The organism is Aliterella atlantica CENA595, assembly GCF_000952155.1.
In the GTDB taxonomy this organism is placed as follows: Bacteria; Cyanobacteriota; Cyanobacteriia; order Cyanobacteriales; family Chroococcidiopsidaceae; genus Aliterella; species Aliterella atlantica.
In genome coordinates this window covers 115,343-173,013 of record NZ_JYON01000010.1, presented here as the reverse complement: position 1 = coordinate 173,013, position 57,671 = coordinate 115,343, and the positions used below count along the sequence as shown (strand labels likewise).

The window sequence follows — 57,671 nt, the reverse complement described above, 5'->3', positions numbered from 1 at the left end:
AATGTAAGTTCGTAAAATGTAAGGTCGCGCTTGTGCTTCCTTAATAAATACATTAATGCCTTTATTTCGTTTTGTAAAGTATTTAAGCTTTTTTTAATCTTGTTACAACCTAGCTTTGAGGCTGAAAATTGCTAAAAGTGGGAAAAGGGGGTTGTTTGCTATTTATATAGCTAAATATGCTCAAAAGCTTGCCAGCACTGCAAACTAGCTACTGTAAGAACCTCGCTCTTATTGCCAAAAACCACTCTACCTATGTCCAAAGTAGTAACTTATAGTCCAGCTTATACAATCGTGCCTACGTATGAATGCTTCAATCGCTGCACGTATTGCAATTTCCGCACTAATCCAGGAAAAAGCCCTTGGTTGGACTTAGCAACAGCACGTAACAAGTTGTTGGAATTGCAAACTCAAGGCGTGTGTGAAATTCTCATTCTGAGCGGAGAAGTGCATCCGCGATCGCCTCGCCGCCAAGCATGGTTTAATCTAGTTTACGACTTGTGCAACCTAGCTATATCATTAGGGTTCCTTCCACACACTAATGTCGGTCCTTTAAGTTTCGCTGAAATGTCTCAGCTTAAAACTGTGAATGCCTCTATGGGATTAATGCTAGAGCAACTAACACCCAAGTTGCTACACACAGTCCACCAGCACGCACCTAGCAAAGTTCCAGCACTGCGATTGCAGCAATTAGAATGGGCGGGACAATTGCAAATTCCCTTTACCACAGGACTATTGCTAGGTATTGGGGAAACAGTAGATGATTGGCGAGATACCTTAGAAGCGATCGCTAATTTGCACCAGCGCTACGGTCATATTCAAGAAGTTATTCTACAACCTCACTCTCCAGGCAGCCAGCAAAGCTTTAATGCCTCTGCCTTTAAACCGCAACAATTAATTGAGGCAATTTCCATTGCCAGACAAATTTTACCAATAGAAATTACTATTCAAATTCCACCTAATTTAGTTGCCGAACCTAATTTATTATTTGCTTGTTTAGAGGCTGGTGCTAGAGATTTGGGGGGAATAGGACCAAAGGATGAAGTTAATCCTGATTATCCTCATATTTCCGCTGAAGAACTTGCAAATATTTTAGTTTTGGATGTCTGGCAACTAATGCCTCGCTTACCTATTTATCCTCAATATGAAGGCTGGTTGTCACCAAATTTACAAGCAAATTATTATAAGTGGCAAATTACTATCAAATAAAAAAATTAGCTTTTTGCTAAAAGATCTAAAATCATTTATACTCTATTTCGATAACTTGGACTAATATCTTGTTCGCAAGCAAAATTAGTTTCATAGCCAAATAGTTATTAAGCTTGGTACTGGGTAGCATCTCATTCTTAGGGTAGAGGTGTTTGAACACTATTATGCAGTAAAGCTCAAAAAAACCGTTCTGTCCCTTAACTTAGATATTAAACATGACGACGCTAAATACTTTACAGCCTAGCCAAAATCTTGATTCAAATCTAAAGAGCAAGCATAATAAACTGCCGCTCATTCAAGTTTTTCGAGGTATAGCTGCTCTTTTAGTTGTCGCTTATCACTTAACTATCAGAAGTGCAGAACTTTTGCAGCAAGATCTATTGTTCGGAATTTTTAAATTTGGCTATGCAGGAGTGGATTTTTTCTTCGTTCTTAGTGGATTTATTATTTATTACGTACATAAGCAAGATATTGGCAAGCCAAAAAAATTCAAAGAGTTTATTAGTAAGCGAATGGTAAGAATTTATCCAATTTACTTACTAATTACGCTTTTAATATTACCAGTTTATTTAGTTGGGTATGGAAGTGAGTACAAAACAGATATTTGGGTAATTGTCAAATCTTTACTGCTTTTACCTCAAGATGAAGGTATTTATCCAGTTTTGAATGTCGGTTGGACTCTGAGTTTTGAAGCTTTATTTTATGTGATGTTCGGCGCGGCAATTCTACTTAAGCCTAAAATTACCAGTATAATATTTGGCGTTTGGGTATTGATTGTGTCGGGAATGTTTATTTGCGAACTACAGGGAATAGAGCTAACAAATAATATCCTCATCAACTTTATATTTAACAGCCATAATTTAGAGTTTATATTTGGTTGTATAGTTGCATATTTAGTTACAGCTAAAAATATCTCATACGGCAGATATTTAATGTTGGCTGGCGGTGCATGGATTTTAGTTTCTAGCGTCAATAATTATGTTTACGGAGAATTTTACGTTCATCCAGTAATTGCCTACGGTATTCCATCAACACTGATAGTTTTAGGTGCATCAGCTTACGATCGCATCAAACCCTCGAATCCGCCTGAATTCTTGATGTATCTAGGCGATGCATCTTATTCAATCTACCTGACGCATTTTGTCATCATCACGGCAATGTTAATCGGGTTTTTGAAGTTAGCTATCCTTGACTTCATCGGCTATCAAGTAGCAATGGCAGTAATTATTCTGGCAACAGTAGCGATCGGCTGCTTAGTATATACGTACATAGAAAAGCCAATGCTAAATTACTGTAGAAGAAAATTTGTACTTAAAGCTAGGACTACTACATAAATCGCCAGCGCAGATTTTGTAAAATAGAAATAGATGGATTCAGGAACCATATACTGGTAAGACGCTTATAGAAACTATATACGGCAACCTTCAAGGTCTAAAGTCTAGCCAAATTAAACAATTGCAACGCTTGTATCATCAACGCATACCAGGCGATCGCATAACAACGCCAGAATTTGCCCAAAGGCTAGCAGCAATCAGCACTGAAATCAATCAGCCAGTATGTACCTACCTCAATCGCCGAGGACAAGTAATTCGCGTGGGAGTAGGTACGCCCAGACAAACGCAAATTCCACCTTTGGAACTACCCCGCTATGGCGCAGAAAGATTAAGCGGTATTAGGTGCGTAGCAACACAATTAAAAGCCGAACCACCAAATGAAGCTGCCTTAACAGCAATGGCAATTCAGCGGCTAGATGTGTTAGTCGTACTTAATGTCACAGGTTCCGGCTTTGAGAGGCGCGGCGGCGGTGCTACAGGATATGTCAAAGACGGGTATATTGCCCATCTCACACCAGAAGGATCTCCGAGTTGGGAGGTAACGCCGCCAATTAGCTTGGATATATTGAGCAATCAAGATTTTATCGACTTAATTGAAGACATTGAAGCAGAATTTCAGCAAGAATTTGTCGGGCAACAAGTAGATACAGATCGCGATCGCGTTATCTTAGTCGGGATGATGACAGATAATCTTGCGCCTCACCAATTCCAAGACACGATCGAAGAATTGGAACGCTTGGTAAATACCGCAGGTGGCGAAGTATTGCAAGTATTGCGGCAAAAGCGATCGCGCCCTCACCCGCAAACAGTGGTAGGCGAAGGCAAAGTTCAAGAAATTGCCTTAACAGCCCAAACTTTGGGAGCAAACTTAATCGTATTCGATCGCGATCTTTCGCCAGCACAGATCCGCAATTTGGAAACCCAAATTGGGATTAGAGTTGTCGATCGCACCGAAGTAATATTAGATATTTTTGCTCAACGCGCTCAATCTAGGGCGGGTAAATTGCAAGTAGAACTAGCACAACTTGAATATATGCTGCCGCGCTTGACTGGTAGAGGGCAAGCAATGTCAAGATTAGGTGGTGGTATTGGTACGCGGGGACCTGGTGAGACTAAACTAGAAACCGAACGTCGAGCGATCGCCAGACGCATTAGCAGGCTGCAAGCAGAAGTAAATCAGTTGCAGGCACATCGTTCGCGGTTGCGCCAGCAGCGCCAACATCAAGAAGTGCCATCAATTGCGATCGTGGGTTATACCAATGCTGGTAAGTCAACACTCTTGAATGCTTTAACTAATTCCGAAGTTTACACCGCCGACCAACTATTTGCGACGCTAGATCCGACTACGCGCCGAATGACGATCGCCGATGCAGCTACAGGCGAACCGCAGCCGATTGTCCTGACGGATACTGTTGGATTTATTCACGAACTACCAGCCTCGTTAATGGATGCTTTTCGCGCCACTTTAGAGGAAGTTACAGAAGCAGATGCTTTGTTGCACGTAGTCGATGTATCGCATCCTGCTTGGCAAAGTCAAATTAGAGCGGTGATGAGCATTTTATCAGAAATGCCTGTAACTCCTGGTCCAGCACTTTTGGTTTTAAATAAAATTGATAGTGCTGATGGCGATGCTTTGGCATTGGCGAGAGAAGAGTTTCCCCAAGCTGTATTTATTGCTGCACGCGATCGCTTGGGTTTGGAAACTTTGCGTCAAAGGATTGCCCAATTGGTTCGTTATGCGGTTGCTTCTTAGTTTAGGAACGCAGATGGACGCAGATGAACGCAGATAAAGGCAGAAGGGGATTTATCTTTTTTCTGCCTCAACGTAGTAGTAATACTACAGTTTGCAATGAACCAACTACAAAGCCTAGTAAGCCGCCTAAATTGACTATTGCTTGCAACTCATTTTTGACAATACCCTCAATTGCCTTTTCTAAGTCTGCTGCTGATGTAGATTTGACGCGATCGACGATTACTTGGTCAATTGATAAAATAGGAATTGCTTGAGCGACAATTACCTCTAAGTCTTTTTCTAGGTAACGCTCCAAAATTAAGGCTAATTCCTTACTGACGACTTCTAGGGAACTTCCTACCGCCGCTGAAGTTCGCAATCTATTGAGCAGCAAATTAGCAATATTGTCCCAATCTACTGAATCGCTAAATCCTTTGAGGAACTCGCCGCCGCGTGTTTGGGCGTAATCGCGGATCGTGTCGCGGGTAGTTTTTCTTAGCTGTCGTACTGTAGAAACAGGTAAATTCTGTAGGGAAATGCTTTTTAGCCAATTTTTTAAGCGATCGCGTACTGCCAATGATTTAATTAATTCTGTTATCCGCTCGTTAGAAGCATCCCTTTCATCTAGGCAAAAAGTCCGCAACCGCGTAAGCGTATTTCGCAAACCAAATAAATTGGCTACTACCCAGTAAGTACCGCTAGCTTTTTCGCGAAAGCCCTCGTCGATTAATTGAATCGTGCGATCGGTCAAAAAATCAACAAGCAACTGTCTAATTGCATCTGGCGGTAGCACTACTTGTAACAGCCAGTCAGCTAACTTAGTTGCTTGATCGTCACTGAGTTGGAAATCTAATAATACTTGGTCGAAAATCTGATTAATTTGTGCCTCTAAAAAGTCTTCTCGCCGCGCCAAAACTTTGAGCAAACGCGGGAGAGATTGCCCTAGTAAGTCCTTGAGGATGCCTGAGACAATTTTGGTGCTTTTTTGGTCTTTATCAATGCGTACCTGGTCTAGAGACAGTTTTAGCAACCAGAAAATAGCCGATTGGACTCGTTCTGGTTGCAACAGCCGCCGCGCCAATTTTTGTAATTCTTCTGGCGTAAGCAGCGAACCCATAATCGTATCAGATACGCGCTTGGCTAAACGTTCCTGGTTGCGAGGAATCAAGCCAGGAGTAAAAGGTAGCCGCCTTTGACCGATGTATATTGCTCGGTAAGGACGAAACAGCATTTTGATGGCTATATCGTTGGTGAAATAGCCAATAATTCCGCCAACTACAGGCGGAGCAGCATAAACCCACAGAGTAGACCAGTCCAAGGCAGGAGTTTAATAAAAAATTTGTTAGCTTTTAGCTTTTAGTAACTACCAGCACTCCCATCATACCGCTAGCTATTGGGTAATGTGTGGCAGTAGCAAAACCAGCTTCATTTGCTAAGTTTACCTGCTCTTGTCCGCTAGGAAAGCGATCTAAGCTAGGGCTAATATAGGCATATTCCTGGGTTAACCCCAAATTTTCAGCCATCGGTACAACTAAATTATCCAGATACCATTGTTGAAAGCTACTTAAATAGCTATTACTAGGGCGATGAAAGTCTAAAATTGCTGCTTTAGCACCGCGTTTGAGAACGCGGTGTAATTCCTTGAGGCTGCGGGGAATATCTGTGACATTTCTTAGTCCATAGCCCATTGTTGCAGCATCAAAATAACTATCGGCAAAAGGTAAATCTAGGGCATCTGCTTCAATCCAGGTAATATTAGGTTGAGGGTATTGAGTTAAAGAGCGTTGTTGTGCGATCGCAAGTTGTGCTAAGGAAAAATCTACGCCATACACTTTACCAGTAGTACCGACGCGCCGCGCCAGACTCAAAGCCAAATCGCCGCTACCACAACAAACATCAAGACAAGTATCTCCAGTTTTTGCCTGACTCCACTTGATAGTCATTTGCTTCCAAACGCGATGCTGCCCTAAACTGAGGCGATCGTTCATTTGGTCGTAAACTGGGGCAATGCGATTAAAAATAGCCTGAATATCAGTTGAGTTCATTAGAGTTAGATTAAATAGAGAGATTAGCTATATGCGCTCATGATACTCTCTGGCAACACCTCAATTGCCAACTAAATGCAAAAGGGATTAGCCCGTGACAGGTACAGTAATTGATTTTCAAGATAAAACTACTCAAATCCTGGTTCCAGCTAAAGTTAAGTGGTTTCGCCATAAATTAGCTACTTGGGCTACTGAAAATTTACGAGAATTTCCTTGGCGCTGTACTACCGAACCATACAAGATATTCATTGCTGAGTTTCTGCTGCAAAAAACTGGTGCTGTTACAGTCGAGCCTATTTACAACAGTTTTTTGAGTAAATATCCTACTTTGCACGATTTAGCAGCAGCATCACTACCAGAAATTTCTCTATTATTAAAACCTTTAGGGCTGCACTTTCGCGCCGAGCGGTTGCACCAAGCAGTGCAAATAATTCTTAAAGATTACGCAGGAAAAATACCAACTAGCGAAGCTCAGTTGCTTACTTTACCTGGAGTTGGCAAATATACCGCTAGAGCCATCTGCTCTCAAGCCTACTTTCAGCCTTTAGCTGTTCTTGATACTAACGTTGCGCGGATTTTTGAGCGATTTTTTGGATTGCAGGGCGATCGCGTCAAGTCCCGCTGTAAACTGTTATGGAAAGCAGCAGAGCAAGTCGCGCCCAAGGCAGAAGTTGGTAGATGGAATCTGACGCTGCTAGACTTTGGCGCAGCAATTTGTACGGCTAGAAATCCTAGCTGTGCTAATTGTCCTCTTGCCAAAGAGTGCAATTTCGTCACCTAAAACTAGCTTTTTGTAACTAACACTATCCCAGAAAACAAGAGCGCTTCTATATCACTTATACAAACTATCTCAAAATTTCATTTTTTCGCGTTCTAAACGCTACGCTACACTTTGTGAACGTGCCTAATGGCTAACGCTTTCACTACGCTTATGTGGTTCGTTTTTACTCTAATTTTTAACTTATATGAATGATAATCCTGCTAATTCCAACGACGCGCTACCAAACGAAGAAATAGAAAACCTAATCCGCAATCTCAGACAAAAGCAAGGTAATTGGGTGGAGTGGGGACAAGCTTGTGCCAAATTACAAAAAGCTGGCTTAACTCCCCAAGCTATTTTTGAAGCGACAGGATTTGAGCCAATCCAGCAAAATCAGGTCATAGTAGGCGCTCAAGTTTATGCTTCGATAGAAAATGCCCAAATATCTGAGGCAGCAAAATCGCACTATACAACGCGAGGTAGCGATATTTTATATGAATTGCGCCTACTTGCTCATAGCGATCGCGCGGCGGCTGCCGATTTAATTATCTCTCAGCAACTCAACGTTGACGATGCCCGCGAAGTAGCAAAAGCAATTAAAGAATATTCGCGTTTACCTAATTTACCAGAAGGCTTTTCCCAGCACCCAGGCGATGCCTTGGCTTACCATTATTGGCGGCTAATTCGCCAAAAAAACGACCTACAAGAGCGATCGCGCCTGATTGCCAAAGGACTCAAATTTGCTCATTCTCAAGGCGCTAGGCAGCAAATTGAGCGGCTGCTGCTAGATTTTAGCGTCGTCCCCCACCGCCCCGCACCAAGATTGCCCTTTTACAGACTAGAAGCAGATGACGAACTAGCAAGAATTGTTCCTGTAGTGGGGGAAATGCCTATAAGTACGGCAGATTTTAAAGCTGTACCAATAGTTGAAGATATTAGACCTTTTGGAATGGTAAAGTTTGCCGGAGAGCAAGCTTGGGTTCCCTTACCAGGGTGGCAGGTAGCATTAAAGGCAGAAGATCCAGTAGTAATATTGTGTAATAGCGATCGCTTACCTGAAGCGCCCAATCCCGCAGTTGAACCCGTACTATTAGTAGTAGATCGCAGCGATCGTCAATGGGATGTAAATAACTACTTTATCGTTGATAATTCAGGTCAAATAGAACTGCAATGGTTTGAAACCCAACCAAATGTAATACTATTAGGCAAAATTATCGTCGTAGTCCGTCCAAAAAAGATATTAGACGAAGAATACACCAAAGAAGTTTGGCAAATCGACGAATAAACCGCAATGTAGAGACGTAGCACTGCTACGTCTAACTACGTCTAACGCCTGCACCTGATAGGGTACGCTAAGGCGGTAATATTGTTGCAAATACGTCTAACGCCTGCACCGATAAAGCTGATAGGGTACGCCAAGGCGAAAATGTTGTTGCAAATCTATATTGCAATCTATTTGCCCAACCTGTAAATTAAGCGGATAGTCTCTACGGCGCAAACCAGGAGCAACTACCCATAAATTGAGCTTGGATGCTTCTATTGACGGCAATTGTGCTAACTTTTGCCATACTAAATTGTATCCTGGCGATCGCTTAAAAAAGGCAAATTCTCCCCTACCAAAATTTACCCTATCTAAAGCTAAAGCAAAACTCAACCCTAGCGCCACATCTTGATAATCCTTGTATCCCACTACAACCAATAAGGGTATAGTTGGTTCTTGAATTATATTGGTTGCAACTTGTGCTGGATTATAGGGTTTTTGAAATCCAAAATTAAAAACTACTAAAATGCAGCTTAATAACGAACTAATAAATAATAAATAGTAGAAATTTCCAGATATAGTAAAAAAGTTATTCTGCTTAAATTTAATATCTGCGTTTACTAAACCAGCAGCGAAAAGAGCAATAAAACTAGGATAATAAACAAAGTTGTACCGAGGAACAATAGTAATATCTTTATGTAAACCGTAAACTATTGTCAAAAACTCTAGTAAGACAATGCAAGTAAAACTAGCAAGCGTAAATACAGATAAATTAACTACTGGTAGCTGCGCTAGATTCTTTATTCCTCGATAACTGCGCCACATTACCCAACTACCAAAAAGGAGCATAACCAGGCTAAACAAAATAGCGATCGCTAAAGGCTGATTTTCCACAGGTAGAGCAACAATCATCAACAGCCAACTAGCGAAAATTTGATATATAGGAGCAACATTATGAGGTGTAGGTATCCAGCTAGTTTCAGGGCGAGTAAAATGAGCAACTAAAGTAGGCAACCAAGGCATAAAACTAACCAAAATTGCCAGCATAGTTAGACAAAAAGCTAAGACACTATGACGAGGTAAATTGTGGCGATACCAATACATTAGCGCTAACAAAGTAACAACTTCACTAGCTAAAGCCAGAATGAAAAAGTAATGAATATACAGCCCGATAATATTCACAATCGCCCAAAATACCCAAATCTCCAAACGCGATCGCCTGCGAACAAATAAGTCTCGCTGAATTTGTAGTAAACCTACCAATGACAAGGTAATTGCTAGTACGGGCAAAGTATAATGACGCGCTTCTTGAGAAAGGTAAACCCCAAACGGAGAAACCGCCATCATTACCGCAGCCATCAGCCCAGCAGTAGGAGAAAAAGCTGTAGTATTAAGTAAATAAATTGCAGCGATCGCGATCGTCCCAAAAACAGCACTTAAAGCTCGTAGCGTCCATACCCAATTAGGCGCAACAGGGTTAATCCACTCAAACCAACTATGCATCAAGCAAAAAAACAAGGGTGGATGAGTAGATTGGCTAGCAAGATTATTGGCAATTTGCGAACAGCTAGCAGGTTGAAAGCTAAAAATTTGCTCCAATCTTTCGAGGGGAAAGACGACATCCAATGGCACATCGTAATAATTGCGCCCCAAACTGAAAATAGCTGTAATCACCTCATCTAGCCACAAAAATTTGCTGTCTAAATGCCAAAAACGTAAAATAGCACCTAGAGCGATCGCCCCAGCTAGCGCCAGGTAGTGTAATCGACGTACCATTATCCTTATGCAGTAGGCTTAAGCACAACTACACCATAAGCATCAGCCGAGAGGTATTGTTGAGCAGCGCTGCAAACATCAGCAGCATCCAGCGCTTGAATTCTAGCTGGATACTCAAATGCTGGCTCCAAGCTACCTACCATAGATTGATAATAGCCGTATAAACCAGCGCGATCGCTCGGTGTTTCATTGGCAAAAATAAACCGATTTGCTACTTGGGTGCGGATGCGGTTTATTTCTGCCTCTTGTACTCCTTGAGTTTGGATAGCGCGGATATGTTGAGCGATCGCTGTTTCTACTTGGGCTAAATTTTCTGTTGGGCAAGTCGCGGAAATATAAAATGTTCCCTGCAAGCGTTGCGTCATATTACTGACAGAAATAGTAGAAACTAAGCCTTTTTCTTCCCTTAAATCTCGCACCAGCCTGGAAGTTCTACCTGCTCCCAATACTGCGGCTAATACATCTAGAGCGTATGTTTGCTCCAAATTGCTCAAGCCAGGAACGCGCCAAACCATAACTAGCCTTGCTTGTTGCAGGCTATCATCCTCAAATTCGTGGCGGACAATTTCTGTAAAAGCAGGTTCTTGCGCGTAAGTATTGCTTGCTGGTGGCTGAGGGCGATCGCTTTGGGTAAAACTATCGGCAATAGTATTAATTAACTCTTCTACTGGTAAATTGCCTACAGCCACCGCACTTATAGAACGCGGTTGATACCATGTAGAGTGAAAATCGCGCATTTGTTGCGGTTTTAGCTGGGCGATCGTCTCAAATGGTCCTAATACTGGGCGGCGATACGGTAATTGCGCGAACGCTGTCTCCATTGCTCTTTGGAATGTTCGACGGCGGGGGTTATCGTCGGAGCGGCGGATTTCTTCTAACACTACCAATCGCTCTCTTTCAAAGGCATCATCTGGAATTAGCGAATTTAGCACTACATCAACTTGCAACGGTGCGAGTTTCGCAAAATCTTTAGGGGCTGTTGTGATGTAGTAATGAGTATAGTCTTGGCTAGTTGCGGCGTTAGTTACAGCGCCGCACTCCTCAATTCGCCGCTCAAATTCGCCGCTAGCAATGCGCTGGGTTCCCTTAAATACCATGTGTTCGAGGAAGTGCGCCATCCCATTAATGGCATCAGTTTCAATCGCCGAGCCAACATTTACCCACAAACTTAGGTTCACCGCCTCTACTGGCATTTGCTCGGCTACTATCGTCAAACCATTTGGTAGCTGGTGCAGTGTGGGGGCATTTAGACGAGGTGTATTTACGAGAATTGAAGTCATCAGTGCTACAAACGCCAGTACCTCTTTATCTTAGCGACTACGCGATCGCTTCATGCGGCATCTGATAAAACTGCGATCGCCTGCAACTGCAATCAATTTGGCAAAACTCATCAACAAAATAACTAATTGACTATCTATTTATGTATCTAATTGAATACTCTTGTAGATAGAGAGTAATTACGTCAACTGTAAAAATACTGTCCAAATTCCAACCAACTTATTAATTAATTCTAAATTTATTAAGTACATTCACTGGCGCTCTAAGGTGAATATTACAGTATATTTATTCTTGCGTACAAATATAAAACACTATTAGTTGTGGTGAGTTTGTGAGTCAATCAGTAACAACACTTAAACCAAATTGCCAGTGGACCAAAAGCAATCTTGTCAGCGCAAAAGTTCAACGTTTTTTGATTGACAAAAGCCCTGAAACTCCATTCTTAGTTGTAGATTTAGATGCGATCGCACTCAATTATTTAACCTTGCGTCGCTTGATGCCACAAGCACGAATTTATTATGCAATGAAAGCGAATCCAGCACCAGAAGTTCTGAGCTTATTAGCTGGATTAGGAGCAAATTTTGATACGGCTAGTATCTTTGAAATTCATCAATGTATTGCCGCTGGTATTGCTCCAGAACGTATTTCTTATGGCAGCACTCTTAAAAAAGAAAAGGACATTGCTAGCGCTTACCAGTTAGGAATAAGGCTATTTGCTTTTGATAGTTTAGGTGAGTTAGAAAAAATTGCCGCCCACGCGCCAGGGGCAAAAGTATATTGTCGCATATTAATGAATAATGAGGGTGCAGAATGGCCCTTATCCAGAAAATTTGGTTGCGACGTTGATATGGCTTACGATCTACTCTTACACAGCCGTAAACTGGGATTAGAGCCTTGGGGCGTATCGTTTCACGTTGGTTCTCAGCAAACCGATCCTACTCAATGGGATAAAGCTATTTGCACAACAGCAAAGCTATTCTCTGCCCTCAAACAAGCAGGAATTAAATTGCAAATGGTGAACTTAGGAGGCGGTTTTCCTGGCAAATACAGAGCCGAAACAGCAAAAATTGAAACTTATATAAATACTATTACTAATGCTATGCATCGCTACTTTGGCGATGACATACCAGAAATGATGTTAGAACCTGGGCGATCGCTAGTTGCAGATGCAGGTATAATTCAATGCGAGATAGTATTAATTTCCCAAAAATCTTATACAGACAATAAGCGTTGGGTTTTTCTTGACGCTGGCATATATAATGGTTTATCGGAAACATTGGGCGAATGTATAAAATATCGGATTCGCACACCTCATGATGGTACAGAAATAGCACCAATTATCTTAGCTGGACCTACTTGTGATAGTGCTGATATTTTATACGAACGAGCTAATTACCAATTGCCAGTTAATCTCAAAGTTGGAGATAAAATTGAGATTTTAAGTGCTGGTGCTTATAGTAATGCCACATCTTCTGTAGGTTTTAATGGCTTTCCTCCCTTGAAGGCTTATTACATCTAATCGTTAGTTAAAGCAATTTTTAGTAGCAACAACTAGGAGAAATTTATGTATTCATTATTAGTCTTAATTGCAGCAGTTGCCTTTACTGTAGGTGGTATTTATATGAAACTATCTGCTGGCTTGACTGAATTAGTACCTAGTTTACTTGTATATATATGTTTTGCAGTCGGAGCAAGCTTGCAGGCTTTAGCGATGCGACAGTCCGATCTAGGCGTTACTTATCTGGTAGTTTTAGGACTAGAGTCAGTTTTAGCCTTCTTTTTTAGTACCTTCTTATTTCAAGAAGCTTCCTCAATGTCAAAATATTGTGGTGTAAGTTTGCTGGTTGCAGGCATGATCCTGTTACATCTCAAAAACTAGCAGCAAGTTTGCACAGCAAAAAAACTGATAACTTGCGCCTTCAATAAATAAAATTGTGTATAAATAAATACTTTTGAACTTATAAAATTTTCCTTTTCTCTTTAACCTTTACCCATTAACCTCAATAAGAGACAATACAATGAACACGGACAGTTTTTAATGCCTAATAACGGCAACCTATACAAAGTATGGATTTTGCCACGCTTGCAGCCCAGTTAAATGCTGGGACAATTTTGCCCGAAGGTATAGTTATTACTACCCTTTTGGTTGTTTTAGTTGGTGACTTAATTGGCGGGCGCAGTGCCTCGCGCTGGATTCCCTACTTCGCGATTGGCGGACTTTTGAGCGCTATTATCGCCTTGTACTTTCAATGGGATAATCCAAATCCAATTTCTTTTCTAGGTGGTTTCAACGGAGACGATTTAAGTGTTGTCTTTCGCGGGATTATTGCTCTATCTACTGCTGTAACGATATTGATGTCAATTCGTTATGTAGAGCAATCGGGTACGGCTTTGGCAGAATTTATTGGCATTATGCTTAGTGCCACATTAGGGGGAATGTTCCTATCTGGAGCAAACGAATTAGTGATGATATTTATCTCACTAGAAACCCTAAGTATTTCATCTTACTTGATGACAGGCTATACCAAGCGCGATCCTCGCTCAAATGAAGCAGCATTAAAATACCTGCTAATTGGCGCTTCTAGTACCGCAGTATTTCTCTACGGAGTTTCCTTACTGTACGGGCTTTCTGGAGGCGAAACTCGGCTAGGAGCGATCGCTGCTAATATTCCTAATATCAACGGCGCTCAATCTTTTGGGTTAGTTATTGCGTTAGTATTTGTCATTGCTGGGATTGGTTTTAAAATTTCTGCCGCACCTTTCCACCAATGGACACCAGACGTTTATGAAGGCGCACCAACGCCAGTTATCGCCTTTTTGTCTGTAGGTTCTAAAGCAGCAGGTTTTGCCCTAGCAATTCGGCTATTAACTACAGCATTCCCATTGATTACAGGCGAGTGGCAGTTTGTTTTTACCGCTCTTGCTATTCTCAGTATGATTCTGGGTAATGTAGTTGCTCTTGCCCAAACTAGCATGAAGCGGATGCTTGCTTATTCTTCTATTGCTCAAGCTGGATTTGTCATGATTGGCTTGATTGCAGGTACAGAAGCAGGCTATTCCAGCATGATATTTTACCTAGCAATCTACCTATTTATGAATTTGGGTGGTTTTGCTTGTGTAATTTTGTTCTCTTTACGTACGGGAACAGATCAAATTAGCGAATACTCTGGTTTATACCAAAAAGATCCGCTCTTAACTTTGTGCTTGAGTATTTGCTTGCTATCTCTAGGGGGAATTCCGCCTCTAGCTGGCTTTTTTGGGAAAATTTACCTATTTTGGGCTGGTTGGCAAGCTGGGGAATACGGCTTAGTATTGCTAGGACTTGTAACTACTGTAGTTTCAATTTACTACTACATCCGTGTAGTTAGAATGATGGTAGTCAAAGAACCCCAAGAAATGTCAGATGCAGTCAAAAATTATCCCGCAATTAACTGGAAATTGCCAGGAATGCGCCCAATTCAAGTCTGTTTAATCTTGACTTTGATTGCTACTTCGCTAGCTGGGATTCTATCTAATCCTCTGTTTAGTTTGGCAAATAATTCCGTTGCTCGCACTGCGATCTTGCAACCTGCGATCGCTGCTACTCTTAAAGCTGATGCTACACCTTTATCAGTAGTTAAAGCCGCAGAGTGATAAACGAAAAAACAATTAGAATTAGGGCGTACCTTTGCGTGCGCCTTTTGTTTGTTAAATATACTGCTGGCAAGATGTTGAGTACGAACGCAGATACACGCGGATAAACGCAGATGAAAATTGAAAGCGCTCTTATTGCTCGTAAATGAATTCTCACAGGTATTTTAATGGATTTTCAGTCGCTAGCTGCGATCGCAACTACTCCCTCTGCTGCTAAAACTTTACAGCCTTTGTGTCAATCTATGGGCGCAAGTCTGTGGATGCCACAGTCAATTGCTAATGACTCAGCACAAGGCTATGGCGAGTCTTTAAAGGCTCATGTAGCAGCTTTGTGGGATACCCAGGAAGCAATAGTATTTTGTCTGGCTGCGGGGGCTGTAGTGCGGCTAATTGCTCCTTTGTTACAGCATAAATCAACCGATCCGGCGGTGGTAGTTGTCGATGAGGCAGGGAAATTTGTTGTTAGTTTATGCAGCGGGCATACAGGCGGAGCGGATAAACTAACATTGTTAGTTGCTCAATTATTAGGCGCAACACCAGTATTAACAGGTGCTTCTTCTAGTTTAGGTTTGCCAGCGGTAGATATATTGGGTGTTCCTTTTGGTTGGCAAAAAGGTGTGGGCGATTGGACTAAAGTAAGTGCGATAGTAGCAAGGCAAGATGCTGTAGAAGTAATTCAAGAATCTGGTTCTACTTTATGGCAACAAGTATTTAAATTTGCAACTTCCGCGTCGCCTCAAGCTAAAGTTTGGATTACTCACCGCACTCCAAGGGGCGACGATACACTGCAAGTATGTTGGCATCCTAGAGTCTTGTGGGTAGGTATTGGTTGCGAACGAGGAACGCCCAAGGAAACTATTACTCAGGCTATTACTCAGGTATGTTTAGCTAATAACTTGGCGGAAAATGCGATCGCAGGTATAGCTACTATAGATATTAAAGCTGATGAAGTAGGCTTGATTGAACTATGCCAAGAGCGCAACTTACCTCTACGCACGTTTACAGCCAAGGTTTTAAATTCTATATCCGTACCTAATCCTTCTCCAGTTGTTGCAGCAGAAGTAGGAACGCCTAGCGTCGCTGAAGCTGCGGCTATGAGTGCGGCGCAAGTTGATAGTTTAGTAGTTACCAAACAGATATATAAATCTCAAGGTGCAGTGACAGTTGCGATCGCTCAAGCAGAACGAGAATATACTAATCGCAATGGTAAGTTATTTTTAGTTGGTACGGGACCAGGAAAATTAGACCAAATTACCCCAGCAGCGCAAAATGCTATATCTTCTGCTGATGTCGTAATTGGTTATGAGTTATATATCGATTTAATTAAACCATTGTTGCAACCGCAGCAAATTATCGAAGCACTACCAATTACCCAAGAACGTCAACGCGCCGAACGAGCAATAGAACTTGCCAATTGGGGCTTAACTGTAGCTGTCGTATCTTCAGGCGATAGCGGTATTTATGGCATGGCGGGGTTAGTAATGGAACAATTGCAAGCAACTGGTTGGGATGGTAAAACGCCTAGCATCCAAGTATTTCCAGGAATTACCGCCTTGCAAGCCGCCGCCGCGCGTGTTGGTACGCCCTTAATGCATGATTTTTGTGCAATTAGTCTTAGCGATTTACTTACGCCTTGGGAAGCGATTGAGAAGCGGTTAACAGCCGCAGCACAGGCAGATTTTATTACCGCTTTGTATAATCCCAAGTCGCAAACTCGCACCCAACAATTCGCTACAGCTTGCGCCATTTTCTTAAAATACCGCAATCCTAATACACCAGTTGCGATCGTGCGTTCTGCTTACCGCGACAACGAGCAAATTATCCTTACTACCCTAGATAAATTGCTCGATACCCCAGTAGATATGTTAACTACAGTATTAATTGGCAATCAAAGCACCCGCACTCATCATAATTGGATGATTACCCCAAGAGGTTATTTAGGCTTTGGCGATTCCGACTAAGTTCAAGCGCCAGACAATTTTACCTTTGGCAAAATCTGCCATTTTTTGCCATAATAAAGTACGATATTAAACCGAGTAATACCTATGAAAAGTATGAATATTTCTTTACCTGAGTCAATGCGAACTTACGTAGAGGAACAAGTAGCCAGTGGGGGTTACAGCACTGCCAGCGAATATTTTCGTGAATTGGTACGTACTGACCAAAAACGTAAAGATAATGAGCGTCTAGAATCTTTATTATTAGAAGGCTTGCAGTCTGGGACTGCAACTCCAATCACAGACGAGGATTGGCAAGATATTAGACAAGCTGTACGTAAAGAAGTAGCCAAGCGGCAAGGATCGATTTAGAATCAATGAGCGAGGTCAAAAAAAGACCCCAAGTTATCCGAGATTTACTAGAAATAGCAACTTATCTTGCCGCAGATAACTTAAATGTATCCGATCGCTTTCTAGTCGCAGCAGAGGCAACCTTCAACAAAATAGGGAAAATGCCAGAAATAGGAAAAACCTGTCAATTTTCCCATCCCCAACTGGCTAATATCAGACAGCAGCCTATTAAAGGTTTCAAAAATTATCTCATCTTCTACCGCTTTGCTGCTTCAGAAATTGAAATTTTGCGAGTTATTCACGGTGCAAGGGATATCCCAACTATGTTGGATGACGTGGTAGAAGATGAGTAATACATTGGTGCGATCGCAAATTAGCTAATTTACTGTCTCTTACCAACTAACATAGTTAGCCCGCTAGTAATTAGAGTTAAAACAATTGAACCTATTAAAGCCGAACCAAATCCGCCGACGACAAAACCAGGAGTAATTATACCTGCAAGCCAAATCACTAAGGCATTAATTACAAATAAAAATAAGCCAAAAGTAAGTAAAGTCAGCGGTAGAGTCAATACTACCAATATTGGTTTAATAATAGCGTTTATCAGCCCTAGAACAACCGATGCGATCGCAGCGCTAACAATATTAGCCACGAACAAGCCTGGAACTAGATAAGACGTAATCATCAAAGCCGCCGCCGCAATTAACCAAGTAAGCAAAAATTCTGGCATCGGTTCGTTTTCCCTTCCCCTCAAAATGTTGTTAGCCGCTCAAGTCCAGCCAAGATCGTAATTAAGGTAAGCTTATTAGCAGCATTCCACCCTAATAATTTAGATTTTTATATGTTTTGGCGGCAACTTACAGCGTTTATTTTGATGTTAGTTCTATTTTGCGGAGTATTGCCAGCACAGGCAGCCGACTATGCACCGCCTTTGTCTTTTAGCAATGCAGAATTAAAAGGGCGGGATTTTTCTGGGCAAACTCTCCGCGCGGCAGAATTTTCTAATGCCAATATGGAACTAGCTAATTTTGCTAATGCTAATTTACAGGGCGCAGTGTTTAGCGCTTCGGTAATGACTGGCGCAAATTTGCATGGTGCAGATTTAAGCAACGCAATGGTCGATCAAGTAAACTTGACAAAAGCCGATCTTAGCGATGCTGTTTTGACTGAAGCGCTGTTATTGAGAGCGATTTTTGAGGATGTAAATATTGCCAATGCCGATTTTAGCGATGCAATTTTAGATCGAGCGCAGATTAAAGAGTTATGTGCTAAAGCAAGTGGTGTAAACTCAAAAACTGGTGTTGAAACTCGTTACTCTTTAGGATGTCGATAAAGCGCGTTGGTGTAATAGGTGGGGGACAACTTGCCTGGATGATGGCAGGTGCAGCCGAGAAGTTAGGTGTAGAATTAGTTATTCAAACGCCAAATGCGAACGATCCGGCGGTAGAAATTGCCTCAGAGGTGATTTATGCTCCTGTAGATGATGCAACAGCTACAGCTACGTTGGCGACACGCTGCGATGTCATTACGTTTGAAAATGAGTTTGTTAATCTAGATGCTTTAGCACCAATAGCTGCATCTGGTGTATGCTTTCGTCCCAGGCTTGAGGTATTGTCTCCCCTATTGGATAAATACCACCAACGTTGTTATTTGCAGCAGATAGGCTTACCTGTACCTAAGTTTTCCACTTTAGAAGATATTTCTTTATCTCCTCAATTTCCCTTAGTATTGAAATCTCGTCGTCACGGTTACGATGGGCAAGGTACGTTTATTATTCAAGGTGCTGCTAGTTTGCAACAGACGTTAGCTAGCTTTGCTGGAAAACAAACATCCTTTCTAGTTGAGGAATTTGTACCGTTTGTCAAGGAATTAGCAATAATTGCTGCTCGTTCGCCTAGTGGTGAGATAAATACATACCCAGTCGTAGAAACTCAGCAGGAGAAACAAGTATGTCGGCGGGTTATCGCTCCTGCTGATGTTACACCTCAAGTTGCTGCAAAAGTAGAAGCAGTTGCTCGTACTTTGCTCAATAACCTGCAAGCTGTAGGCATATTTGGCATAGAGTTATTTTTAACTAGCGACGATCGCATATTAGTAAATGAAATTGCCCCGCGCACTCATAATTCTGGGCATTTTACCTTAGATGCTTGCGAAACTTCGCAATTCGAGCAACATCTTCGCGCTGTTAGCAATTTATCTTTAGGTAGCTCCGATTTGCGTTGCCCTACGGCTGTGATGGTAAATTTATTAGGCTACGAAGATGCAGAAAATAATTATCTTGTCAAGAGGCAGCAATTAGCCCAACTACCGCAAGCGCACGTATATTGGTATGGAAAAAAGCGATCGCGCCCCGGCAGAAAGTTAGGTCACGTTACAGTTTTATTAGATGTGGCAGATTATGCCCAAGCAAATAAAGTAGCGCAGAAAATAGAATCAATTTGGTACGCATAATAGTAGGGACTTTGCACTGCAACGTCTATAAAATCCAACCCATACAACAATTTGCCGATAACGAATGTTGCCGCCAAATATGTAGAGACGTTGCAGTGCAACGTCTCTACAATCGGAAAACCCTACACCTTGGTAGAGGTTGGTGGTGTTGTGGGTTGTTCTGCTTGCATTGGTTCCGGCGTAGAGGTTTGCACAGATTCTTCGGAAATCTGCGTCCATTCGGTATGGAAGAAACCTTCTTTGTCAATTCGCTCGTAAGTATGAGCGCCGAAATAGTCGCGCTGCGCCTGCGTGAGATTTTGGGGTAAGCGATCGCGCCGATAGCTGTCAAAATAGTCTAAAGACGCGCTAAAAGCAGGTACGGGAATACCCAATTTTGCCGCCGATGCTAGCACTTCCCGCCAACCTGATTGTCTATCTAAAATACTCTGCTTGAATTCGGGAGCGAGGAGCAGATTAGCTAGCGCTGGATTTTCAATAAAAGCACTTTGAATTTTGCCCAAAAAACCAGCCCGAATAATACAGCCACCTTTCCAAATCCGCGCCATTTCACTCAAATTGAGATTGTAGGAATATTGCTTTGAAGCTGTACTTAACAACGCCATCCCTTGAGCATAGGAACAGATTTTGGAGCAGTAGAGAGCATCGCGAATAGCATCGATAAACGCTTTCGCGTCTCCCTCATACTTACCTGTAGGACCTGTGAGAATTTGCGAAGCTGCTACCCGCTCTTTTTTGTAGGAAGACATGATCCGAGCATTGACGGCGGCTGTCATCGTCGGGATACATACGCCTAGTTCTAAAGCGCTTTGTACTGTCCAACGTCCCGTACCTTTTTGTCCAGCAGCATCGAGAATCATATCGACTAAAGGCTGATTGGTATCGGGGTCAATGTACCGGAAAATATCTGCTGTAATCTCAATTAAAAACGAATTGAGTTCGTCAGTAGTATTCCACTCGGCAAAAATTTCATGCAATTGCTGGTGATTAAGACCTAAAGTATTTTTCAATAAGTCGTAAGCCTCAGCGATTAACTGCATATCGCCGTACTCAATGCCATTGTGTACCATTTTCACGTAATGCCCAGCACCGCCAGGACCAACGTAAGTTACGCAAGGACCGTCATCTACTTGAGCGGCTATTTTCGTCAAAATTGGCTCTAGATACTCGTAAGAGCTTTTCGTGCCTCCTGGCATCATGCTAGGACCGTTTAAAGCGCCTTCTTCACCGCCACTAACACCCATCCCAATAAATCTAAAACCCATCGGTTCTAGTTCGCGAGTACGGCGGGCAGTATCATCGAAGAGCGAATTGCCACCGTCGATAATAATGTCACCTTCATCAAGCAAAGGTTTAAGTTGGTCAATTACACCATCTACAGGCGCACCTGCTTTAACCATGATCAGAATTTTGCGCGGGCGTTCTAGAGACTTAACAAAATCCTCAATCGTATAAGCAGCTTTGACATTTTTTCCCTGCGCCCGCGTGTGCATAAAGGCATCAGTCTTTTCTGGGGTACGATTGTAAACGGCGATGGGAAAACCATTGCGCTCGACATTTAGCGCTAAGTTCTCACCCATTACCGCAAGACCAATCACACCAAAACTTTGCTCTGCCATAGGATTATTACAGGTAACTTGTGTACTACGTGTTTAGGAAGGGTCGATTACTTATACAGGGTAGCTTGAACTTTGAGTTTGGCGGTGAAAAAAGAAATTAAAAGTCAGGCGATCGCAACTTTAAAAGCTGACAACGATTAAAATAGTTACAGATAACTGTAGTCTTAACCCTTAACTAAAGTTAGAAAATCGTTTCTGCCTTCTGCTTTATAGTTGTAAGCACCTAGATTGTTTTAATTTGGTTCGCGATCGACAATTTGCTTGCAAAATTAAGATATCTAGTCCAAAGACGTAAGTTAAGGAGAATCTACAATAATGCTGGCATACGTTCTGGCGTTGGCGGTCGGTCTTGGTAGCTTTGCCCTTTACATGGCTGCCTTCTTTTTCCCAGAAGTACACCGCAAAAATGATTTTATCTGGAGTGGGGTGGGACTATTTTATGCTCTAGTTCTTTGGGTATGTGCGGGGCGCATTACAGGCGGATTACTACTAGGTCAAGTAGCGGGTGTAGCTTTACTGGGTTGGTCTATTACTCAAACTTTACAACTGCGCCGTCAAGTTACACCAGCACAGCAGCAAACAGAAGTACCTAGTGCAGAAGCAGTTACAAATACAGTACAAGCACAAGTAGAAAAAACAGTTCCTAGCGTGCTAGTGGGAGTAAGTAAGGCAATAAATGGAGTAACAACCAAAATTCAACAAACTTTTAGTAAACCCACTACTCCTAAACCTGCATCTGTTACCACTACTAAACCACCAGCCAGCCCAAAAGTTGAAGTAATCGACAATCGCACCCCCATAACTGAATCTCAATCGATTGAAACCCCTAGCCCAACACTAATACAGGCAAAAGAGGTAGAAGTTACTCCACCCACATCAACCCCAAGTCCAACAGTAGATTCTCCAGTCGCCGAGTCACCTTTAGCGAAAGAGGAAGTAATACTCCAAGTTGTAGAAAATACTTTAACTGAACCAGCGCCGCCAGTTCCCGCGCAACCAATTCACCCTCATCCACCCGACCCAGAAATTGTTGAAGCAGCGCTCAAAGATGCAGAGGAAAAGCATCTACCAGCATCACCCCCAGAAACAGAAGTCCCAGAAAATCCTTCACCTAGTTAGTAAGGATATATATTAATTACGCGGCATTTCCATCAGTAAATGCCGCGATATATTTTTTGAGCCAATTGGGAGAATTTTTATTGAAAATCATACAGGTTATGCGATCGCATAGCGTTACTTTTTGTCAAATCGCTCTCTGTAGCAAGAAATGGGTGGTATTAAACCTCATGTGTCGATAAATTGAGGAATGCATGGATTGTATGCGTACCTAGACTAGCAACATGAACTCCTCTACTGAAATTAATCGAACCTATGAATGCATGGCAAGAGCGATCGCTTTCATGCGTGAAAATCACCTGCATCAGCCCGATTTAGCAACTGTAGCCCAGCACGTACACCTCAGCGAATACCACTTTCAACGCTTATTTACACAATGGGCGGGCATTAGTCCTAAGCGTTTTTGGCAATATCTTACAGTAGAGTATGCTAAAGCAAAAATTGCCGAAACAAAAAGCTTGTTGGATCTAACTAATGACATTGGCTTATCAAGTCCTGGACGTTTGCACGATCTGTTTGTAAAACTTGAAGCTATGTCGCCTGGAGAATTTAAAGCAGGGGGTAAAGGATTGCAGGTTTGGTATGGAATTTATGCAACGCCTTTTGGAGAATGTCTAATCGCTTGGACGACTCGCGGCATTTGCAATCTTCATTTTTTAGATCCAACTAGCAAAGACTCTGCTGAAAATCTATTGCGTTTTGAGTGGTTAAATGCAGACATCGTACAGGATAAACAAGCTGTGGAAGTAATTGGCGATCGCATTTTCCAGCCTATTGCAACAAACACCCAGCCTTTAGTTGTTTGTGTCAAAGGAACTAACTTTCAAATTCAAGTTTGGCGGGCGCTGCTAAGTATTCCGTTTGCAAGTATGGCAACTTACCAGAGTTTAGCAATAGCAATGGGTCGTCCAACTGCGGCTAGAGCGATCGGTAATGCCTTGAGTAGTAATCCTGTAGGTTACTTAATTCCTTGCCATCGCGTGATTCGAGAATCTGGCGAAATGGGCGGTTTTCGCTGGGGATTGGAGCGCAAAACAGTTTTACTCGGTTGGGAAGCAAGTCGCACGCAAAATCTAGCAAAGGAATCGAGAAACCTACCGAACAATTTAGCCTGTAAATAAAGTTTTTATATTTTTCTGTATAGTCTTATTGAGAACTTTCGGCATCAAAACATTTTGCACAAACTGTACTTGAATAAACATAAATATTACAGGTACAGTACAGGCTAATAAATACTTTAGTAAATTGAAGGGTGCGTTGCAAGTCAACGCACCCTTCAAGAGTGATGCGATCGCACTTTACTAACTTTGCGAGTTAACGTGGAAGACTGGTACTTTCTGCTGCAACGCGATTGTCAGGCTTTGCTTACCGAGTAGTTGCAGAACTTTCTGCTGACTTGTTTTCAAATCCCTCTTGCCTACGAATAGAAAGCAATATTAATGCTCCCAGTTCTAATAGTAAGGCTGCAACGGCAGTTGAGGTCAGTTTCAACAACCAACCGTCTTCCGTGCCAAATAACCCTGCTACGCCACTCAAATATGCAGAAACAATATCTGTAGAATCAATTGCTACACAGCCAGCCAAGAGCATTTTCACAGTCGTTTTATCGGCTAATGCAACAAGTACGGAAATAATCATATCTCTAATTGCCCAAGCTCGAATTGCATAAGGCATTTGGGGATTGGAAGACAATGAAATTCCAATTTCCTCCATAAACCAATGCGGGTTGGCATATCCAAAAGCACTTAAACTAAACCGAATGATACACATTAGTCCTATCAACAAAGCAATGTACCAGATTTGTCCTCTCATGTTTGCTCCTACCAATGCATCTTTTGAAAATCTATGTAGACATTAACTGCGTTAGTTACTAAAGTAAAGTAGTTACCTTTTGGTTACTCAATGACCTCTGAGAAACTAGCAATATCTATGCCAGAATCGCAATGCGCTTCCCTTGAAAAGCTGCTTAACCAAATTTCAGGGCAGTGGACAATGTATATTTTGTGGATCTTGGATACTAATGGAGCCATGCGGTTTGGTGAATTAAAACGCAAGGTTGATGGCATTTCACCAAAAGTCTTGACACAACGGTTGCGAATGCTAGAAGAAATAGGAATTGTCTCTCGTAGCTACGAATCAACGATTCCACCACAAGTTTCCTACGAATTGACCGAACGCGGTAAGGAGTTATCTAAGCCGCTTTATGAACTCTGTAATCTTGCTTCACGCTGGTATGGTGACGAGACAAACAACTAAATATTCACCGATCGCTTTTTGAGGCAATCCCCACAATTAACTAAGAAGCTTAACACTTCACCAATCAATGGAAACAGCACCTTACAAGAGCAGCGCGATCGCACTACATGAGCAAAAATTATCATCGATAATCCAATGAACCGCAGTAAGTCTATTTTTTCGTTTCGCACTTTTCGACTAGATAAAGCAATCGCTCTTTAAATTCTCTGACTATATTATTGTTTAGCGATCGCTTTGACTTACAACTGTAGCAGTTACAACTAATGCTGCACCAATTATTCCCCGCACTCCAAGCTGTTCTCCTAAAAACAAAAACGAGAAAAACGTAGCAAAGACTGGTTCTAAAGTATAAAGTAAAGCAACTTCATGGGCAGGAACCCAACGCCCAGCCATTGTCTGAGTCCAAACTGGAGTTGCAGTTACAATTAAACCCAAATAAAGAAAAGTACCAAAGCCAGCAGTAATATCGCGAACATAAACAGCAAAATGCGGCATTGCCCAAATAATACCGATTAGCGCCATTATCCAAAGTTGAACTGCAACTAGGGGTAAGGTAGGGTAGCGTGGTGTCAGTTTTGCCAAAGTCAAAATGTAGATAGCAAAGCTAAGTGCAGCCATGAAGGTTAAAGCATCTCCCCAACTTAGCCCGCCACCTTCCCAAGATAATAAACCAATCCCAGAAATCGCTAATCCCGCCGCTACTAAAATCTTGGCTGGTAACTGTTGACATAAGAAAATGCCTAAAAGCGGTACTAAAATAGCATTGAGGCTAAGAATAAAAGCAGAACGGTTAGCAGAAATAGTTTCTAGCCCCAATACAGTAAGGCTAGTAGCCATAAAACACAAACATCCTAGCAGTACGCCTGCTCCTAGCAAGCGCAGATTAAGTTGGCGCAGCCAGCCAACAAAGGGAACAGCAGCAATAGCAAAGCGAGTAGCAACAATGACCGCAGGTGGAAAGTAGCGTAAGAAATACTTAAGCACTGAAAAAGAAGTTCCCCAAATTAAGACTGTTAGCAGTATTAGCAGGATGCCTCGATTGTGAGATGCTTTAGAGATTGCGGTCATTGGAAATAAATTTTGCCTTAGAGTTGGGATACATTCATCTTGAGTGAAAAAGTTAGCGATCGGCAAAACACAAACTCAATTGCATCCATCAGTGAATTTAATAATGCAAACAATTCCCGCTACTGAAATTACACTGCGCCAACTCAAACAGCTATTTGGGCTACAACAGGCTCAAGATCAAACATTTTTCCCAGAATGGCTTGAGACTGATGCTAATTTGAGTCAAACAGAGCAAAATCTATTAGATCGGCTTAAAGCTAATTTTGGGGAATTGATGGAAGACCCACCGATGCTGGAAAACAGCGTCAAGATGGTAGTGCTTGCTCCATTGTTGGATTTGGCTGGTTTTTATCGTAAGCCATTTCGGATTGAGACGGAAACCAGTGTGGATGTAGAAATGGAGGATGAGGGGATAATTATACGGGGACGCATTGATGTATTAGTGCTAAAAAACCGTCTCTGGCTGTTGGTAATTGAGTCAAAGCGGAGTGATTTTGCAGTAACGCGGGCAATTCCTCAAGCTCTGGCTTATATGTTAGGTAATGCAGATATAGCGCAACCAACCTTTGGCATGATTACAAATGGCAATGAGTTTTTGTTTTTGAAAGGTACTCGTCAACCTACGGCTGAATACGCTACCTCCAGGCTATTTTCGCTAGTGAATCCGAATAATGAGCTTTATACAGTATTGCAGGTGCTAAAAAGGTTAGGAAAAGAAGTAGCTGGAAATAGTTAGCGATCGCACAGCACGATTGAGAAACTCAAAAATATAGGCGATCGCAGCATTATTAGCTAAAAACCACAACAGGAGGTTATCGAGTGATGGCTAAACTAGAGCAATACCGCGAAAATATCCAGAAACTACTGGAAGAATATGCTGCTTTTGGTCGTGGCGATCGCCAAGTTGAAACCGAACTCATTTTCGACACCACCAGAGACCATTATCAGATAGTTCATGTTGGTTGGCAAGGTGACAGGCGAGTTTATGGCTGTATTTTGCACTTAGATATTAAGGATGGGAAAATCTGGCTACAGCATAACGGTACAGAGAATGATATTGCCCAAGAGCTTGTAGAAATGGGAGTACCTAAAAGCGATATTGTTATTGGCTTTCATTCCCCCTTTAAACGCCAATTTACTGAGTACGCTATTAGCTAACATATTTTCAACCGAGAGATCGCACTTGCAGAAGGATTATTGTAATATTTATAACTAATAGACAGCCCATGCTCTGTTCTGATGTAGTGACTTGTTAGGCTGTTCTATTGACTCTGTTATTTACTTATCTTTTTACATATAGCTGCTTGAATTTTGATATCAAATTCAGGGTCGTCTACTGTTGTGATAACTTGAACTGGTCTTTTCCAACGGCGTTCCAAATACGTTTGAAGGGCAGCCGAATCTTGTCGATGTTTAAGAAAATACTGTCTTAATTCTGAATCTGACATAGCTGCATAGTTCACTTGATTCATCAAAGCACCTCACCAGTTGGAGTAATTTGAAATTCAATATCCTCACTCTGTCCTGCCAAAATATACAAATTTTGAGTTTGATTATTGATGCAAATTAAGTGAATGGGTTGAACCATCATGTATGTTAGTTGACAACTTATTCGATACAATCCATGAAGCTGTGCTGATGTTGGTATTTGCAAATCCTCATCTATAAACCACCTGTCATGGTGAGTAAGTTCATCAATAACAAAAAGAGACTTATAAAGCTTTGTTAGAAAAGGCAATTTGTACGAACATTTTGAATGAAACTCAACTTCTCTAACAAACGCGTCGAATGTTCTTATTTGAATAGTGTGAGTCCTTCTATTAAACTGTGCTTTCCGCTCTTGTTTTCTTAGATCTCTTTTTAATTCTGCTTCTCTCCCCATAATTATGATTCCGTACGGAGAGGAGAATGATGTTAATTCCAAAGTGTTTCTGATAGAGCCTTGGTGTTTTGTGCAGTATGTAATGTAATCATCGACCTGACTGATTGCATTTCGCAATTTGTCCGTTTCTACAATCCGACCATCACCATTTTCTTTATATAAGGTATCTTTGGGTGATTTTAAATCCACAACCCACCAAGTTACCCCATCTGAGTTCTCACCAGCAAACAGATAATCTGGTCTTAGCCCTGGACCATTAGTAAAACCGCTCGGCTTAATCCTGGCTTGTGGAATAATCCAACTTCTATGATGACCTGTGCTGAAGAAACTAGAAGTTAATGATAGTAAGGGAAGCCTATTTTTTAGAAGCAAGTCGATTTCAGTTTCACCAGCATTTTTGCGAATCAGTGTAATAAGTTTTTCAATATCATCTCCCGTCACATTGTGAGGGTCAACTCTATATTCTTCAGGAGGAAAATCACCTTTATTAGCGTTAACAAACACGATCCGCCTCACAATCTTGAGTTCAAGTGATGCACTGAATTATAACAGTACAAATGTATTAATGCAAATTGGACTTGTGTAGAGAAGCAAAATTAACCATGCTACTGAGAACTATCAAAAGTAGGACCGCAGTTCAATAAGGTAACTCTAAGTATCAAAGCGCGATCACCTTCCAACCAAATAACCCTACTTGAGTTGAAGCCAAGGCTGTTTGTAACTGATAATAGTTTAAATAGTATTTCGGGATTGAACTCGTGACAGAACAAGGTCGTTACAAAGATACTGTTAATCTGCCTAAGACGAAGTTTGATATGCGGGCGAACGCGATTAAGCGCGAACCGGAGATTCAGCAATTTTGGGCAGACAATCAAATTTACGATCGCCTGTCGCAAAATAATCCTGGCGAAAAGTTTATTCTGCACGATGGACCGCCTTATGCTAATGGTGCGCTGCATATCGGTCATGCTTTAAATAAAATCCTTAAAGATATCATCAACCGCTATCAGCTACTACGAGGCAAAAAAGCCCGCTACGTCCCTGGTTGGGATTGTCACGGTTTGCCAATTGAACTCAAAGTTTTGCAGAACATGAGCAAAAGCGAAAGGCAAAACTTAACTCCTATAGACTTGCGCCACAAAGCTAGAGATTTTGCCTTAACTACAGTCAAAGAACAAAGCGAAAGCTTCCAGCGTTACGGCGTTTGGGGTGATTGGGAGCATCCTTATTTGACGATGACACCAGACTACGAAGCAGCGCAAATCGCTGTCTTTGGGCAAATGGTGTTAAAAGGCTATATTTATCGCGGTTTCAAACCCGTACATTGGAGTCCTAGTTCTAAAACTGCCCTAGCTGAAGCTGAATTAGAATACCCAGAAGGTCATACTTCATCGAGTATCTATGCAGCTTTTCCCATGACTAGCCTTGCTGATGCGGTAAAGCCAGCCTTAGAATCTTACTTGCCGCAATTGAAGGTTGCTATCTGGACGACTACGCCTTGGACTATTCCTGCTAACTTAGCTGTAAGCGTCAATCCTAGCCTTACTTACGCTGTAGTAGAAGTAGATTCTTCAGCTAAATACTTGATAGTAGCAGCAGATTTAGTCGATCGCTTGGCAGAAAAACTCCAAACTCAACTAACTGTTAAAGCAACGGTAAAAGGGAAAGAATTAGAACACTCTACTTACAAACATCCCTTATTTGACCGCGAAAGCAAAATTGTCATTGGTGGCGACTACGTAACTACAGAATCCGGTACGGGATTGGTACATACTGCACCAGGACACGGACAAGAAGATTATATCGTCGGTCAGCGCTACGGTTTGCCGATATTCGCACCTGTAGATGAAAATGGCAACTTTACCCAGGAAGCTGGGCAATTTGTAGGGTTGAATGTTTTGGGAGATGGTAATCAAGCTGTAATTGATGCTTTAACTGATGCTGGTTCATTGTTGAAAATGGAACCTTACGCCCATAAATATCCTTATGATTGGCGCACGAAAAAACCAACTATTTTTAGAGCTACAGAACAGTGGTTTGCATCGGTTTCAGGCTTTAGAGAAGCAGCACTAGAAGCGATCGCATCTGTGCAATGGTTCCCCCCTCAAGGCGAAAATCGCATCACTGCTATGGTGTCAGAACGGGCGGATTGGTGCATTTCTCGTCAGCGCAGTTGGGGCGTACCGATTCCAGTTTTCTATGATGAGGAGACGGGCGAACCGTTGATGAATGAAGAAACGATCGCCTACGTACAAAATATCTTCGCCGAGAAAGGTTCCGATGCTTGGTGGGAAATGTCAGTAGCAGAGTTGTTACCAGAAAAATACCGCGCTGGATCTTATCGCAAAGGGACTGATACAATGGATGTCTGGTTCGATTCTGGCTCATCTTGGGCAGCAGTAGCCAAACAAAGACCAGAATTACAATATCCTGCTGATATTTATTTGGAAGGATCGGATCAACATCGCGGCTGGTTCCAATCTAGTTTATTAACTAGCGTTGCTACTAATGGTATATCGCCTTATAAAACAGTTTTAACTCACGGTTTTACCTTAGACGAACAAGGACGCAAGCAGAGTAAATCTTTGGGTAATGTCATCGATCCTAATGTTGTGATTGCAGGTGGCAAAAATCAACAGGAAGAACCACCCTACGGCGCAGATGTGTTGCGGTTGTGGGTGTCTTCGGTTGATTATTCATCAGATGTGGCAATCAGTAAAAATATCCTCAAGCAAATGGGGGATGTAAGAAATAAAATTCGCAATACGGCGCGGTTTTTACTCGGAAACTTACATGATTTCGATCCTAGTAAAGATGCAGTACCCTACGAACAATTGCCCGAACTCGATCGCTATATGCTGCATCGGATAACTGAAGTATTTACCGAAGTAACTCAAGCTTTCGATCGCTATGCGTTTTTCCGCTTCTTCCAAACTGTGCAAAACTTCTGTGTAGTAGATTTATCCAATTTCTACTTGGATATTGCTAAAGATCGCTTGTATATCAGTGCAGCCAACTCTTTTCGTCGGCGTAGCTGTCAGACAGTATTGAGTGTCGCCTTAGAAAACTTGGCAAAAGCGATCGCACCTGTACTTTGTCATACTGCTGAAGATATTTGGCAGTATATGCCCTACCCCACACCTGCTAAATCGGTATTCGAGGCTGGTTGGGTGCAGTTAGACGAAAAATGGTACAAACCAGAATTAGTAGAATTTTGGCAGCAGGTAAGGAAGATTCGTACTGATGTCAACAAACTTCTCGAATCCGCGCGAATAGCAAAAGAAATTGGTTCTTCTCTAGAAGCTGACGTTGTACTATATATCGCTGATGAAAAGCTCCGTCACCAATTATCTAAATTGACTCACAATAAAGAAAGTAGCGGAGTTGATGAGCTACGGTATTTATTATTGACATCTCATGTTGATCTGCTGTCGCAACCAGAACCACCAGCGTTTACATCCTACTCAACTTTTTATGACGCTGGAGAATGGAAAATTTGGGCTACTTTAGCAGCAGGGGAAAAATGCGATCGCTGTTGGAATTACTCAACTTACGTGGGTAAATCGCAAGAGCATCCAATGTTATGCGATCGCTGTATCTCTGCTTTAGCCGGAACATTTTAGCCTGTAGTTGAGAGCAGGGAAAAGGTGGAAAAAAATCTTTTCTCCCTTTTCCCTTTAACCAAACCGCTTTTATTGCAGTAGATTTAGATCGGTACTATCTAGGAAGGAAGCATTGCCGCTACTTACTCCATTAGATAAGACATTAGGAACTGAGCCTTGGTTACTTGGGTTGAATATGTCCTGTAAGCTAGAAGAGATTTGCCCAATACCGCCTGTTCTTTGAGGTGTAGCAGTTCCCTCAGATGGGTTAATAATATTGTCACCATTGGGCAGCCGCTCGTCAGTCACAATATCATTAGTGCTATCAATGGTAGGAATCGCTGTGGGATTGATAATACTGTCAACATCTTTGGAATTGCCAGCAAATCTTTGTAAATTTCCGTTGTTTGCATTCAAGGTAGCTACCCAAGCATCTACACTACCGCGATCGGTTGCGGTCGTGCCGCCACCTAATATGCCATCAGTTGCTCCAGTAACGTAAAGCTTACCAGTGCTGTCAACGCTCACGCCTGTAGCGTAATCAAGCTTGGATCTGCTGCCAAATTGTTGCACCCATTTATTTGTAACCGTAGTATCAAACTTGGCGACAAAGGCATTATAGTTTGCATCTTTTTTACCTTTGCCTAACTTATCGTTAGAATACCCTGTCAAGTAAATATTGTCTTGGGCATCAATAACCATATCCGATAAGTAAGTGCCATCATCTCCACCAGAACCAAACTGTTTTGTTACTACTTGAGTTCCATCTGGAGCAAACTTGGTAATCCACATATCGTAGGAACCTAGCTTGCTCTTTTTGCCATCGGTTGTGCCGATATCACCTGTAGTCCAACCAGCAACGTAAACATTGCCCTTGCTATCTGTGTCAACATCCCAGGCAAATTCTAGACCCTCATTCGGGCTACCAAACTGTTGTCTCCACTCTACCTGACCGGAGGTGTTTGTTTTTTGAATCCAAGCATCGTACTTTAAAAGGCTGCGAGAGGGATCGGACTCTTTGACTAACCCTTGAGTCCAGCCTACAGCGTAAGAATTACCATCCTTGTCGACGGCAAGATTATAATTTTCGTCAAAGAAAAAGCTGCCGATCTCTGTTGCCCACTGCTGGTTGCCATTGTTGTCAAATTTTGTTACCCAAGAATCATCTTGAACGGCAAAATTGAAGATCTCTTTGTTGGGATTGTCCTTAATAGTTAAGCCCGACACGTAGACATTGCCTGTTGGGTCTAAATCGATACCGAAGGCGGTATTAGAAAGACCGTTGCCAATTTGAAACTGCTTACCCCATACTTGATTGCCATTGGGGTCGTACTTAGCAATCCAACTATCACTACCTGTTTGCTTGGAGGAAAATAAGTTACCACTTGTAGATCCTGCTACGTACAAGTTGCCAGCACTATCTGTAACGGTGTCATAAGCAGTATCAGAAGCAGAAGTACCGATTTGCTTGCCCCACACTTGAGTGCCACTAGAGTTGTATTTAGCAATCCAAGCATCTGTTGAACCTAGATTAGTTCCTTGCAATGGTCCTGTAGTAGAACCAGCCAAATAAAGATTGCCTGAAGGATCGTTAGTAGCACTAAGACTGAGATCGACACCAGTAGTCGCTAATTGCCCAATTTTCCTTGATGTGGGTTTGTTTTTTGGTTTTGTACCTGTGTATTTGAAATATGGATCTGTCAGATTTAAGGTTACTTCTGGCTTGGCAATTATGTAAGTTACAAGGTCTGGTGCACCTTGTTGCAACGAAAAGACTGCTTTGCCATAAAAAAGCTGCTCGACTCCTTCAACTTTTAAGCCATTAACATCTACCAATAGATAATCTTTGGCACTACCATTAAGCTGAATGCTATCTTGAGCAGGATTGAAGTCATAAACAACAGCAAATTCATTCAAACCAAGCAAGTTGGTAGTTGTGAGGTTACTAGCATCTCTAGTGACGTAATATGGCTGATATTCATCTCCCAAAACAAACCTATCTGCCCCAGCAGTTGGTAAATCTGTATCTAAAATCGCTAAGGGATTACCAGCACCAATAGCTAGGATAGTTCCATACTCTTCTACAGAGTTGTCAAATAAGTCCCCGAATAAAAAATCAATATTTTGTCCTTGGCTGCCGTTGGCAACTGGGACATCACCATATATAGTATCGTTGCCCTTGCGCCCTAATATAATTTCAAAATTTGTATCTCCCCCAAATACTAGATCGCTAGCAGGTGTATATAGGGAGGCGGAAAATGTAGAGGTAGGTTCAGCCATTTGTGTTCAATCCTTGGGATAAATAAGGAGGAAAGCAGTTTGACGGGCGGATTTGGGAGGACACTTGTTTTGGTCGGGTTCCCCGCCCAAACAACGTGTCTGGTGAGGTTTTCTCCCGAATTAGATAGCGTGTTGACACTAATTGGGCATGGATTTTGATTTAGTTTTGAGTATTTATCTCTTAACTAAAAGCGGAGATTTTTCGGCAGACTGGTTGAAATTGGGCGCAACGAAAGTCAGAACTAATACTGCTCCTACTAAAAGCGCAATAGAACCAACTAGCACAACTGCGTGCAGCCCCGATACAAAAGCTTCGTTAGTTGCTTGCTGCAAGGCTTGAGGAGAAATGCTAGGAGGAAGATTGGCAGGAATTTTATTGCCACCGTGTAAGGCATTGGCGATAATTTGCTCTTGCAGGTTGGCAGGTAAGCCCCAAGATGTTAGTAACCGCCCTAGTTCTGAAGTTAGTTGTTGACTAAAAATTGTGCCTTGGAGAGCAACTCCCAAAACACCACCAAGGCGGTTGCTAGTGCTGAGGATTGCCGAGGCAATTCCGACTTGAGATGAAATGACCGTACTCATAGCTGCGGCTGTTAGGGGTGCTAGGGCTAAACCAGCACCAAAGCCAGAGATAACGAGAGTGCTGACGATCGCTCTATATTCGGTATTTGGACTAATACGCAGGAATGACAGTGTAGCTACACCTGCCAATACTAGCCCGACTGTTATGGCGCTGCGCCATCCTAGCCGAGCAGCAAACCAGCCCGAACATAGCAAAGCGATCGCAAAAGCTCCATTCAACGGCAAAAAGCGCAAACCTGCTGCTGCTGCCGAATAACCCTGTACTTGTTGTAAGAACAGGCTGAACATGAACAGCAAGCCTACAAGAGTAAACAGTAATAAAACAGACACGACATTGACTATAGCAAACGTTGGATTCTTGAACAACGGTAGCGGCAACATTGGGTAAGCAGTGCGAGATTCTACCCACAAAAAACTGCCAAAGCTAATTCCAGCAAAAATTAGCAGCGCTCCCGATCCTCCCGTATTTCCCTCTGTAAAGGCGTAGGCAAGGCAAGCTAGGATAACGATACTGAGTAACAAACCTGGCACGTCAAGACGCCGATCCCGTAAACCTTTACTCTCTTTTACAGCCCGAACAGTAAGGGCAAAAGCGATCGCGCCCATCGGTATGTTAAGAAAAAATACACTTTGCCAGCCCAAGGTATCTACTAGCAGTCCGCCTAAGACTGGACCAGCGATAAAAGCTATTCCTGACACCGCCGACCAAATCCCAATTGCTTTAGTTTGCTCTTGCGGATCGGGAAAAGTATCAGTCACGATCGCCAGCGTACTAGGAATTAAAGCCGCCGCCCCAACTCCTTGCAGAACGCGCCCAGCAATCAAAATCTCCAAATTAGGAGCAAAGCCACAGATTAGCGAGGAAATGGTAAAAATAACAAGTCCTACTAACAACACGCGCTTGCGCCCGTAGATATCTCCTAAAGTTCCGCTAGTAAGTAATAGACTAGCTGCTGTCAAAGTATAGGCATTGACAACCCATTGCAAACCCGATACACCAGAATCCAGACTCATCTGAATTTTGGGCAGCGCTACGTTGACAACAGTATCGTCTAAATTAGCCATGAATAGAGCGCAACACATAGCTACTAGAGCGATCGCTTTAACACTACCTCGCTTCATTCTCGATCCCCCTGTAGTCCCCCTTGTCTCCTCAACTTTCTACCTGCTTGAGAAAACCTGATTCGTAGCTGCTTCAGCACCAACTAGGTTTTGTAAGAACTCAGAAATTTCAAATACGGCGCGATTGTTCGCATTAGCAGCATTCCTTTGGTAAAGAGCAAAAGTTTCTGGCTGTAAAAACTGCTCGACTGCTTTACCAATTTGGCGGAAACTAGGCAGCACTATACCCATCTGGTTCTCTTCTACCCAAGTAGTGTTATAGCGTTCGTGGATGAGCGTAGATGCGTTTCGCTCCATAATCATTGGTCGCTTCATTACTAGCGCCTCGCTCACACTACAAGCACCTGGTTTGTTAATGAGGAAATCAGACAAATGCATATAGTAAGGAATGTCTTGAGTAAAAGCTGTAACAAACCTCTTTTGAGAGCCTTGGCTTTCCCGCAACTGCGTAGCTAGTTCTTCATTGCGCCCGCAAATAAAGATAAGTTGTAGCTTTTGGTCAAAACGCTCTAGTTGTTTGGCAATATCTAGCATGATGGGCGAACCGTAACCGCCAAATAAGACAAGTCCCGTCAAACAATCGGGATCTAAACCCAAACGCTCTTTTTCGACGGCGCGATCGCATTTTATCGGTTCGTAGAAGCGCGGATGCACAATCGTTCCTGAAGTTCTGACAATATATTCTTGCTCAACTCCCATAGCATCAGCTTGTTCTACAGTCTTTTGGGTAGGACACATGACATAACTTTGAGTTTCTGGTTCTAGCCAAAAAGCTGGAGGATAATCGGCATAATCGCCAATAATCGTTACGTAGGGAGTACCAGGAAGCGCTTGTTGGAGGCTTTGCCACAGTCCTTTGTTGTATAGCGGCATAACTGAGACTACCAAGTCTGGTTGTTGTTCGCGCCAGTATTGCTCGAAAAACTGCACCCCAGCATCGTGATTGAGCTTGACAAGTAATTTATTGAGGCGCATTTTTAAGGGCCAAAGCCAAGTCCAGCCACTTTTCATCATTTTGTTATACAAGTCATGACCTGAAAAGCCCATCATGTTGTATGCATTGACAACCTGTTTTTGTGCAGCGAGGCTGTCAATAATGTCATCCATATCTGTAACTTGGAACTCCCAAGGGAGATGTTGCGCTGAAGAGATCGCTTTGAGGGCATTATACATAGCATAATGTCCCCCGCCACCTTGTCCGGTAATGACATTAACTTTCAACTTGTTCTGCACAGATGATTGATACTGATTCATGAGATTTACACCTTTGTTTTTAAACGTCGATTGGAAATGATTTTTCTTGCCTGCACTGCTTTTACTCTTGCTTGATAATCAGGAAATTCTGTTCCCATCAATTTATCCCACCATCTAAAAGTCACGGCATAATTTCCCCTAACTTTTTCGTGATGCATATTATGGTGCGTACTGGGATTTTTCCAATTGGTTAATTTGGAATTTGTAAACCATTGAGGATAAATTTCATAACCAAGATGATCCACGACTGAATTAATTAATGTTAGTAACAACCAAAGATCTACAGCGATACTGTGAACGGGAATAATAGATGGGGTTAATCTATAGCCAAAAAATAAGATGGCAGCTTCTAAAGGATGAAAAGAATAAGTCGTAAACGGATTGGGATCGTTGCTGTAATGATGAACTTTGTGGACGCGACGGTAAAGTATAGAATGGTGTAATAAACGATGCGCCCAATAAAAATAGGTGTCATCAATAACTAACATTAAAAATATGCTGAAAAAGAAGTAAGTCCAGCCATACTTACTAATATCATTATAATAATTGTCATAAAATAAACCATAGCGATCGCCAGGGATTGCTATAGATAAAAACCAATTAATCGTGCCAATAACTACAAAAGTTAACAGGCTAGAGCCAATTTCTCGCAAAATGATAGTTGTTTTTGTTCTCGGTCTAGGTTGAATGCGGAAATGGGTGAGTTTTGGTCCGAGAATTAACCAAAAAACTAGAAAGCTAACAAGTGTTAATCGAAAATAGTTGTTACTAGCATAGAGTAGTGTTTCTTGAATACTGTACAGTAAACCTTGAGCTAGCTCTATAAATGTCTTTTGAGTAAATTCCTCAATTTGATTCACTGTTGCTACCTATAGATTGAAAGAGGTAAGGAGGTAGGAGATAAACAGGAGAAATTAAATTTTTATTTAACCTATTGGTCGCTTGCTAATGCTCCTTCGGTAAGCGAATGAGTAGCAAACAAATTTTGAATAAAATCAGAAATTTCAAATATGGCGCGATTGTTTATATCGGCAACATTTGCCTGGTATCGAGCGAAAGTTTCTGGTTGTAAAAACTGCTCGACTGCTTTACCAATTTGACTAAAATTGGGAATAACTATGCCTACTTCGTTTTGCTCTACCCATACCGTGTTGTAGAGTTCGTGGATCAGCGTGGAAATATTGCGTTCTACAATTACAGGTAGATTCATTACTGTAGCTTCACTAAGGCAAGCAGGACCAGGTTTGCCAATAAAAAAATCAGACAAATGCATGAAGTAAGGAATGTCTTTAGTAAAACCAGTAACAAACCTACGTTGTTCGCCTCGACTTTGGTGCAACTGGGCGGCTAGTTCTTCATTGCGTCCGCAAATAAAAATTAGTTGCAGCTTTTGCTGAAAATGCTCTAGTTGTTGGGCAATGTCTAGCATCACTTTTGAGCCATAACCGCCAAATAAGACAAGTCCCGTCAAACAATCGGGATCTAAACCCAAAAGCTTTCTTTCGGCAGCGCGATCGCATTTTACCTGTTTGTAAAAGTTAGGGTGAATTGATATTCCTGAAGTTTTGACAATACATTTTTGCTTAACTCCTATAGCATGAGCTTGTTCTACAGCTTTTTCGGTAGGACACATTACGTAGCTCTGGATTTCTGGTTCGTGCCAAAAGGCTGGAGGATAATCAGCCATATCAACCATAACTGTGACATAAGGAGTGTTTGGAAGGGCTTGTTGCAGGCTTTGCCACAGTCCTTTGTTGTACAAGGGCATTACTGAAACTACCAAGTCTGGTTGTTGTTCGCGCCAGTATTGCTCGAAAAACTTCACCCCAGCATCGTGATTGAGCTTGACAAGTAGTTTGTTGAGGCGCATTTTTAGGGGCCAAAGCCAAGTCCAGCCGCTTTTCATCATCATGTTATATAAGTCATGTCCCGAAAAGCCCATCATGTTGTAGGCATTGACAACTTGTTTTTGTTCGGCAAGACTGTCAACAATGTCATCCATGTCTGTAACTTGAAACTCCCAAGGGAGATTTTGCTCAAGAGCGATCGCTTTGAGGGCATTATACATAGCATAATGTCCCCCACCACCTTGTCCGGTAATGACATTGATTGTGAACGGTTTTTCTGTAAGGGGTAAAGGGTCTTCCATAAAATCAAGGATTCCTATTTAAGAAATTGAACTACACACTTTTGCGAAAAGCGATCGCCATTCCAGAACGAAAACTGAGCCAATAGCCGAAAATAGCGTAGAAGAGAAATTTGTAGGAAGTGAATGCTTTGCCTATTTTGAGCGGCTCAAATAGCACATCTAGCGAACCATCCAACAAGCTTGTGTATGTATGCACCGCACGAGGATTAAAGCCAAACCAGCGCGTATCGTCGTATCTGCGGTCAAAAAAACGTACAGGCTCCCATCCTTGATTTCTACCTAGAAATTCCAGGGTTTGGCGAGTGTATAGATGCAGGTGATAGGGAACGTGTACGAAGTGATAATGATCGGATACGTCGGGTCGGTTGAGGTCGAGATTGGCAGCATTAGGCGTACCAAGCAAAATATAACCGCCAGGGGATAGCAGGCTATTTAACTTGCCAAGGAAGGCATGAGGATCTTCGACGTGTTCGATTACATCTTGGCTGATGATGTAGTCAAACTTTTCGCGCTGCAAGATTGCCGGATCGCCGAAGCTATCTTTTGCGCCGTAAGGATCGTAGCCGCAGGCACGAGTAAAGCCGCATTGTTGCAGATAGCGCACAAATAGCCCGTTAGCACCACAGCCATAATCGAGTAACGAGCAAGATTTAGAGAAACCTACCTGTGTAAGCTGACGACGCAAGTTGCCAAACATGACTCGGTAGGAACTGGTTAATTGAGCTTGGAAAAGCGGGAATTTGGCATAGTAGCGATCGAGATCGACCACATCTAAACAATGAATTGACTGACAATCGGGACAGCGCCAAACTTTAAACTTTTCGTCTAAGAAGGCTCTAACATTGCAAGGAAACGTGAAAAATGCAGACTCATCGTTAGGATTGACACGATAATCACAAATCGGGCAGTCAAGACGTTGCTTGCCTGTAGTAGCGGGCTTTTGTTGTAGTTCTTGTTGTCTTGGCATCTTAGCAAAAAAGATTAACTACGTTGTTAGACAAGAGCAGGTGCTATTTCTTTTTCAAATAGACCTAATGCCCTTACTACTGCTTGATCCATGTCGTAATACTTGTAATCTGCTAGCCGTCCGGCAAATAGAACTGTACCTTTGAGCTTTTCTATTTCTTTGAGGTAGAGACTGAGGCGATCGCGGTTATCGTTGTTCAAGATGGGATAATAAGGATCGTTTTTGCCTGGTACGTAAGCTTGAGGATATTCCGATACCAAAGTAGTTTTGGGAGAAGTTTGTCCTGACAAATACTTCTGCTCGGTGATGCGGGTAATATCGTAGTCGTTGGGATAATTTACCGTACCTACTTCTTGAAAGCATTCGCGATCTAAAGTTTCAAATTGAAAGCGCAGACTGCGATAGGGTAGTTCGCCATACATATAATCGAAGAAAGTATCGATTGGTCCGGTGCAAACGATCCGATTGAACTTAATATCGTCAATTGTCTCGCGGTAATCGGTGTTGAGGAGAACTTTAATATTAGGATGATCTAACATCCGATTGAACATTTCGGTATAGCCCAGCTTAGGCATAGCTTGGTACGGGTCTTGAAAATAGCGATTATCTCGACTGATATATACTGGGACGCGCCCCGTGACACCGCGATCTAGTTCTTCTGGTTTTACTCCCCACTGCTTCATGGTGTAGCGGAGAAAAACATTTTCGTAAATGTAATCAGCAAGAAAGCTTAAATCGCCACTAGCACTCTCGCGCAGTTTTAAAATCGGGACTTTGACCCCAAAACCAAAGTTTTCGAGCAGTAAACCTTCTAGTTTCTCGGCATATTTGGGCGGAAATAGTGCATATAGGGAATTGAGATTAAAGGGAATTGGAACTTTTTTGCCCTCCAATACTCCTAGCACTTGATGATAGTAAGGTCGCCAATCGGTAAATTGCGATAGGTAATCCCAGACTTTTTTTGACTTGGTGTGAAAGATGTGCGGTCCGTATTTGTGGACGAGAATGCCATGCTCGTTGTAATGATCGTAAGCATTGCCGCCGATATGGTTGCGCTTTTCGACAATTAGCACTCTTTGTCCAAGCACAGTTGCTAATCTTTCAGCCAAAACGCAGGCTGAGTATCCCGCACCAATAATTAGCCAATCAAATTTCATTTGCGATTACTCCTTGGTTGTGGGTTGCAATCGTTGCCATAAATGTTCTGCGACTCGTAAAGCGTTGGCGATAATTGTGAGCGTGGGGTTTAATGCAGCACTCGAAGGAAAAAAGCTGCCGTCAACGACGTAAAGGTTATCAACGTCGTGAGTGCGGCAATTGAGGTCGAGTACAGAAGTTTGGGGATCTTCGCCAAAACGACAAGTACCGCACTGATGCCCGACATCTTCTAGGCTCATTTTGGTAGTCATTAAAATTGCCAATGGTGGCATGGACTTTAATATTTCTTTCCAGCGTTCGATTAAGCGCTGATAGGCAATTTCATTGTTATTGGTGTAGTCAAGAAATATTTTGTTGTTGCTGACTCGCACGCGATTGTGCGGCTCTGGCAAGTCTTCTGTCATCAAAAACCAGCCAGTAGTGCGACTTGCAACTGCTTTATATACTTCTTTTGGCACAAAAGGCGGTCCTTTGGCAGCGGCTCGATCTTCAGTGATGTTGCCCAGAGTTTGCACGTGTCCCATTGGATAATCAAAGTCTTTTTCTCCCCAATAAAAGTCATTAACAGCAAGGGTTTTCGGATAAATTGTCGGATTTTGTTGTAGGCTCAAAGCGACGATCGCTGTAATTCGATGGCGCATATAATTGCGTCCCACTAGGTCAGAACTATTGGCTAATCCGTGAGGATGGCGATCGCTTGCCGAACGCAATAGCAATACGGCAGAATTGATTGCCCCGCAAGCAAGTACGACTATATCTCCCGAAAAAAACTGACTCTCGCCAGCAATTTGAGCTTCTATACTTGTTACCTGATTGCCGGAGGCGTTAGTATGCAAGCGCAATACTTTGGCTTCGGTAATTAAAGTCACGTTGTTATAACTCATTGCTGGGCGCACGCCGATTACATCAGCATCGGCTTTGGCATTGAGCAAACACGGGAAGCCGTCGCAGGTAGGGCAGCGAATACAAGCACTTAAAAACGAATCGACTTCATTTAGCTTGACTCCCAAAGGTTGATAGCAAGGATGCAACCCCCGCTCTTTGAGGGCGTAATAGATTTTTTCTATATGGGGTTCGTGGCTAATCGGTGGAAAAGGATAATCTTCACTGCTAGGTGGTTCGGTGGGGTCGAGTCCTCTTTTGCCACGTACTTCGTAAAGTTTTTCCGCGCGATCGTAGTAAGGGGCAAAATCTGGGTATTTCAAAGCCCATTCTGGCGAAATTCCCTCTTTATGAATAACCGTTTCAAAGTCGCGTTCGCGCAATCTATACAAGGCACTACCGTAAAATTTGGTATTACCGCCAACATAGTAATGAGTAAAGGGATTTACTGCTTCGCCGTTCTTGCCATACCACACTTCTTTTGTGCGATAGCGATCTTTGCCATAAACTTCTTTGGAGTCCCAATTAGCTTTTTCTTTAGGGAGAAAATTGCCTCGTTCCAACAATAAAATTTTCTTGCCACTAGGAGCTAGTGCATTTGCTAGAGTTCCGCCACCCGCACCCGTACCAATGATAATGACATCGTAATGTTCGTTAACCATGTCTGTTGTTTGTTGAATTTAGGGAAAGGGCGATCGCGCTATGCTAATTTTTGTGCTTGCATCTGATATTCGGCACAGCTTTGGTTTGTCTTAACTACCCCTAGTTTTTGAAATACCATGTCGCCAAATTGCGGGAAAAACTGTGACATGGCAAACAGAAACTTAAGATTAAATCCGTCTATAACTACTTCTTTCTGGTTTTGGGCGATCGCTTGCAGCACTCTATCTGCTACTTCTGTAGGTTCGGTAATCTGAGCGGCGCTAGGAGCTATTTGCCCTAACGCTAGATACATTCCAGCATTGGTACAGCCAGGACAAACCACTGATACGCCAATGTTGGTATCGGCTAATTCTTGCCTAATTGCATCTGACCACATAATTAACCCCGCTTTACTAGCTGAATAAATGCTGTTGAAAGGCGCTCCTTTTTTGCCAGAACCAGAGGAAATATTGACAATATGACCGCTACCGCGCTTTAGCATACTTGGCATCACCAAACGGGTTAACTCCATTGGTGAGAGCAGGTTAGTTGTAAGAATAGATTGAGTGTCTTCTAAGGTATAGGTTTGAAAAGGTCGGAACTTCTCGATTGCGGCATTGTTAATCAAAATGTCGATATGACGACCTGTTAGCTGCTGAATTTGCGCTACCAAGTCTGGTAATTTGTCTAATTCGCAGAGATTAAAGGGAATACCCAACCATTTACCGCCTAGCGCCTCAACCTCTGCACCTACGCGCTCTAAACCTGCTGGAGAACGAGAAATACCAACTACAGTTGCTTGCTCTTTGGCTAGCGCCCGCGCAATAAATTCGCCAATACCCCCAGATGCGCCAGTTAGAACTACTAATTTGTCTGCTATGGTTTTCATGACTTATGTGTAAAGACAAGGAGACAAGGAGACAAGGAGACAAGGGGATTACAGGGGGATCTTTTCTATCTCTTTGCCTTTTTCTGCCGCTAATGGGGCTTTTAAGATGTTTTCTAAAATATCTACAACTTCAAAGACTGCGCGATTTTTGTAGGCTGTAACGTTGGTGCGATAGCGGACGAAGTTTTGGGGTTCGATTAGGTGAGCGACAGCTTTATCTATATCTTTAAAGTTATTGACTGCAATGCCAAAGCCTTTTTCTACCAGCCAATCGGCGCTAGCTCGTTCTTGAAATAAAGTTGTAATGTTGTTGCATTCGGTAATTACTGGCAACTTCATGGCTATAGCTTCGCTAATACCGACGCTTCCTGGTTTGCCAATGAAGAAATCGGAGATGTGCATATAGGTGGGAATTTCGCTGGTGAAGCCGACAACAAATTTAGTTAAACGACTAGGACGCGATCGCAAAATACTCGCTAGCTTCTCATTGCGCCCGCAGATAAAAATTAGTTGCAACTGTAGCTGCGACTTCTCTAACCGTTCGAGAATCTCAATCATTTCCTTGGAGCCTTGAGTCCCAAATATTACTAAGCCTGTAGGTAAATCTGGGTCTAGCCCCAAACGCTGCCGTTCTAAAATGCGATCGCAATTTACAGGTCGATCGAACCGAGGATGAATAACTACTCCTGAAGTAGAGAAAATTTGTTTATCTGTATAGCCATAAGTATCTGCCTGATATACTGTGCGTGCAGAAGGACAAATTAACAACTGATCTTGAGGTTCTATCCAAAAATTAGGCGAACAATCAGCAAAATCAGTTATCGATGTCACAAAAGGAGTCTTGGGCAATTCTGAGCGCAAGCTTTCATACAGGACTTTATTTACCAGTGGCATCAAGGAAACTACTAAATCGGGCTGATGTTGCCGCCAATAATTCTGCAAGCGTTTGCGCCAAGCACTATGACGGAGACGAATTTGCAACTTGAATAAGGGTACAGCTAGGGGGTCATTTATAGTTTTTGCCCACTTCTGTTTCAGGACAAAGTTGTTGTAATAATATTGAGGCGTATTTGTGCCAAAAACTTCTTTAAAAACTTCTAATACCTCGATCTGCCAAGGCAAATTGCGTTGGGCGATTACTTCCTTCAAGGCATTGGCAGTGCTGCGATGTCCGCCGCCCATGTCATAGATTGTGAATATTACTTTTTTCATCTCATGCCTCTGTTTTGACTAGCTCAGATTGATGACGGCGAGAAGTTTCTATCCGCAGGCGATTGAGCTTGGTTACGCCTAGCAAACGATTGGTAGTATCGCCAAAACTAGGGAAAAATTGAGAAATTGCCAATAATAGTTTGGTTAAGTTTGCGGTAATAGGATCGCTATTAACGATGACTTCGCCTTGGTTTTGCTCTATGGCTTTTATCAGAGCGATCGCAACCTGATGCGGTGTAGATGTACCTGCTAAACTCGGTGCAGGTATGCCTGTATCTGCCATCATGCCTTGCCCAGAAATATACCCCGGACAAATAGTAGAAATTCCCACTCCCGTACTTGCCAATTCTTGCCGTAAAGCATCAGCCCACATCAATAAACCTGCTTTACTGGCAGAATAAATGCTGTCGTAAGGATGTCCTTTTTTGGCAGCTAAAGAGGCAATATTAACTATATGAGCGTTACCACGATTTAGCATTCCTGGCAGTACCAGGCGCGTTAACTCCATCGCTGCTACTAAATTAATGGATAACACTGACTGCATTTCGGCAAGGGAATAGTCTGGAAAAGCCCGATACATCTCTACTCCAGCGTTGTTAATGAGAATGTCAACTCCACCAAGCTGCTCGATTTGTTGTAGCAACTTTGGTAGTTCTGATACCTTGCTGATATCAAAGGGAATAGCTATACCTTTGCCACCTAAATTATTGACTTCCTCGCAGACTTTATCTAACCCCTCAGCAGAACGAGAAACGCCGATTACAGTAGCTTGTTTGGCTGCTAAGGCGCGGGCAATATGTACCCCAATACCCCGCGATGCTCCTGTTAGGAGTACGGTTTTACCTGCAAAGTGGGAATTACTGAGGTGATGTAAGTCTGTTTTAGACATAATTGCTCTACCTACTTAGAGAAGCAAAGTGTTTGCCGCCTAACTCGATTTGCGATCGCTTGCTTGAATCTTGAAGTTTGGCGAGGAGATAAGGTAAATCGCGGGTGATGATGTTTGCGCCGTGATCTGGTTCGATTAAGCAAGCTAAGGCGATGTTGTCGCTTTGTTGTGCCAAGTTGTAAATATTGAAAAAGTTGAAAACTCCTGATTCGTAAGTTCCGCAAGGCACAGAAGGGTTATCAACTCCAGAACAATATTCGTTGTCTTCAAACCACTCAGCAGATGGATAGCCGTGAAAATGAATCATAGGCGCACCATCTTTAATTAATTCAGGTGCATATAGAGCCGCAGCAAGAGCGATCGCTACCATGACGTAGGTATCGTAAGATGGTTTGACATCGACTACCGCCGGATCTATGCCTGTAGGGATTTGCAGATGTAGCTTGTCTTGCAAGCCAATTCTAAGTAAATCGCGCTCTGGGTCTAAATTTGTCTTATTTGCCCCAGATCGAGAGCTTACTAGCCAAATATCGGGTATTTGCTTGTATATATCTTTGTTTTTGAGCTTTGTCTTTAGGTAGCGTCTGCCGATTGCGTTTTGCCTGACTTCATCTTGACTAAATCCAGCTACAGGCGATAAATCTTCCCACTCAGCCGCAGATATTTCTAGTTTACCTACATATTGTGGTGCTTCTGCATACGCCACAAAGCCGTAAGAAACGCCGGATCTACCATTAACAATAGAGTCAACAATATCTCGGTGCGATTGACGCTTAACTATTTCACTGAGCTTAAATCCTGCGGGAAATAAGCCTGTAGTTGCTAGTTGGTTGCTCAACTGGGCTAATTTTTGCGCCGCACTCGATTGAGTAGGTGAGTATTTTTCAACCTCAAATCGACTTAGCGGTAAAGGTGCGATCGGCACAAATATCTTAGGAATTAAAGACTTGACAACAAAATTATCGAAATCTTCTCTAGGAAAGACTGAATCAGAAAGATTCATATTTAAGATGGAAATATCTTTGTCAGATACGCCAATTACAACCTCAGAGAATGTTTTAACTAGAGTATTTACGCCAATATTAATCTTTTGCTCGTAAGGAATTTCTGGATTGACAAACTGCTTATCTATATCGGCAAGCAAGATAACTTGAGTAGAAGTTGGATCTTCAAGCCGTTGCATTGTATGGTCTTCAGCCCAGCCAATTAGTTGCACAATTTTTGCTGCTGAGGCTTTTTGATTTTTTAAGATAAAGCGAGAATAAAATTGATAGAGCTTTTCGGCAGCAAAACTTTTAAATTTATCTATGAGCGATGCAGGTTGTCTGTCAACATCAATTACTGCATCGATATCAGTTTTAACTACCCTCATTTGGATAGCTTTTTTCCACTTAGTTAGAGGAATATCAATTTCATAGCGAAAGTCTCTTGTGGCTTCTTCCCAAGAGACTACTTTCACTCCATAGTTTTGCAATTTGAGTTCTAATTCTTCTCTAAACTTGAGCAGTGTAGGACGACCGAATCCTTTAGGTAAAGGGCGAAAAGTAATTTTTAGCTGCTTTGCCATTACTTGCGGATCGACAACTGGTGGCTTGAACTGCAAGGGAGACTTATCTGTATAACCACCAATCAAACGCCCAATTGTTTGCAAACTCAGTCCTGTTGCGGTATCGTCTGATGAGCGATCGCGCAGTAAGGTGAGAATTTCTGTTTTACTAGCGGCGATATCTGCTTGCAGTTGTGGTGTCAAAATTCCTTTAGGCGAATTAATCCGCAACTTGTCATTATCAGCCCACAACTTAACGCCTTGCTCGGTTAGGTTAGTCAAAAGTTCTGCTGCATTCATATCTCAAAAGTTTCTAAGTTTGCTTGAGCTAGTTCTTCAGCCAAAAATTGAGACAGCGATTCGATATTGGGATAATTCCACATCACCAAGGGCGAAATATTTAACCCCAAATGTTGTTTGCCAAAGTTAGCAATGCTCATCGCCTGTACGGAATCTAAGCCGTAGCTATCGAAAGGTACGCGGATATCAATTTCATCAGCATCAGTTCCCAACTGTTCGGCAATTTGGTTTGCCAACCAATCTTGAACCTCCTCTGCGTTCATCTGTTTTGCGGTAAGTTGTTCTTCCAAAATGTTTGCTCCTATGGGCTGCAATGCAATATGTAAGGGCTGCACGCCCTTACTCTCAACTACTTAACTGTCTGCGTTGTTGAGCTAATATTTCTAAAAGTTCTGGCACTAACTTCATTTGCGCCTCAGAAAAGTTGCCAGTCTCCTTTAACAACTGAGCAATATGTTGCTCTTCTGTCAATTGGGGGTTAACATACTGGGTTTGACTCATTTGCTGCCAAGCGATTTCTTCTTGATGTCCGTTTTCCGGAGTTTTAAACCAGTAACGCTGACGCTGAAATGGATAAGTTGGCAGTTGCAAACGACGGCGAATATAATTGCAGTCAAAACTCAGCCAGTCAATAGCTGCACCGCGTACGAACAACTCTCCTAAACTAGAGCCAATTGCTTGCCAAGCATCTCCTTGTTCTCCCCAATTAGATAGGTAATCTCCCATCTCTGGTAAAAGAGAGGCAAGTACCAAAAACAAGCAGTCGCCTGTCTCGGCAGTAATTTTTCCTGGCTGGTACAAATGCTTGCACCAATATTCAGGATTTGCGATTTCGTCAGCAATCAATTCGCCAGTCAAACTAGAAATTAGGGGAGTTTGGGGAAGTTTGTAGGTTACTTGTTTGGCAACATTGGCAAAAGCTTCGATCTTTGTCTCCTCTGGCAAGTTAGCTGCTTGTAGTTGAGTGCAAGCAGCAACAAGAGCGATCGCATCTTCCAGGCTAAATACTCCAGCAATGCAAGCAGCCACGTATTCACCCACGCCGTACCCCATAACCGTCTTGGGTTTGATACCCCAAGATTGCCACAATTGGGCTAGGGCATACTCTACAGTAAATACAGCTAAGTCATTGCGATCGCTAATAGCCGGATGCAGCATTTCCAAAAAAGATGTTTCCACATCTGGTTGCAAAATAGCGGCACAGCGATCGACTTCTTGACGGAATGTAGGTTGGGTTTGATACAACTGCCACCCTAAATCGGGTACGCTGACATCATCGTTAGGGAATAAAAAGACAATTTTGGGGCGCTTTCTGCCTTTGACTTTACCTTTAAATAATCCGGTAGTTTCCTTAAGAGCAATAAAAGCACTCAATTGTTGGCGCAACTGGGCAATAGATTCAGCCACAATACAAACACGGTGTTCAAAATGAGTCCGCCCAGTATTGGCTGTATAGCAGATATCGGCGAGAGAAGCTTCAGGATGAGTAGCTAGATAAGCTTCATAACGTTTTGCTAGCGATCGCAATGCCAATTCGCTTTTTGCTGATAGAGCGAGGGCATGACTTGGGCGATCGCCTGTATCTCTGCATATGGTTGAATTTACAGGTGCTTCTTCTAAAACTACGTGAGCGTTAGTTCCACCAAAACCAAAAGCACTAACTCCAGCTAAACGACTTCGTTTGCCACGATACCAAGGTTGCAACTCTGTAGGAATCGAAATTGGCGTGTTTTCTAGGGAAATATAAGGATTAAGCTGCTCCAGATGCAGATGAGGCGGTATTTCCTCGTGTTGCAAAGACAGAACTACCTTAATTAATGCAGATATGCCGCCAGCAGCTTCCAAATGCCCAATATTTGTTTTGACTGAACCAATCAAACAAGGTTGGTTCAGTTCTCTACCCTCCATCAACACGGCTTTTAAAGCTTTAAACTCGATCGCATCGCCGATAGATGTGCCGACAGCGTGAGCGTCGATATAGTTAATTTCTGATGGTTGCACGTTGCCATTTGCCAAAGCTTGGCGAATCACTGACTGCTGTGCAAGTCCGTTAGGCGAGGTTAAACTATTGCTCAATCCATCTTGGTTAACAGCCGAACCTCTAACTAAAGCCAGAATATTATCTCCATCTTTGACAGCATCGCTCAAGCGTTTGAGGACAATTACTCCACACCCTTCGCCTCGAACATAACCATCAGCACTAGCATCAAAAGTTTTGCAACGTCCTTCAGTCGATAGTAGGCGTGTTTGGGAAGAGGAAATAGTCGAGTCTGGAGACAAAATTAAGTTTACTCCTCCTGCTAGGCACAGATTTGATTCTCGGCTACGCAGACTTTGACAAGCCAAGTGGACTGTAACTAGAGAAGATGAGCAAGCCGTATCTACCGCCATACTAGGACCGTGCAAATCCAACAAATAAGATAAGCGGTTAGCGGTAATGCAAGGAGTTGTCCCCGTACCGCTATACAGTCCAATTTGAGAGAAATTTTTATACAGCAAGCGATGGTAGTCTACAGTGCAAAGACCGATAAATACACCTGTTTGGCTGCCAGCCAAGCTAGTTGGCACTATTGAGGCATTTTCTAGTGCTTCCCAAGCGACCTCTAAAAACAGTCGTTGTTGGGGATCGGAATGCTCGACTTCATCAGCAGAAATACCGAAAAACTCGGCATCAAAGCGATCTACCTGCTCGATAAAACCACCCCAACGGGTATTCATTTTTCCTGGCGTGTCTGCACTCGGATGGTAGAAGCGATCGATGTCCCAGCGGTCTTTCGGCACTTCGGCAATGGTAGATTTGCCATTACGTAATAGTTGCCAAAATGCTTCAGGATTTTGTGCTTGAGGAAAGCGGCAACCAATGCCCACAATTGCGATAGGTTCCATGTTGAAGAGGGGGGATTACAGGGGGATCGGGAGTGGTCTAATTCGTAATTCGTAATTCGTAATTCGTAATTAGAGCAGGGGAGGGAGGAGAGGAGGGAATAGTTTTAAGTTTTGAGTTGGAGATTGCGCTATCAATCCCCTCATCCCCTTTGTCCTCTTTGTCTCTCTTTTCTAGCTTTCTTGTGCTAGGACTGTTTGGGAGAATTCTTTGAATGTCTTATGGTTGTTTTCAAGGGCTTTGCTAATTGAACCGCCTGCTGCCATTACACCCATCTCGCGGTTGATCTGCCATTGGTAATCTAGGCGACCAAATAATTTCCGCATCGATTCTAGAAGGCTGGCATGATACTTGAGAGCGACGTTGAAGCCTTCGTGTTCTTGGCAGAAACATTGTTCCATCCAGTTGAGTGCTTCTTTGGTTTCCATCCCAAATAAGGGCGACTTTAATAACTTGAGGAAAAAGACCATCAACATAGGGTCGTCGTAGACGCATCGACCTGGAAATACGCCAGATAAACCGCTCAATAGATTGCGCTGCATCATGTAGATTGCCTGACCTGCTACGAATTTCTCGTATGCTGTTGGTTTGGGGAAATCTTTATACATATCTTTGGCGATCGTCTGCGAGATCGTGGTGTGAAAAGCCTCGTCCAATAAGTGATAGTTGGAAACAGCCGTTGGTGTGGGGATGTATTCGCCTTTATGCTCTAACTCGCGAAAATACCTAACGTAGGGATATTCTTGGTTTTTGAGAATGGCGTTAGCTGTGTAGCGCAAAGAGTAATACTGACACGCCATAAATGGCGATATGCCCCAGTGAATGGTAAAGAAGCGCAACCAATGACGGGCGGCGATTCTGCCTCCCAAACCATCTGCTGGTGCGGGTACTGGTTCGCCTCTGGCATCTAAGTCTTTGAGATACTGGGAATAATACTGTTTTTTGTCGCCCAGCATTGTTTTAGCGATCGCACTTAAGGCACTATCTCGGTAAATTGTATAGGGCGAACTCCCTTGACTGGAAACGAAAAACTCGCGGATTGGCTGAGGGGTTAAACGTTTTACCCAACTACTATCTTCTTTACTGGTTGTGCCATACAGGGAATTTCCCAAGATGGTTTTACCCACTATAGCCATCTTTGTCTTGAAACCAATTCTTTGAAAGGTACGAATGTGGTGGCTTTCCTGTTCGGTTTCAAATTCTAGTTCGTCGCACAGAGTATCGTAACCGCCAACGGCGCGGAATACTCCTGTAGTCACCATGTTGTAGATGCTGGTCGTTGCTTCGCTGACTGCTGTGTGGTTGTAGTTGCCAACCCAATAAAGATGGTTGAGAGCTAGTTTTTGGCTAGGTGAAACAGCATCATAAAGCGGAGTTCCATACAACAGCGAAAGGTCGGGATTGCTCCAATAATAGTTGCTGTTGCTAGCGTAGTTGAAATTTTCGCCTAATTCTTTGAGTTTCTCAGTGTAATCTGAGTCTTTGTTGTTGTGATAAGTTCTCTCGACGATCTTGGCGTGCTTTGTTTGCGGTGGTTCTGTGCGCGGTGGAAATTGGACTTTTGACTCTAAGTTTGTCGCTATCATTGGTTTCTCTCAAAATACTGGTAGTTGCTAGTTTTTTGGCGTTCAAGAGCGAGATTGCGAACTAATATGCTGTACTAAAGCTTCAACTGTGGGGTAATCGTACAAAAGAGTGGGATCGAGTTCTCTGCCTAACCAAGTTTCCAAATCGCCAGTCATACCTACTGCTGCTGATGAATCTAAACCGTAGCGATCGAAAGGAATAGTTACATCTACTTCATCCGGTTCTATTTCTAATAAATCTGCTAAGTAATTGACGATCCAATCTTGAATTTCTGCTGCTGCGGGCAGTTTGGCAGCACTATCTACCATCTCGTTAACTGCAAGATTCTGAACTTCCATTTTTTAGATTCCTCAATCCAATTGGTTTTTGCGATCGCCCTCTTGAAATCTGGGCGTAATCTATTACCTTGTTAAATACTTCTTTTTGCCTCTATTAAGCTTGCTGTCGGTACTTTGACGTTCCAAGCTAAACCCGATTTTTCTAGTAGCCTAATTACCCAGCCACCTAAGTCAATTTGCCACCAATCTAGTCCGACAACTGCTGAATTAGGGAAAGCATGATGGTTGTTGTGCCACGATTGTCCCCAACTTGGGATAGCTAGCCAGAGGTTGTTGGCACTGCGATCGCTACTATCAAAGGGACGGCTACCATAAAGATGACAAATCGAGTTGGTGCTGTTAATAACTTGGTGGGCGAGAAAAATTCGCACTAATCCTCCCCAAATCAAGCCCTCGAAAGCTCCCATCCATGTCATTGTTAGTAAACCACCAATGATAGTAGGAATAGCCAGACCTAAAATTACCCAAACTTGTTGCAACTGATTGACTTTGGCAATAACTGGATCGCGCAATAAGTCTCTAGCAAAGACCATTGAGTTTGTTACTTCACCATTTAACGTCCAGCCTAGATGCGCGTGCCATAAGCCGCGCAGGCTATTTTCATGTAGGTGTGGTGAATGCGGATCGCCAGGCACGTCAGCATATTGATGGTGGCGGCGGTGATGCGCTACCCAGTAAACTACTCCACCTTGCGCTGCCATCGCGCCTAGGATGGCGAGAATAACTTTGATGCTAGTAGTAGTTTGAAAGGCATGGTGTGAGAAGTGGCGATGAAAACCTACTTCCACCCCAAAGGTAGTTACAGCGTACATACCCAGCAATAACCCAATTTCTACTGCACCAATGCCTAAATTCCAAAGTAGTTCGATTGCGGCTACTACACCCAGACAAGGAATTGTGACTGTGACTAAAGCTACCCGCCTGTATATATTCTGGAGATAATCGTTGGCGATCGTTAGTTTCTGGCTAGGTAAAGGAGAACTAGCGATCGGCAACATCTGACATTGGTCGAGGGGAATAATGTCTCGATCTTCGCTCATAGTTGTTTCTCAGTTGCTAGTTTCTGAAATACAGACTCGACTTCAGCTTGCAAGTTGAGGAACTTGGCTTTGCCTTGCAAATTCTCGCTCCAATCTTCTACGACATTTAAGCTACCTGTGAGAAACCCAGCGCGACAAGCATAGCGCTGTATTTTTCCGCTAGAAGTTTTAGGGATGCTGCCAGTTTTAACTAGCACTGTGGCATATATATTCAAAGCGTGTTGAGATGCGATCGCTTGTCTAATATTGCCTACTACCTCCTCTACATCTAGTTTTCGTAGGTGACTGCGCTCGACTTCTTGCACGATTACTACACGCTCCTCGCCCTTAATATCTACAGAAAATGCTGCTCCACATCCAGGTCGTAGCGCCGGATGGCTCTTTTCTACCGTCAGTTCGATGTCTTGAGGATAGTGGTTTTGTCCCCGCACGATCATCACATCTTTGAGTCGCCCAGTTACAAACAACTCGCCCTCTTGGATAAAGCCCAAATCCCCTGTCCGCAAGAAAGGTCCTGCGCCTGTATCTGCTAAATAAGCGTGGAAAGTTTCTTGCGTCTCCTTAGGGCGCTGCCAATAACCTTGGGCTACACTTGCACCTGATACCCAAATCTCGCCTACTGTATCTTTGGGGCATATCGTCAAAGATTCTGGATCGACGATCGCAATTTTCATATCTGCACAACTTTGTCCGCAACCAACTAGCGATCGCCCATCTTCCCCTTTAGCATTTACTACGCGATTTTGCTCTAGGGCTGTGCCTTCGACATGGTGAATTACAGGTAGAGTTGGTTGCGATCGCCCAGTGACGATTAATGTTGTTTCTGCCATACCATAACAAGGCAAAAATGCTTGTTTGCGAAAGCCGCAAGGCGCGAAGGTAGCTGCAAACCGTTCTAGGGTATGGGCGCGTACTGGTTCTGCTCCAGTAAACGCTACTTGCCAGCTACTTAAGTCTAAACTTTCGAGTTGTTCTGGCTTAACTTTCGCCAGGCACAGTTCGTAAGCAAAGTTAGGTCCGCCGCTAGTGGTTGCTTGATAGCGCGAAATTGCTTGCAGCCAGCGCAACGGTTTTTGTAAAAAATCTACTGATGCCATCAACGTGACGGGAAAGCCGCCGTAGAGAGGTTGCAGCACGCCGCCAATTAGCCCCATATCGTGGTAAGGTGGCAGCCAAATTACCCCTCGGCTATCGGGTGTATGGGCAAAACATTGATGAATCGATGCCAAATTGTGCAGCAAGTTGCCGTGACTAACCATCACACCCTTGGGTGTACCTGTAGAACCTGATGTGTATTGAATAAAGGCAAGGGTATTGCTATCTACTGCTGGCTCTTGCCAAGCCTCTGCTAAGTCGCTGGCAATATCATCGGTAGTTAACCAAGTTAACTGAGATAACTCTGGACTTTGGGCAAAGCTAGCCTCTATGTTACCTAGTAATGATGTAGTGGTAAGGGCTATTTCTGCTTGCGAAGAAGCAACGATCGCCTGCAACCTATTCATATTTTGGTTGCGCCGGGGAGGATAAGCGGGGACTGCTATTACGTTGGCAAACAAACATCCAAAGAAGGCAGCAACAAAGTCTAACCCTGGCGGATATAGCAATAAGGCGCGGGAACCGCTGGCGTTGAGCGCTTGCAGCTTAGTTGCGATCGCTCGTGCTTGAAGTGCCAATTGTTGGTAAGTCAGACTGCCTGCTTCTACCTCTCCACCTTGCAAAAAAGTATAGGCTGTTTGGTCGGAATTATTTTGCGCTCGGTAGTTTAAGAGGTCTACCATGTGCAAAAAATTATTCTCAGTTTCCACTAAATAATCGAAGCAAGCAGTCATTTTATACTCCTTGGTCAATTCAATTTACTAGAGGTTATTGGCACAAATAGCAAATAATTATGTGAAGATAGAGTAATGTATATCAGCCTTTACATCACTTGCCTTTGCCCAAATTTAAGGCTATTTACTGCCTATAGTCACTCTCCATTGTGCTATCAATTAATATTGACAATTTAACGGATAAGCTTGAGTGAAAAAATCTGCTAGGTAGATGCAAACTTGCACTGTTTAACAGTCGCCCTTTCTTGCTTTATTAGCTTGGTGAAAGGCTTAATAACAATGTGACACTAATTTCTGTCCTAACATACTAGGTTATTTAGAAGTAGAAAAAATGTATCATTACGCACTTTGCTACATATTTGTCCAAAACCACTCCTAAGACTTCCTTATTCAGAGATTAAAGTGCGATTAGCAAAATTCAAGCTAAATTGTTGCTGCAAAAACAATGCACGATCGTTGCTTCGGGTAGGAGCAACAGTCAACAAGTGTTTCTACTTATTTTTCAGATTATCGTAATATTTTTGTTTGTCAAGAGGCAAATTTAACTTTTATTTCATTTTGTTTTGCAGACATAAATGAATTTTAATAGTTATTAATAAATGCTCAATAGGTTGAATTCAAGGTGCAGATTGGTATTTATCTGTTCGTTAATAAGTAGTTCACGAAAATTATTTATAAGATAAAAGAAAAAATATCCTTTCTGGGTAGATATTTACCAATAAATCAATCTATTAAATTAAATATAAGATGGATTTCAGATGAGTTAAACGTGCTAAATATGCCTGCAGCAATTAGAGTAATGTTGAGTGAGGAAGAAGATCGCACCCTCAAAGAACTCAGTTATGCTGAAGGGGTGTCACATCGAATAAAACAAAGAGCGCTAGCAATTCGCCTTAATGCTCGTGGTTGGAATGCACCTCAAATTGCTCAGTTTCTTGACTGGCACGAACATAGCGTGCGAAATACGTTGGAACGCTGGAATACTCTAGGCTTGGGAGGTTTGTGGGAACAAAAAGGTAGAGGTAGGAAGCGTAGCCGCACTTAAGCTTGTTGGCAGGAAATATAACCGTTAATACCACAACACTATCGGCATTTTATATTTAATTAAATTGTTCTTCTTATCTTCAGAACTAGCAAATAGAAAGAATCATGGCGATCGCTTACTTATTAATTACTTGTTGGACATATAAGGATGCAAGCCAATCTAACTTATCTCGTAATCAAGTATACAATTTTTCTACTACAACACATAGAGTTGGTAGAGTATATTTTGGCACAATTTAGAATGATAAAACTAAATTTTCTCTGTTTCTGTATAGTTAATAACCATTATTAGTTCAGGGATAGCTGAAAACCTGCCATCATCTAACTTTCAATACTTTTGTGTAGAATTATACGGCTACGTTTATGCACCTTTATTAAAGTTATAGTGTAAAAGATCACAAATATACTTATTAATATTTACTCCTTTAGATATATTTTGCATTCAGAAGCATTTGCTGATGCCAGAAAATATGCTAAATTGCCTAAAAATAAAAACTTCCGATGTATTAAGAGTCCGAATTTAATAATGACAGCTATAAAATTTGAGATTGGATTGCGGAAAATATTTCACTTACGCTATTAAGCGAGCAAACAAAAATCAGTAGTACAAATATATGGTATTGCCAACTAATAGCTACCTTTAACTATTAGTTTTATCTATGATGTGAAAAAACAAATTAAATATCGAGCGCAATTTGCTTAACAATACTGATACTATATATTTGAATAAAACGGGCTGTGCATCACTGTAATAACAGAGCAAATTGAAGTAATTTTCAATCTCTGTATTCTTTAGTTATCAAACTACCAGATATACTAAGAAAATCAGTCAATTATCTGCGCCACTACGCCCAACATCTTTTCGCAAAATTTAGATGCAACTGCTTCACGTCGGCGATCGCCTAATTACAGGCTACGAAGTTATTCCCTTGCTAGCTGGCTATCAAATGTTACCTCAGCTATACCGCCAGATAGCGATCGACTCCGCTATTGCCGATCTAGAACTTCTCCCTCAAGAACAAGATTTAGCCTTAGAACAGTTTTACGCCAAATATCAACTGACAACCGCAGCCGAACGCCAAGCCTACTTGCAGTATTATGGCTTGACAAAAGAGCAGTTATATGATGCCGCTACGCGAGATCGCAAGATAGAAAAATTCAAACAGACAACTTGGGGCGAGAAATTAGCAGCCTACTTTCTCAACCACAAATCAAAGCTCGATCGGGTAATCTACTCAATCTTGCGTCATAGCGACGCACTCGTTGCCCAAGAAATGTATTTCCGCATTCAATCAGGAGAACAAACCTTTGCCGAATGTGCGACGCAATACTCTCAAGGCGTAGAAGCAGAAACAGGGGGAATTATTGGACCTGTAGAATTAAGTACACCTCACCCCGTCTTAGCGCAAATGCTCGCCAACGCTCAACCTGGTAAACTCATACCACCAACTCGTTTAGCGCAGTGGTATGTAGTTGTCAGATTAGAAAAATTTATACCCGCGCAACTAGATGAAGCAATGAAACAAAAACTACTAGACAAATTATTTGAAACTTGGCTGACAGAGCAAATTAAGCAGTGCGGCATTCAGTAATCTAGCGATTATGGATATTAATATAGATGCGATCGCGCAATTTTTGAGCAGTACGCCACCATTTGACGCTTTGCCCAGCCAAACTAGAGAGCAACTAGCTGCCAAATGCCAATTGCTGCGCTACCGGATGGGACAAGCAATTGTCAGAAGAGAAGCAATGCCTGTATATATTGCTATT

Annotated in this window: 50 protein-coding genes and 1 pseudogene (1 of these 51 cut by a window edge); 22 read left to right on the top strand and 29 right to left on the bottom strand. The window is 42.5% G+C overall.

Going from position 1 to position 57,671, the window contains the following annotated elements; genetic code table 11:
• The first annotated feature begins 252 nt into the window (after positions 1-252).
• The 3 genes from cofG to hflX all read left to right on the top strand — a co-directional run bounded on the left by cofG (position 253) and on the right by hflX (position 4,293).
• A complete protein-coding gene (gene cofG / locus UH38_RS11725; RefSeq protein ID WP_045054822.1) occupies positions 253-1,206 on the top strand; it encodes a 7,8-didemethyl-8-hydroxy-5-deazariboflavin synthase subunit CofG in 954 nt (317 codons plus the stop codon).
• A gap of 215 nt (positions 1,207-1,421) precedes the next feature.
• Entirely contained in the window at positions 1,422-2,540 is a 1,119-nt protein-coding gene (locus UH38_RS11720) for an acyltransferase family protein (RefSeq protein WP_045054821.1), read from the top strand.
• A gap of 67 nt (positions 2,541-2,607) precedes the next feature.
• On the top strand, positions 2,608-4,293 hold the full coding sequence (gene hflX / locus UH38_RS11715) for a GTPase HflX (protein ID WP_045054820.1): 1,686 nt from the start codon (positions 2,608-2,610) through the stop codon (positions 4,291-4,293).
• 67 nt (positions 4,294-4,360) lie between these two features.
• On the opposite strand, the gene UH38_RS11710 is transcribed toward hflX, so the two are convergent.
• Both UH38_RS11710 and ubiE read right to left on the bottom strand, forming a co-directional pair.
• Positions 4,361-5,590 carry a DUF445 domain-containing protein gene (locus UH38_RS11710; RefSeq protein WP_045054819.1) on the bottom strand — a complete coding sequence of 410 codons (1,230 nt, stop codon included), beginning with the start codon at positions 5,588-5,590 and terminating at the stop codon, positions 4,361-4,363.
• 31 nt (positions 5,591-5,621) lie between these two features.
• A complete protein-coding gene (gene ubiE, locus UH38_RS11705) occupies positions 5,622-6,317 on the bottom strand; it encodes a bifunctional demethylmenaquinone methyltransferase/2-methoxy-6-polyprenyl-1,4-benzoquinol methylase UbiE (RefSeq protein WP_045054818.1) in 696 nt (231 codons plus the stop codon).
• A gap of 94 nt (positions 6,318-6,411) precedes the next feature.
• Here ubiE and UH38_RS11700 point away from each other — a divergent pair, with 94 nt between their 5' ends.
• Both UH38_RS11700 and UH38_RS11695 read left to right on the top strand, forming a co-directional pair.
• A complete protein-coding gene (locus tag UH38_RS11700; RefSeq protein WP_045054817.1) occupies positions 6,412-7,098 on the top strand; it encodes an HhH-GPD family protein in 687 nt (228 codons plus the stop codon).
• 184 nt (positions 7,099-7,282) lie between these two features.
• Positions 7,283-8,362: a RuBisCO accumulation factor 1 gene (locus tag UH38_RS11695; protein ID WP_045054816.1), complete on the top strand. Its 1,080-nt coding sequence runs from the start codon at positions 7,283-7,285 to the stop codon at positions 8,360-8,362.
• Between the two features lie 96 nt (positions 8,363-8,458).
• On the opposite strand, the gene UH38_RS11690 is transcribed toward UH38_RS11695, so the two are convergent.
• Together UH38_RS11690 and UH38_RS11685 are read right to left on the bottom strand one after the other, a co-directional pair.
• Positions 8,459-10,114: a glycosyltransferase family 39 protein gene (locus tag UH38_RS11690; protein ID WP_045054815.1), complete on the bottom strand. Its 1,656-nt coding sequence runs from the start codon at positions 10,112-10,114 to the stop codon at positions 8,459-8,461.
• A 5-nt stretch (positions 10,115-10,119) separates the two neighbouring features.
• The gene (locus tag UH38_RS11685; RefSeq protein WP_045054814.1) at positions 10,120-11,394 is read right to left on the bottom strand and encodes a M16 family metallopeptidase; all 1,275 of its coding nucleotides are present in this window, start codon (positions 11,392-11,394) and stop codon (positions 10,120-10,122) included.
• 329 nt (positions 11,395-11,723) lie between these two features.
• On the opposite strand from UH38_RS11685, the gene UH38_RS11680 reads away from it, so the two are divergent.
• The 6 genes from UH38_RS11680 to UH38_RS11655 all read left to right on the top strand — a co-directional run bounded on the left by UH38_RS11680 (position 11,724) and on the right by UH38_RS11655 (position 17,666).
• Complete coding sequence (locus UH38_RS11680) at positions 11,724-12,911, top strand: type III PLP-dependent enzyme (protein ID WP_045054813.1); 1,188 nt, start codon at positions 11,724-11,726, stop codon at positions 12,909-12,911.
• 45 nt (positions 12,912-12,956) lie between these two features.
• On the top strand, positions 12,957-13,271 hold the full coding sequence (locus UH38_RS11675) for a DMT family transporter (RefSeq protein ID WP_045054812.1): 315 nt from the start codon (positions 12,957-12,959) through the stop codon (positions 13,269-13,271).
• A gap of 188 nt (positions 13,272-13,459) precedes the next feature.
• Positions 13,460-15,025: an NAD(P)H-quinone oxidoreductase subunit N gene (locus tag UH38_RS11670; protein ID WP_045054811.1), complete on the top strand. Its 1,566-nt coding sequence runs from the start codon at positions 13,460-13,462 to the stop codon at positions 15,023-15,025.
• 167 nt (positions 15,026-15,192) lie between these two features.
• On the top strand, positions 15,193-16,986 hold the full coding sequence (gene cobJ, locus UH38_RS11665; RefSeq protein ID WP_052672357.1) for a precorrin-3B C(17)-methyltransferase: 1,794 nt from the start codon (positions 15,193-15,195) through the stop codon (positions 16,984-16,986).
• A gap of 84 nt (positions 16,987-17,070) precedes the next feature.
• Positions 17,071-17,334: a type II toxin-antitoxin system ParD family antitoxin gene (locus UH38_RS11660; RefSeq protein ID WP_045054810.1), complete on the top strand. Its 264-nt coding sequence runs from the start codon at positions 17,071-17,073 to the stop codon at positions 17,332-17,334.
• A 5-nt stretch (positions 17,335-17,339) separates the two neighbouring features.
• Entirely contained in the window at positions 17,340-17,666 is a 327-nt protein-coding gene (locus UH38_RS11655) for a type II toxin-antitoxin system RelE/ParE family toxin (protein ID WP_045054809.1), read from the top strand.
• Between the two features lie 29 nt (positions 17,667-17,695).
• On the opposite strand, the gene UH38_RS11650 is transcribed toward UH38_RS11655, so the two are convergent.
• Positions 17,696-18,043, bottom strand: a complete 348-nt coding sequence (locus UH38_RS11650) for a phage holin family protein (RefSeq protein ID WP_045054808.1) — start codon at positions 18,041-18,043, stop codon at positions 17,696-17,698.
• Between the two features lie 111 nt (positions 18,044-18,154).
• On the opposite strand from UH38_RS11650, the gene UH38_RS11645 reads away from it, so the two are divergent.
• The gene (locus UH38_RS11645; protein WP_045054807.1) at positions 18,155-18,646 is read left to right on the top strand and encodes a pentapeptide repeat-containing protein; all 492 of its coding nucleotides are present in this window, start codon (positions 18,155-18,157) and stop codon (positions 18,644-18,646) included.
• Positions 18,637-19,764 carry a 5-(carboxyamino)imidazole ribonucleotide synthase gene (locus UH38_RS11640; RefSeq protein WP_235355208.1) on the top strand — a complete coding sequence of 376 codons (1,128 nt, stop codon included), beginning with the start codon at positions 18,637-18,639 and terminating at the stop codon, positions 19,762-19,764. The genes UH38_RS11645 and UH38_RS11640 overlap by 10 nt, the downstream gene beginning before the upstream one ends.
• Positions 19,765-19,886: 122 nt before the next feature.
• Here the strand turns inward: UH38_RS11640 and gndA are convergent, their stop codons facing one another.
• The gene (gene gndA, locus UH38_RS11635) at positions 19,887-21,383 is read right to left on the bottom strand and encodes an NADP-dependent phosphogluconate dehydrogenase (RefSeq protein WP_045054806.1); all 1,497 of its coding nucleotides are present in this window, start codon (positions 21,381-21,383) and stop codon (positions 19,887-19,889) included.
• 315 nt (positions 21,384-21,698) lie between these two features.
• On the opposite strand from gndA, the gene UH38_RS11630 reads away from it, so the two are divergent.
• Positions 21,699-22,502, top strand: coding sequence for a Ycf66 family protein (locus UH38_RS11630; RefSeq protein ID WP_045054805.1), 804 nt, complete (start codon positions 21,699-21,701; stop codon positions 22,500-22,502).
• 221 nt (positions 22,503-22,723) lie between these two features.
• Positions 22,724-23,620, top strand: a complete 897-nt coding sequence (locus UH38_RS11625) for a methylated-DNA--[protein]-cysteine S-methyltransferase (protein WP_045054804.1) — start codon at positions 22,724-22,726, stop codon at positions 23,618-23,620.
• Positions 23,621-23,864: 244 nt separating this feature from the next.
• Here the strand turns inward: UH38_RS11625 and UH38_RS11620 are convergent, their stop codons facing one another.
• A complete protein-coding gene (locus UH38_RS11620; RefSeq protein WP_045054803.1) occupies positions 23,865-24,311 on the bottom strand; it encodes a hypothetical protein in 447 nt (148 codons plus the stop codon).
• Between the two features lie 117 nt (positions 24,312-24,428).
• Between UH38_RS11620 and UH38_RS11615 the strand changes: the two genes are divergently transcribed.
• Positions 24,429-24,755, top strand: a complete 327-nt coding sequence (locus tag UH38_RS11615; RefSeq protein WP_052672356.1) for a winged helix-turn-helix transcriptional regulator — start codon at positions 24,429-24,431, stop codon at positions 24,753-24,755.
• Positions 24,756-24,977: 222 nt separating this feature from the next.
• On the opposite strand, the gene UH38_RS11610 is transcribed toward UH38_RS11615, so the two are convergent.
• Positions 24,978-25,823, bottom strand: coding sequence for a DMT family transporter (locus tag UH38_RS11610; RefSeq protein ID WP_045054801.1), 846 nt, complete (start codon positions 25,821-25,823; stop codon positions 24,978-24,980).
• Between the two features lie 103 nt (positions 25,824-25,926).
• Between UH38_RS11610 and UH38_RS11605 the strand changes: the two genes are divergently transcribed.
• Positions 25,927-26,559: a type I restriction enzyme HsdR N-terminal domain-containing protein gene (locus UH38_RS11605; RefSeq protein WP_235355207.1), complete on the top strand. Its 633-nt coding sequence runs from the start codon at positions 25,927-25,929 to the stop codon at positions 26,557-26,559.
• An 86-nt stretch (positions 26,560-26,645) separates the two neighbouring features.
• Positions 26,646-26,981, top strand: a complete 336-nt coding sequence (locus UH38_RS11600) for a XisI protein (RefSeq protein ID WP_045054800.1) — start codon at positions 26,646-26,648, stop codon at positions 26,979-26,981.
• A 116-nt stretch (positions 26,982-27,097) separates the two neighbouring features.
• On the opposite strand, the gene UH38_RS11595 is transcribed toward UH38_RS11600, so the two are convergent.
• From UH38_RS11595 to UH38_RS28160, 3 genes and pseudogenes are all read right to left on the bottom strand, one after another.
• The gene (locus UH38_RS11595) at positions 27,098-27,295 is read right to left on the bottom strand and encodes a DUF6887 family protein (RefSeq protein ID WP_045054799.1); all 198 of its coding nucleotides are present in this window, start codon (positions 27,293-27,295) and stop codon (positions 27,098-27,100) included.
• Positions 27,295-27,471 (bottom strand): DUF6888 family protein, encoded by a 177-nt coding sequence (locus tag UH38_RS28165; RefSeq protein WP_407640448.1) that lies wholly within the window; start codon positions 27,469-27,471, stop codon positions 27,295-27,297. Before UH38_RS28165 ends, UH38_RS11595 begins: the two co-directional genes overlap by 1 nt.
• Before the next feature lie 141 nt (positions 27,472-27,612).
• Positions 27,613-28,146: pseudogene (locus UH38_RS28160) on the bottom strand (Shedu anti-phage system protein SduA domain-containing protein); the annotation flags it as partial.
• 317 nt (positions 28,147-28,463) lie between these two features.
• Between UH38_RS28160 and ileS the strand changes: the two are divergent.
• Positions 28,464-31,328, top strand: a complete 2,865-nt coding sequence (ileS, locus tag UH38_RS11585; protein ID WP_045054797.1) for an isoleucine--tRNA ligase — start codon at positions 28,464-28,466, stop codon at positions 31,326-31,328.
• Between the two features lie 69 nt (positions 31,329-31,397).
• Here the strand turns inward: ileS and UH38_RS11580 are convergent, their stop codons facing one another.
• The 18 genes from UH38_RS11580 to UH38_RS11495 all read right to left on the bottom strand — a co-directional run bounded on the left by UH38_RS11580 (position 31,398) and on the right by UH38_RS11495 (position 54,857).
• Positions 31,398-33,587 carry an SBBP repeat-containing protein gene (locus tag UH38_RS11580; RefSeq protein WP_052672355.1) on the bottom strand — a complete coding sequence of 730 codons (2,190 nt, stop codon included), beginning with the start codon at positions 33,585-33,587 and terminating at the stop codon, positions 31,398-31,400.
• A gap of 174 nt (positions 33,588-33,761) precedes the next feature.
• On the bottom strand, positions 33,762-35,291 hold the full coding sequence (locus UH38_RS11575; protein ID WP_052672354.1) for an MFS transporter: 1,530 nt from the start codon (positions 35,289-35,291) through the stop codon (positions 33,762-33,764).
• A gap of 39 nt (positions 35,292-35,330) precedes the next feature.
• Positions 35,331-36,545 (bottom strand): MGDG synthase family glycosyltransferase, encoded by a 1,215-nt coding sequence (locus UH38_RS11570; protein ID WP_045054796.1) that lies wholly within the window; start codon positions 36,543-36,545, stop codon positions 35,331-35,333.
• Between the two features lie 5 nt (positions 36,546-36,550).
• Entirely contained in the window at positions 36,551-37,405 is an 855-nt protein-coding gene (locus UH38_RS11565) for a sterol desaturase family protein (RefSeq protein ID WP_052672353.1), read from the bottom strand.
• Between the two features lie 71 nt (positions 37,406-37,476).
• A complete protein-coding gene (locus UH38_RS11560; protein ID WP_045054795.1) occupies positions 37,477-38,694 on the bottom strand; it encodes an MGDG synthase family glycosyltransferase in 1,218 nt (405 codons plus the stop codon).
• A gap of 31 nt (positions 38,695-38,725) precedes the next feature.
• The gene (locus tag UH38_RS11555; RefSeq protein ID WP_045054794.1) at positions 38,726-39,661 is read right to left on the bottom strand and encodes a class I SAM-dependent methyltransferase; all 936 of its coding nucleotides are present in this window, start codon (positions 39,659-39,661) and stop codon (positions 38,726-38,728) included.
• 26 nt (positions 39,662-39,687) lie between these two features.
• A complete protein-coding gene (glf, locus tag UH38_RS11550) occupies positions 39,688-40,818 on the bottom strand; it encodes a UDP-galactopyranose mutase (RefSeq protein ID WP_045054793.1) in 1,131 nt (376 codons plus the stop codon).
• 6 nt (positions 40,819-40,824) lie between these two features.
• Complete coding sequence (locus tag UH38_RS11545; protein ID WP_045054792.1) at positions 40,825-42,363, bottom strand: GMC oxidoreductase; 1,539 nt, start codon at positions 42,361-42,363, stop codon at positions 40,825-40,827.
• Positions 42,364-42,401: 38 nt separating this feature from the next.
• Positions 42,402-43,232 carry an SDR family NAD(P)-dependent oxidoreductase gene (locus UH38_RS11540; RefSeq protein ID WP_045054791.1) on the bottom strand — a complete coding sequence of 277 codons (831 nt, stop codon included), beginning with the start codon at positions 43,230-43,232 and terminating at the stop codon, positions 42,402-42,404.
• 48 nt (positions 43,233-43,280) lie between these two features.
• Positions 43,281-44,444, bottom strand: a complete 1,164-nt coding sequence (locus tag UH38_RS11535; RefSeq protein ID WP_045054790.1) for a UDP-N-acetylglucosamine--LPS N-acetylglucosamine transferase — start codon at positions 44,442-44,444, stop codon at positions 43,281-43,283.
• 1 nt (position 44,445) lies between these two features.
• Complete coding sequence (locus UH38_RS11530; RefSeq protein ID WP_045054789.1) at positions 44,446-45,333, bottom strand: SDR family NAD(P)-dependent oxidoreductase; 888 nt, start codon at positions 45,331-45,333, stop codon at positions 44,446-44,448.
• Positions 45,334-45,340: 7 nt separating this feature from the next.
• Positions 45,341-47,179, bottom strand: a complete 1,839-nt coding sequence (locus tag UH38_RS11525) for a TubC N-terminal docking domain-related protein (protein WP_045054788.1) — start codon at positions 47,177-47,179, stop codon at positions 45,341-45,343.
• Positions 47,176-47,514 carry an acyl carrier protein gene (locus UH38_RS11520; RefSeq protein WP_235355206.1) on the bottom strand — a complete coding sequence of 113 codons (339 nt, stop codon included), beginning with the start codon at positions 47,512-47,514 and terminating at the stop codon, positions 47,176-47,178. The genes UH38_RS11525 and UH38_RS11520 overlap by 4 nt, the downstream gene beginning before the upstream one ends.
• Before the next feature lie 10 nt (positions 47,515-47,524).
• Positions 47,525-50,065: a type I polyketide synthase gene (locus UH38_RS11515; protein WP_052672352.1), complete on the bottom strand. Its 2,541-nt coding sequence runs from the start codon at positions 50,063-50,065 to the stop codon at positions 47,525-47,527.
• A gap of 171 nt (positions 50,066-50,236) precedes the next feature.
• Positions 50,237-51,649, bottom strand: coding sequence for a hypothetical protein (locus tag UH38_RS11510; RefSeq protein WP_045054787.1), 1,413 nt, complete (start codon positions 51,647-51,649; stop codon positions 50,237-50,239).
• 42 nt (positions 51,650-51,691) lie between these two features.
• Complete coding sequence (locus UH38_RS11505; protein ID WP_045054786.1) at positions 51,692-51,988, bottom strand: acyl carrier protein; 297 nt, start codon at positions 51,986-51,988, stop codon at positions 51,692-51,694.
• Positions 51,989-52,059: 71 nt separating this feature from the next.
• Positions 52,060-53,028, bottom strand: a complete 969-nt coding sequence (locus tag UH38_RS11500; RefSeq protein WP_200892398.1) for an acyl-CoA desaturase — start codon at positions 53,026-53,028, stop codon at positions 52,060-52,062.
• A complete protein-coding gene (locus UH38_RS11495) occupies positions 53,025-54,857 on the bottom strand; it encodes a fatty acyl-AMP ligase (protein ID WP_045054785.1) in 1,833 nt (610 codons plus the stop codon). Before UH38_RS11495 ends, UH38_RS11500 begins: the two co-directional genes overlap by 4 nt.
• A 778-nt stretch (positions 54,858-55,635) precedes the next feature.
• Between UH38_RS11495 and UH38_RS11490 the strand changes: the two genes are divergently transcribed.
• From UH38_RS11490 to UH38_RS11480, 3 genes are all read left to right on the top strand, one after another.
• Positions 55,636-55,902 carry a helix-turn-helix domain-containing protein gene (locus tag UH38_RS11490; protein ID WP_052672351.1) on the top strand — a complete coding sequence of 89 codons (267 nt, stop codon included), beginning with the start codon at positions 55,636-55,638 and terminating at the stop codon, positions 55,900-55,902.
• Positions 55,903-56,776: 874 nt separating this feature from the next.
• A complete protein-coding gene (locus tag UH38_RS11485) occupies positions 56,777-57,493 on the top strand; it encodes a peptidylprolyl isomerase (protein ID WP_045054784.1) in 717 nt (238 codons plus the stop codon).
• Positions 57,494-57,503: 10 nt separating this feature from the next.
• Positions 57,504-57,671 carry the 5' end (the start) of a type I secretion system permease/ATPase gene (locus UH38_RS11480; RefSeq protein ID WP_045054783.1) on the top strand. 2,775 nt of this gene lie beyond the right edge of the window, so the window shows 168 of its 2,943 coding nt (coding positions 1-168); the start codon lies at positions 57,504-57,506; the stop codon falls past the right edge of the window.

Coding starts and splice junctions, on each gene's coding strand:
- cofG (WP_045054822.1), top strand. CDS start 253: ATGTCCAAAGTAGTAACTTATAGTCCAGCTTATACAATCGTGCCTACG.
- UH38_RS11720 (WP_045054821.1), top strand. CDS start 1,422: ATGACGACGCTAAATACTTTACAGCCTAGCCAAAATCTTGATTCAAAT.
- ubiE (WP_045054818.1), bottom strand. CDS start 6,317: ATGAACTCAACTGATATTCAGGCTATTTTTAATCGCATTGCCCCAGTT.
- UH38_RS11695 (WP_045054816.1), top strand. CDS start 7,283: ATGAATGATAATCCTGCTAATTCCAACGACGCGCTACCAAACGAAGAA.
- UH38_RS11690 (WP_045054815.1), bottom strand. CDS start 10,114: ATGGTACGTCGATTACACTACCTGGCGCTAGCTGGGGCGATCGCTCTA.
- UH38_RS11685 (WP_045054814.1), bottom strand. CDS start 11,394: ATGACTTCAATTCTCGTAAATACACCTCGTCTAAATGCCCCCACACTG.
- UH38_RS11675 (WP_045054812.1), top strand. CDS start 12,957: ATGTATTCATTATTAGTCTTAATTGCAGCAGTTGCCTTTACTGTAGGT.
- UH38_RS11670 (WP_045054811.1), top strand. CDS start 13,460: ATGGATTTTGCCACGCTTGCAGCCCAGTTAAATGCTGGGACAATTTTG.
- cobJ (WP_052672357.1), top strand. CDS start 15,193: ATGGATTTTCAGTCGCTAGCTGCGATCGCAACTACTCCCTCTGCTGCT.
- UH38_RS11660 (WP_045054810.1), top strand. CDS start 17,071: ATGAAAAGTATGAATATTTCTTTACCTGAGTCAATGCGAACTTACGTA.
- UH38_RS11655 (WP_045054809.1), top strand. CDS start 17,340: ATGAGCGAGGTCAAAAAAAGACCCCAAGTTATCCGAGATTTACTAGAA.
- UH38_RS11650 (WP_045054808.1), bottom strand. CDS start 18,043: ATGCCAGAATTTTTGCTTACTTGGTTAATTGCGGCGGCGGCTTTGATG.
- UH38_RS11645 (WP_045054807.1), top strand. CDS start 18,155: ATGTTTTGGCGGCAACTTACAGCGTTTATTTTGATGTTAGTTCTATTT.
- UH38_RS11640 (WP_235355208.1), top strand. CDS start 18,637: ATGTCGATAAAGCGCGTTGGTGTAATAGGTGGGGGACAACTTGCCTGG.
- gndA (WP_045054806.1), bottom strand. CDS start 21,383: ATGGCAGAGCAAAGTTTTGGTGTGATTGGTCTTGCGGTAATGGGTGAG.
- UH38_RS11630 (WP_045054805.1), top strand. CDS start 21,699: ATGCTGGCATACGTTCTGGCGTTGGCGGTCGGTCTTGGTAGCTTTGCC.
- UH38_RS11625 (WP_045054804.1), top strand. CDS start 22,724: ATGAACTCCTCTACTGAAATTAATCGAACCTATGAATGCATGGCAAGA.
- UH38_RS11620 (WP_045054803.1), bottom strand. CDS start 24,311: ATGAGAGGACAAATCTGGTACATTGCTTTGTTGATAGGACTAATGTGT.
- UH38_RS11615 (WP_052672356.1), top strand. CDS start 24,429: ATGCCAGAATCGCAATGCGCTTCCCTTGAAAAGCTGCTTAACCAAATT.
- UH38_RS11610 (WP_045054801.1), bottom strand. CDS start 25,823: ATGACCGCAATCTCTAAAGCATCTCACAATCGAGGCATCCTGCTAATA.
- UH38_RS11605 (WP_235355207.1), top strand. CDS start 25,927: ATGCAAACAATTCCCGCTACTGAAATTACACTGCGCCAACTCAAACAG.
- UH38_RS11600 (WP_045054800.1), top strand. CDS start 26,646: ATGGCTAAACTAGAGCAATACCGCGAAAATATCCAGAAACTACTGGAA.
- UH38_RS11595 (WP_045054799.1), bottom strand. CDS start 27,295: ATGAATCAAGTGAACTATGCAGCTATGTCAGATTCAGAATTAAGACAG.
- UH38_RS11580 (WP_052672355.1), bottom strand. CDS start 33,587: ATGGCTGAACCTACCTCTACATTTTCCGCCTCCCTATATACACCTGCT.
- UH38_RS11575 (WP_052672354.1), bottom strand. CDS start 35,291: ATGAAGCGAGGTAGTGTTAAAGCGATCGCTCTAGTAGCTATGTGTTGC.
- UH38_RS11570 (WP_045054796.1), bottom strand. CDS start 36,545: ATGAATCAGTATCAATCATCTGTGCAGAACAAGTTGAAAGTTAATGTC.
- UH38_RS11560 (WP_045054795.1), bottom strand. CDS start 38,694: ATGGAAGACCCTTTACCCCTTACAGAAAAACCGTTCACAATCAATGTC.
- UH38_RS11555 (WP_045054794.1), bottom strand. CDS start 39,661: ATGCCAAGACAACAAGAACTACAACAAAAGCCCGCTACTACAGGCAAG.
- glf (WP_045054793.1), bottom strand. CDS start 40,818: ATGAAATTTGATTGGCTAATTATTGGTGCGGGATACTCAGCCTGCGTT.
- UH38_RS11545 (WP_045054792.1), bottom strand. CDS start 42,363: ATGGTTAACGAACATTACGATGTCATTATCATTGGTACGGGTGCGGGT.
- UH38_RS11540 (WP_045054791.1), bottom strand. CDS start 43,232: ATGAAAACCATAGCAGACAAATTAGTAGTTCTAACTGGCGCATCTGGG.
- UH38_RS11535 (WP_045054790.1), bottom strand. CDS start 44,444: ATGAAAAAAGTAATATTCACAATCTATGACATGGGCGGCGGACATCGC.
- UH38_RS11530 (WP_045054789.1), bottom strand. CDS start 45,333: ATGTCTAAAACAGACTTACATCACCTCAGTAATTCCCACTTTGCAGGT.
- UH38_RS11525 (WP_045054788.1), bottom strand. CDS start 47,179: ATGAATGCAGCAGAACTTTTGACTAACCTAACCGAGCAAGGCGTTAAG.
- UH38_RS11515 (WP_052672352.1), bottom strand. CDS start 50,065: ATGGAACCTATCGCAATTGTGGGCATTGGTTGCCGCTTTCCTCAAGCA.
- UH38_RS11510 (WP_045054787.1), bottom strand. CDS start 51,649: ATGATAGCGACAAACTTAGAGTCAAAAGTCCAATTTCCACCGCGCACA.
- UH38_RS11505 (WP_045054786.1), bottom strand. CDS start 51,988: ATGGAAGTTCAGAATCTTGCAGTTAACGAGATGGTAGATAGTGCTGCC.
- UH38_RS11500 (WP_200892398.1), bottom strand. CDS start 53,028: ATGAGCGAAGATCGAGACATTATTCCCCTCGACCAATGTCAGATGTTG.
- UH38_RS11495 (WP_045054785.1), bottom strand. CDS start 54,857: ATGACTGCTTGCTTCGATTATTTAGTGGAAACTGAGAATAATTTTTTG.
- UH38_RS11490 (WP_052672351.1), top strand. CDS start 55,636: ATGCCTGCAGCAATTAGAGTAATGTTGAGTGAGGAAGAAGATCGCACC.
- UH38_RS11485 (WP_045054784.1), top strand. CDS start 56,777: ATGCAACTGCTTCACGTCGGCGATCGCCTAATTACAGGCTACGAAGTT.